The organism is Amycolatopsis sp. NPDC034160, assembly GCF_055575355.1.
In genome coordinates this window covers 1-49,106 of the sequence record NZ_JBVISU010000038.1, presented here as the reverse complement: position 1 = coordinate 49,106, position 49,106 = coordinate 1, and the positions used below count along the sequence as shown (strand labels likewise).

Here is a 49,106-nt window from a genome sequence, read left to right as displayed (position 1 = left end):
CGAGGACCACGGCGGCGATCACGGCCAGGTACAGGTAATGCATCTTGTCTCGGCGACGCGGCGCCGCTTCGGGCGTTGTAGGCACCTTTGCCTCCAGCTCAGGGATGTCCGGGATTGCCGGTCACTATCACCCGGGCAGGTGAGCTGGGTCACGGTTGTGTTCATTGAGTTCGCGCGAGTGCCTTTAGGGGAATTCCGGCCGGGCGGTGCGAGCGGCCGGTCCGCCGGTGTGCTGGTATGGGCGGGTGCCCTCGACGACGCGGATCCGGACCAGGCGTGGCAGCCTCGCGCGCCAGCTGCTGATTCTCCAGCTCGTGGTGCTTTTCGTGCTCGTCGCGGCGGGGCTGACCTTCGCCTATCTCGATTCTGTCCGCGCCACCGGGGATCGCGCGCGCGATCAGGTGACCGCGGTCGCCGAAGCGGTGGCGGACGCGCCCGGCGTACTGGCCGCATTGTCCACTTCGGAGCCCAGCCGGACCTTGCAGCCGTTCGCGCAGAGTGTCCGCGCGGACACGGGTGTGGACTTCGTGACCATCATGGACAAGAACGGGATCCGCTTCACCCATCCGAATCCGGAGTTGATCGGGCAGCGGTTCATCGGGAACATCGGCGAAGCGCAACGCGGCGGCAGGGTCCTCGAGACCTATGCCGGTTCGCTGGGGCCGTCAGAACGCGTGGTGGTCCCGGTGCTCGGCACCGGAGGGCAGGTCGTCGCGCTGGTGTCGGTGGGCATCACGGTCGAGGCGATCGACGCCGAACTGCGCGAACGCCTGTGGCCGCTGATCGGGGTCGCGGCGGCCGTGCTGGTGGTCGGCGGGATCGGCAGCTACCTGGTCAGCGCGCGGCTCCGGCGGCAGACCAGGGGGATCGCTCCCGAGGAACTGAGCAACCTGTTCGAGTACCACGAAGCCGTCCTGCATTCGATGCGCGAGGGGCTGCTGCTCGTCGGCGGAGACGGCCGCGTGGTGCTGTGCAACGACGGCGCTCGCGCGCTGCTGGGCGTCGACGACGATCCGGTCGGCCGTGAACTGTCCGCATTGGACATTCCAGAAGACCTCGTCGAGGCGTTCACCTCCGGGGAGGAGCGCACCGACGAAATCCACCTCACCGAGGCCAGGGTGCTCGTCGTCAGCACCGCGCCGGTGCGCTCGCGGGGTGAGGCGATGGGCACCGTGGTGATCCTGCGCGACCACACGGAACTCCAGGCGCTCACCGGCGAACTGACCACGGTGCGCGGATTGGCGGAAGCGTTGCGGTCGCAGGCACACGAGGCGGCGAACCGGCTCCACACGGTCGTTTCACTGGTCGAGATCGGCCGTCCCGAACAGGCCGTCGAGTTCGCGACCGAGGAGCTCGCGCTGGCGCAGGAACTCACCGACCGCGTGGTCGGCGCGGTCGCCGAACCGGTGCTCGCGGCGTTGCTGCTGGGTAAGGCCGCGGAGGCGAGCGAGCGCGGCGTCGAGTTCACGATCACGCCCGACACCGTCATGGAGGACTCGGACACCGGTGTCCCGCCGCGGGATCTGGTGACCATCCTCGGCAACCTGATCGACAACGGCATCGACGCGGCGGTGGGGAACGCGGCGGACGGCGGGCGGCCCGGGGTCGAAGTGACCGTGCGATCCGGCGCCGACGAGCTGCTGTTGCGGGTCGCCGACACCGGCCCCGGCGTGGACGACGTCGAGGATGTGTTCCGGCGCGGCTGGTCCACCAAACCCGAGGACGGGCACGGACTCGGCCTGGCACTGGTGGGTCAGGCGGTGCGGCGGCACAGTGGGACCATCGACGTCGGCCGCGACGAGGGCGCGGTGTTCACCGTGCGCCTGCCGCTGAAGACATCGCCGAAGGAGCCGACTCGATGATCAAGGTGCTGGTCGTCGAGGACGAGCCGGTGGCGGCCGACGCGCACCGGGTCTACGTCGAGAGAATGCCCGGCTTCACCGTGGCCGGCGTCGTCCACTCCGGCGGCGACGCGCTGCGGTTCTGTGAACGTGAGCCGGTCGACCTGGTACTGCTGGACTTCTACCTCCCCGACACGCACGGGCTCGCGGTCTGCCGGTCGCTGCGCGCGGCCGGTCTCCCGATCGACGTCATCGCGGTGACCTCGGCCCGCGATCTGGCGCTGGTCAAGGCCGCGGTGTCCGTCGGCGTGGTCCAGTACCTGCTGAAACCGTTCACCTTCGCGTCTCTGCGGGAAAAACTCGAGCGCTACGCCGAGTTCCACGGCACCTCGGGCGAGGTCACCGGTCAGGCCGAGATCGACCGGGCGCTCGGCACGCTGCGCGCCACCGAGCGGCAGGCGCTGCCGAAGGGGATGAGCGCGCAGACCTTGGAATCGATCACCGAGGTCCTCGCTTCGGCCGCCGACGGCTTGTCCGCCGGGGCGGCGGCGACCGCGATCGGCGCCTCCCGGGTCACCGCGCGGCGCTACCTCGAATACCTCGCCGACAACGGCCTCGCCCAGCGCGAGCCCCGCTACGGCCAGGTCGGCCGCCCCGAGGTCTGGTACAAACCGAAAACCGTATAACGACCTATACCGCGGCGCACGGGCTACCGTGGACAGGGTGAAGATCGGCGAACTCGCGCGGAAGACCGGGGTCAGCGTCCGCGCGCTGCGCTATTACGAGGAAGAGGGCTTGATCAGCCCGGGCCGCGAGGGTAACGGCTACCGCGACTTCCGCGAGGGCTCGGTCGAGGCGGTCCTGCAGATCCGCGGGATGCTCGACGCCGGTCTGCCGGTCAGGCTGATCCGCGAAGTCCTCCCGTACCTCGACGGTCCGGAGGAAGTCCGGCCGAAGGCGCCGTGCGAGTACATGATCGGCGAGGTCGCGCGGCAGCGGGAAGTGCTCGACCGCCGGATCGCGCTCATGACCCGCAATCGCGACGCCCTCGACGCCTACCTGCGCGACTTGACTCTCACGCAAACGTGAGGGTTTTAGCGTGCGGCCATGACTTCGATGCGCGCGCTGCGCCAGGACTCCACGAACGGTCCTGAAGATCTCCACCTGATCACCGACACACCCGTCCCGGTTCCGGGGCCGGGCGAAATCCTGCTGAAGGTCACCGCGGCGGGCGTCAACTTCGCCGACGTCATGCAGACCCGGGGCACCTACGAAGGCGGTCCGAAGGCGCCGTACGTCGCGGGTTTCGAGGCCGCGGGTGAGGTCGTCGGCCTGGGGGACGCGGTGACCGGAGTCGCGCTCGGCGACCACGTCGTCGGAACCGGTGACGGGGCCTTCGCCGAGTACATGGTCCTGTCCGCGGCCGGTGCGGTCGCGGTGCCGGAGGGCTGGTCGGACGAGCAGGCTCCCGGGTTGCTGCTGAACTGGGCCACCGCGCTCGCCGCGCTCAAACCGCTGGGGCGGCTGGCCGCCGGGGAGACTGTGCTGGTGCAGGCGGCGGCGGGTGGGGTCGGTCAGGCCGCGGTCCGGCTGGCCAAGCACTACGGGGCCACCGTCATCGGCACCGCTTCACCGGGAAAGCACGACCTGGTGCGGGCGCTGGGCGCCGATCGCGTCCTCGGCTACGGAGAGGATCCCGGCGAAGTGGATCTCGTTCTCGAGTCCGTGGGCGGGGCGACGTTCGTCGCGAGCCTCGCCGCCGCCAAACGCGTCACCGGCCGGGTCGTGGTTTACGGCGTCGCCGGGGGAGAGGCCGCGATCACCAACCGCGAGCTGAACTTCCGGCACCAGATCCACCTGATCGGCCTGCACCTCGGTGTCCTGATCGAACACGCGCCGGGGATCTTCGCGGACCTGATGGACGAGCTGCGCGCGCTCATCGCCGCCGGCGTCTGCGCGCCGGGAACGCCGACGGTGTTCGACCTCGCGGACGGGCCCCGAGTGCTCACGGAGCTGGAGGCGCGGACCACCGCGGGCAAGCTGGTGCTCCGGCCCTGAACGCGGCGGACCGGATATCGTCGTATGCGAACGTGCGCATGTCAATAGGACGAAAGTGTTGGTAAATCACCAGCTGTCCAACGCGACGAAAGTCGGTGCCGGGCCGCGGCTGGGGCTCCTAAATTCACGAACCATTCCGTTGTCCTTTCAAGGAGTGGGTCCATGGCAAGGAAGTTCTTCGTCTCCGCCTCCGTGAGCTTGGCGCTGCTCGCCGTCCCGGTGACCGCGGGTCAGGCCACGGCCGCGGTCCAGCCTGCTCAGCAGACCGCTGCGGTGACCACGGTCTACTACGACGCCTCGGGGGCGCCCAGCTTCCGTGCCGCCATCCAGGCGGGCGCGGCGAACTGGAACAACTCGGTGTCCAACGTGAAGCTGCAGGAGAGCTCGTCGGGGGCCACCCTGCGCTACACCGAGGGCAACGACCCCTCCGGCTCGTACGCCGAGACCGACGGCCACGGCCGCGGCACCATCTTCATCGACTACACGCAGGCGAAGCAGTACGACCAGACCCGCATCGCCGCGCACGAGACCGGCCACGCGCTCGGCCTGCCGGACCACTACGAAGGCCCGTGCTCCGAGCTGATGTCCGGTGGTGGCCCCGGCCCGTCCTGCACCAACGCGAAGCCGAACGCGCAGGAGGTCTCGCGGGTGAACTCGCTGTGGGCCAACGGCCTCTTGGCGGCGGGCGCCCTGCAGCGCATCTACAACTGAGTCTCGTGAGTGGTAATGACGGTTAGAACCGTCATTACCACTCACGAGCCCCACTACTTACTGGCCTTGGAATTCATACGCGCCCGCATCGACCCGGGCGCCGGCGAAGACCGGGTTGCCGTCGACGTCGCGGTCGTCGTACTTCGTCGTGCCGAGGTCGATCGCCGGGCTTCCCGCCAGCAGGATCAGGTTCGTGGCCGAGGTGAACTTCGGGTCGGCCACCTTGTCCGTCGCCCCCGCCGTGAACTGCCGCAGTCCGCCGAAGTAGACGTTGTGGTCGGTCGCGGTGAAGGTCGCGTCCGCGTAGCCGACCTTGTACGCCGCCTGGACGACGTTCTGCGTCATCCTCAGCATCTGGTTCGTGCAGCCGCCGTAGCAGACGAAGCCCTCCGCCTCGGCGTTCGGGAGCCGGAGCGAGTTGTTGCGGAACACCGTGCCGAGCACCGGCCCGTTGCCGTCCGCCGCGCCGCGCGTGATGATCCCGCCGCGCGTCTTGGCACCGAAGATCGCGTTGTACTCGAAGATGTTGCCGGTCGAGACGCCGTCGGGGTCCTTCGCGTCGGTGCCGAGTTCGGTGAAGGTCTCGTTGTCCTCGGAGATGTTGTGGTGGATGACGTTGCGGGAGCCGTAGAAGATCTCGACCGCGGCGCCGTCGAGGCCGCCGAAGTCGTCGGCCTTCGCGATCGAGCCGCTGATCCGGTTCCAGCCGATGTCGGAGTCGTTGCCCTGGACCAGGACCGCGAACGCGCCGGAGTCGTCGTTGCCGCCCGGCGTCACGACGGTCATGTGGTTGTTGTCGACCAGGTCGTTCTGCGTGACCTCGGTGCGGTCCGCCGACGGCGCGATGTACACGCCCGCGCCGGCGCCGGTGATGAGGTTCGACAGCACCTTGTTCCGGTCGCCGGTCACCTTCACCCCCGCCCACGAACAACGCCCGGCGTGGGCCGCGACACCGATCTGCAGGTCCTGCACGCGATTGTCGTTGCCGGGCAGGTCCACACACGCTTCGGTGTCGCCCTTGACGATCGGGCGGGCGCCGGTGCCGTAGGCGCCGATCGTGACGCCCGAGCCTTTGACGGTGAGGCCGCCGGTCCAGGCTCCGCCGCGGCGCAACAGGACGGTGTCGCCCGCCGCGAACGTGGTCGCCGAGACCTTTGCCAGAGACTTCCACGGGGTCTGCTGCGAAGTGCCGCTCGCGTTGTCACTGCCCGAGACCTGGTCGACGTAGTAGGTCTTCGAGGCGGCTTCGGCCGTCGTGAAACCGGTGCACGCGAGGGCGGCGAGCACGGTCACGGAAAGCAGTTTCCAGGACATGCCGCGGACCGTAACCACCCCGCGCACAAGGTCCGTACAAAAGACCTGGGTGCTTGTCGGGGACCTTCGCGGACCTTGGCAGTTCTGGACCGGCGTCGGTTGGTCGTCCCACGAAGAGGACTCCGCCCGGATGCTCGCAGGGGTCGGGACCGCGTTCTCGGTGACCCGCGTCGGTGGCGAATACGTGCTGATCACCATGGACACGAGCCCCGCCTTCAGTCCGGTGATGCTCGCCTACACCGCTGCTTCGCCGACTGGCCCGTTCCGTGATCCTGTCGTTCTCCACCGGGCGCCCGAAGCCAGTGACCGGCGCATCGTCTACGACGCGACAGCGCATCCTCAGCTGAGCCGTCCCGGGAAGCTCACGGTGTCGTACAACGTGAACAGCCTCGACCACGGCGACAACTTCGACGACGCGCGGATCTACCGGCCGCGGTTCGTCGAGGTCGGGTGGCCGCCGGTACTACGCTTCATCGAGTGATCGAGATACTCGACGACCTCGACGTCCTCACCCGGCCGGATGCCGATCCGCGCGGTCTGAGTCTCGCCGGCGCCCGCTACGGGTCGAAAGCCGCCGACACCGTCGCCCGCGACAGCGTCATCGAGGTCACCCTCTCGCCGATCGTCCACCGCACGATCGGCGGAAGCGGCCGGGCCACGGAGTACTACGGCGCGGACGGTGAGCCCCTCTCTCGCGAAGAGGTGGTCGAGAACGTCGTCGAAACCGGGGGAGTCGTTCACTTTCCCGGCAAATTCAGCTACCGGATCGTCGGCGGGATGGTCTCCGGGTTCGCCTTCTACGGTGCCGAGCGTGGTCTTCTCGCCCACTTCGGGTATCTGCGGTCGCGTGGCGAGTTCCTCGGCGTGTTCGGAACACCCGATCTCGTCGAGGAGAGCTTCGATTGCGGTGAACTGATGGGATACCGGCACCGCTATCGGGCTGCCGAGAAGCAGGTCTTCTGGGACAGCTGGGACGATCGCGTGAGCTGGTTGAATCTCGGCGACTTCGACCCTCGCTGATCACTCGAGCGTGCGGTCTCGCGGCGATTCGATGGTCAGGGGCGCCGACGTGTCGCCGGTGAGCTGCCGAAGCTGAGTCATGGTCCGGTCGAGCTGCTCCGCCAGCCGCGGGATCGTGCTCGACGGGATATAGGCCTCAGCCCCGGCGTCGAGGAGACGGCGCACCGGTCCTTCGAACTTGACGCCGAGTTCGGCATCCTCGATCTCCGTGATCACGATCCGGGCCTTCGGGTACAACGCTCGGAAGTTGCCGATCAACTGCGGACTGGCGGGCGGGACCAGCAGGACGTCGACGGTCGGGGGTGCCGAGTGCAGGTCCAGCACGAGGTAGCCGGGGCCGAGCCGCTCGGACAGCGCATCCCGTGCCGAAGCCGAAAGTTTCATGGCGGTGGCGACGACCGTTATGTCCTCGGAAGCGGGGGCTGCGAACCCCCTGGCCTCGGGATACGCGCCGGAGATCGTCGCGATCGTCTCGCCGTCACGGGTGATCGGCACGTCCTCACCGGGGCGGAGAGTCTCGATGAGCGCTACGAGTTCTTCAGGGAGCTGGGTGACGTCGACCCACCGCGCGGACTGATCACTCATCACTCCATGATGGCCCCCGTCCGGTACTTATCGAGGGGGAGGGCAAAGGTGTCGCGAAAGCCACTTTCGGGACATCACATGTCTTGAAAGTGGCTTTCGCGGCACCTCCTTGAGGGCTGGGGAAGGTTGGTCACCCCTGGCGGTGTGAGCGGGAATCGGGGGGCGGGGGACATCAGGCCGCGGCGCGAGTCGACGTCGCTCGCGACACGACACGTTTGCCTCACCCCTTAATAAGCGCAAGGAAGGGGGCCATCACGTACTTACCGAGGCCGGCCCGGAACCCCCGGCCGCGTTTGCCAAGGAAGCGGCCCCTCCAGCGGCCGGTACTCGACGCCCAGCGCGTCCAGCCGCGGCAGGTGGTGATCCCGCAGCCGCGGGAGGAATTCCGCGTAGTCCCGCCCCTCCGGATCGCTCCACGCCACCTCGGCGAAAGCACACAACCGCGGGAAGGCGGCGTAGTCCACCCGCCGCACGGTGTCGAGGTGCTCGGACCACACCTGCGCCTGCGTGCCCAGAATCGTTTTGCCGGAGGGGAAGTCAGTGGGCACCGGCTCGTAGCCGTAGAAGCTCTCCAACGTCCTCAGATAGCCGACGGGGATCGGCTCGTCCGCGTGTCCGGACTGCCGGTGGTCCAGATAAACGTGGTCCTCGGGGCACATGACGACGTCGTGTCCGGCGGCCGCCGCGCGGGCACCGGCCGCCTCGCTCTGCCACGAGCCGATGACCATGGGCGGCAGGTCACTCGCTTCGAGCACCTCGTCCCAGCCCAGCGGACGACGTCCTCGTTCGACCAGGTGCCGTGCGATCTCGCGGACGAACCGGCCGTGTTCCTCGGTCGCGCCGGGTACTTCGTCCCCGCCGAGCGCGATGACCTCCGAGGGGAAGATCTCCAGGACGTGGTCGAAAACGCTCTTGAAGAAGTCCACTGTGGACTTGTCCGTGTTCAGCAGTGACGTGCTGATGCCCCAGCTCGTCCAGACCTCCCACGGTTCGTCGGTCTCCGGCCCGAGCTCGGGGTACGCGGCGATCGCGGCCCGCGCGTGGCCGGGGATGTCGACCTCCGGGACCACCGTCACCGCACGCGCGGCGGCGTACGCGACGATCTCGCGGAGATCGTCGGTCGTGTAGAACCCGCCGTGCGGTCGCCCGTCGCGCTCCGGGCCGTCGTGCCGCCCGACCATGGACGACTTCCGCCAGCCGCCGACCTCGGTCAGCCTGGGGAACTCGGGGATCTCGATCCGCCAGCCCTGGTCGTCGGTCAGATGCAGGTTGAGCACATTGAGCTTGTGCGCGGCGAGCAGGTCGATGAACCGCAGCACCTCGGCCTTGGTCCGGAAATGCCTCGCGACATCCAGTAGACAGCCACGCCAGCTGAACCTGGGGTGGTCGGTCACCACCCCGCACGGGATCGTCTGATGTCCACTGTGGATGGACGCCGCGCGGAAGGCGTCCGGTCCGATGAGCTGCCGGAGCGTCTGGCGACCGTAGAACTCGCCGGCCGCGTCGGCCACGTGCAGTCTCACGCCGGACGGGTCGATCTCCAGGCGATAGCCTTCGGAGGGAAGTCCCGAATCCGCGCGTACGTCCACTTCGGACGGTACTGAACACTGTCCCGGCATGGGTTCCACCGAGACGGGACGGGGGAGCAGCGTTTCGAATCCCGGCATGTCAGCCCTTCACCGCGCCGCCCATGACGGACACGAGTCGTCGTTGGACAAGAATGAAGAACACCAGCACCGGGATGGTCATGAGGGTCGAGCCCGCCATCACCGCGCCCCAGTCGGTGTCCTCCGGTTTGAAGAACACGAGAATCGCCAGCGGAAGCGTCTGGTTCTCGGTGTTGGAGATGATGAACGTCTTGGCGAACAGGAAGTCGTTCCAGGCGTGGATGAACGCCAGCACGCTGATCGCCACCAGCCCGGGCGCCACCAGCGGGAAGAGGATCTGCCAGGTGAACCGCATCCGGCTCGCGCCGTCGATCTTCGACGCCTCTTCCAGTTCCTGCGGCACCGCCGCGACGAACCCGCGCAGCATCCAGATCGCGAACGGCAGACTGAACGCCAGGTGCACCAGGATCAGCGAGCCGAGGTGGTTGGTGCCGAACGCCGGCGCGACGTCGCCGACCGACCGCATCAGGAAGAACAACGGAATGGTCAGCGCCTCGACCGGCACCATCTGCGCCACCAGCACCATGACCAGCAGGACGGTCTTGCCTTTGAAGTTGAACCGGGTCAGCGCCACCGCCGAGAGGAACGACAGCAGCAGCGACAGCGCCACCACCACGACCGCCACGAGCACGCTGTTCAGGAAGAACATCGCGAAACCCTCGCCGGTGAGCACCCGTTCGAAGTGCTCCAGCGTCGGCGTAAGCGTCCACGGGCGAGGGTTCTCCGCCTGGATCTGCCCGGTGGGCTTGAACGCCGAAAGCACCATCCAGTACACCGGGAACGCGACCATCCCGGCGATCACCACACAGACGATCTCGGCGATCAGCCGCCCCGGGCGCTTGATCCGGCGGGTCTTCGGCGCTGTCGTCACACCCATCCCGCGCTCCGGCGTTGCGACCGGACATACAGCCCGGTGATGGACAGCAGCAGCAAGGTCATCACGACTCCGAGCGCCGCGCCGAGACCGTATTCCTGCCCGGCGAAGGCTTGTTGGTAGGCGAAAACGTTGAGCACGAGGTTGCGCCCGGCCACGCCGCCGCCGTTGGTCATCACGTAGATCTGGGTGAAGATCTTGAAGTCCCAGATGATCGACTGGATCGTGGCGATGGTGAGCAGCGGCCGCACCATCGGCAACGTAATCGACCACGTGGTGCGCCAGGTCGACGCGCCGTCGAGGTACGCGGCCTCGATGACCTCTTCCGGCACCCCCTTGATCCCCGCGTACATCGTCACCATGACGAACGGGAACGAGCACCAGATGACCTCGGCGGCCACCAGGCCGAAGGTGCTGTAAGTGTCGAAGGTCCAGGAGTGGTTCGCCATCCCAGTGAACCCGATCCCCGACAGCACCTCGTTGACCAGGCCGAAGTCCGCGTCGAACAGGAACAGCCAGACGTACGAGCCCGCCATCGCCGGTGTCGCCCAGGCGGCCAGCGCCGCCAGGAACAGCGGGACCCGCGCCCACGCGCGGACCCGGGTGGCCAGGACGGCCAGTCCCGTCCCGAGCGCCAGACTCCCGACGACGCAGACCGCGGTGAAGCCGAGGGTCTTGGCCAGCACTTCCCAGAACTGGACGTTCTCCAGCAGTTCGACGTAGTTCCCGAAGCCGAGGAACACCAGCGGCGCGTTGCCGACGGCCTGCGGCTGGCCGTAGTCGTAGAACGAGATCAGGACGAGCTGGTAGATCGGGTAGACCAGCATGGCCAGCAGCAGGATGCCGCCGGGCGCCAGATAGAGCAGGGCGGCCCGCCCGTCCCGGCGACGGCGGGATGACCGCCGAGCCGGGGCGGGCGAGGCCACGGTGCGAGTGATTTCCTTCGTGACCACTTAACCGAACGCCTTGTTCATCTCGGCGGACGCGGTGGCCAGCGCGGTGGCCGGGTCCTTGCCGCCGGTCGCGATCTGCTGGATCGCGGTCGGCAGCACGTTCTGCGCGTCGATCTTCGACCACGCCGCGGTGGCGGGGACGAACTTCGTGCCCGCGGTGAGCGTGTCGACGAACGGCTTGACCGACGGGTCGCTCGCGGCGACCTTCTGCTGGACACTGCCGAGTGTCGGCAGGTTGCCCATGGCGACGTACATCTTCTCCTGGTACTTGGCGCCACCGAGCAGTTCGGTGAACTCGACCGCGAGGCTCTTGCGCTTGGTCGCGTTGAACACGCCGAGCAGGTTCCCGCCCGCGAACGCCGGCGCGATCTTGCCCGCCTCGGTACCCGGGATCGGGATGATCGCGTACTTGCCCTTCACCTGACCGGCTTCGACGGCCTTGCGATTGAAGTCACCACCGATCGACATCCCCGCCTTGCCGCCCGCGAACGCCTGGATGCTCTGCGTTCCGGTGAGGTTGGCGCACTGCTCGGGCGGGCAGATGTCCGCCTTCAGCAGGTTCGCGTACGCCGCGACACCGGCCTTGGCCTCCTCGGAGTCCAGTGTGGACTTCCACTTGTCGCCGTCCTGCTTGGCGATCTCGCCGCCGTGTGCCCACAGGAACGGCAGCATCGCGTAGGTGTACTTGCCACCGACGGAGATGCCGTACAGCTCCGGCTTCTTGGCGCGGATCGTCTTCGCGGTCTCGCTCAGTTCCGCCAGCGTCGTCGGCGGCTTGAGGCCGAGTTCGGCGAAGAGGTCCGTGCGGTAGTACAAGGCGCGGATGCCGGTGAACCACGGAAGTCCGTACGTCTTGCCGCCGGACTTCGCCGTCTCCAGCACCGCGGGCAGGATGTCGGCGCCTTCCTTCCACGACGAGAGATCGCCGGTGAGGTCGGCCAGCGCGCCGGTGGCGGCGTAGCTGGAGACGTCGGTGTTGCCGAACTCGGCGACGTCCGGCGCGCTGGCCGGGTCGTTGAAGGCGCCGGAGAACTTGTCCGCACGGCCTTCCACCGGGATCCACTGGACGTCGACCTCGACGCCCGAATGCGCCGCCTTGAACTCGGCGATCGCCTCCTTGACCGCGGCCTCCTTGGGCGCGCGGTTGGCCTCGTCGAACAGCCACACCCGAACCGTGCCGGACTTCTCGTCACCGCCGCTCGCGGCGGGGGTGTTCTGGGCCGGCGCACAGCCTGAGACGAGGCCGATCGCCGCGAGGCCCGCGATGAGGACGCGAGTTCTCATGAGAGTTTCTCCTTAGGTGAACAAGACGGAATTGACCTGGGGGAGCGCCAGTTTCCCGGCGACGGCACCAGGAAGACCGGTGTCGGGGTCACGCGGCAGCCAGCTGAGCGTGCCGGACTTGTCGCTCGAAACGTAGAACCAGCGCTCGGTCGGATCGAGCGTGAAGTGACGCGGATACACACCACCGACAGGTGCGTTGTTCAGCAGCTTCAAGGACTTCCCGTCCTCGCTGACGCTGAACGACGCGATCGTGTCGGAGCCGCGCACGGAGGCGTAGACGAACTTCCCGTCCTTGGACGTGGTGATCTCTCCCGGGTACTGCGCGCCGGGCGTGCCCGCCGGAACGGCCGGGACCACCTGCCCGGCGGTCAGTTTCCCGGTGGCCGGGTTCCACGCCGCGACGGTCACCTCGGCGCGCAACTCGCCCAGGATGTAGGCGTACTTGCCTCCTCTGTGGAACGCGAGGTGCCGGGGACCGGCGCCCGAGGGGAGCTTGAGCTGCTGGTTCAGCTTCAGCTTCCCGGTCGGGACATCGAGCTTGTAGACGTACACCGAATCCGCGCCGAGGTCGACCGCGAGCACCCACTTGCCGGTGGGATCGTTGACGACCTGGTGCGCGTGCGCCTGCCGCTCGGCGCCCTTGTGCTGCGCCAGATCGACGACGTCGCCGAGTTTCCCGCCCGCGAGGATCGGGAGGACGACGACGCTGCCGCTGCTGTAGTTCGCGGCGAGCACGTACTTCTGGCTCGCATGGACGCTCAGATGCGTCGGGTGCTGACCCTTCGCCGACTTCTTGTTGAGCAGCTTGGGTTTCGCCGGATCGGCGAGACTCAGCGCGGAGATCTGGCCGTTCTCGTCCTCATTGGTCACATACAGCGTCTTGCGGTCGGCACTGAGGTCGAACCAGGAAGCGTTGCTCACTCCCGGAATCGTCCGGTCGACGACCACCGCGTTCGTGGTCGCGTCCCGGTGAGCGACATCGAGCCCGTGCCCGGAACTGGTGTAGCTGCTGACGTAGATGGCCCCGGTTCCCTCCGGTCCGCAGGTCTGTTCGGAAGCGTTCGCGAGCTGGGAACCGAGAACGGTGGTGAGTCCAGCCGCTCCGACGGCGCCGAGGAAGGTGCGTCGATCGAGTCCGGTCATCGTGATTTCTCCCAGATGTCGGGTGGTTTAAACCACTGCCATGAGCAATGCTGCCACGCCGAAACCGGAAACGGAAAGGACGGTTTCCAAGACGGTCCAGGTTTTCAGGGTCTGCGGCACCGTCATGTCGAAGTACCGCGAGATGATCCAGAACCCGCCGTCGTTCACGTGGGAGGCGATGATCGACCCGGCGGAGATCGCGACGACCAGCAGCGCGAGCTGAATCTGCGAGTAACCCAGCGTCGCCACCGTCGGCGCGACGATGCCGCTCGTGGTCACGATCGCGACGGTCGCCGAACCCTGCGCGATCCGCATCCCGCAACTGATCACGTACGCGGCCAGGATGACCGGGAGGCCGGCGTTGTCCAGCGATCCCGCGACCGCCTTTCCGATCCCCGTCGCGGCCAGCACGGCGCCGAAGAACGCGCCCGCGCCGACCACCAGGAGGATCATCGCGACCGGGCGGAGCGACTTCGCCGAAAGCTCGCTCAAGTCCTTGCCCGTCAAGCCGCGGCGAAGTCCCAGCAGCCAGGACGCGAGCAGCACCGAGATCGTCAGCGCGACCGCCGGGGTGCCGATGAACGCGGCCACCCCGGCCGCCGCGGAATTCTTCGGAAGCCAGATACTGCCGAAGGTCCCGGCGAGGATGAGCACCAGCGGAACCGCGATGATCGCCGACACGAGAACGAGAGACGGCGCGTTCTCCTCCTTTTCGCCTTCTTCCTCGGCCACCAGGAATTCCGCGGGGACCGCGACGTTGATGCGCTTGCCGATCCAGGTGGAATACGCCACACCGCCGACGAGGAACGCCGGGATACCGCAGACCAGTCCCATCAGGATGATCCAGCCGAGTTCCACGTGCAGCAGGCCGGCCGCGGCCACCGGGCCGGGGTGCGGCGGGAGGAACGCGTGCGTGATGGAAAGACCGGCGAGCAGCGGCAACGCGTACAGCACCAATGACCGGCCGCCCTGTTTGGCGGCGACGTAGACCAGCGGTGCCAGCACGAAGATGCCGATGTCGAAGAAGACCGGGATACCGAAGACGAACCCCGCGAGACCCATCGCGAGCGGCGCCCGCTTCTCACCGATGGCCCGCAGCAGCGCGCCGGTGAGCACCTTCGCCCCACCGGAACGCTCCAAAATGGACCCGAGGATCGTGCCGAGTCCGATGATCGCGGCGATATGCCCGAGGATCCCGCCGAAACCCTTTTCCAGCAGGGAATCCGATGCCTTCTGCGCGGAACCGACGATCTGGCCGACCGGCAGGCCCGCGGCCAGCGCGGTCAGCAGGCCGACCACGATCAGGGCGATGAAGGGCTCGAGTTTGACCTTGATGATGAGCAGCAGCAAGACCGCGATCGAGACGGCGGCGAGGGTCAGAAGACCTCCCGTCGAATGTTGGAGCCAATCGATCATCGGGCACTCCCGGGGTTCCGCAGTGAATGGCCGGCGAGGGCGCCGGTCGGTTGACCATCGTCGATGGCGGCGACACCGTTGACGAAGACGTGGGGGATACCGGCGGCCTGCTGCCGCGGCTCGTCGAACGTGGCGGTGTCGGCGACGGTTTCCGGGTCGAACAGCACGAGATCCGCCGCGTATCCGGCGCGGACGAGGCCTCGGTCGGTGAGCCGCAGGCGTTTCGCGGCACGGCCGGTGAGATGGGCGACGCATTCGGCGAGGTCGAGGACGCCGAGCTCGCGGACGTAGCGCGCGAGGTAGCGCGGGAACGTGCCCCAGGCGCGGGGATGCGGTCGCGCCCCGACGAGAAGCCCGTCGCTGCCGCCGGTGTGCGTGCGGTGGCGCATGATCGCCTGGACGTTCTCCTCGTGCCCGACGTGCATGAGGCAGGACGTGCCGAGCTTTTCCGAGAGCAGGACGTCGAAGTACAGCTCCGCGGCGGGCTTCCCGGCCTGCTGCGCCGAAGCGGCGACGGAGTGGCCGACGAGGTGGGAGTTCTCGTCGCGGCGGACGCCGTTGATCTCGATGGCGTCCCAGTCGATAGGTACGCCGTGAGCGCCGTCGGAGCCGGTCTCCTCGATCTCGGCGCGGATCCGCTCGCGAGCATCCACATCGGACAGACGCGCCAGAGTGGCGTCGAGCCCGCCTTCGGTCGACCAGCTCGGCAGCAACGCGGAAAGGTAAGTGGCGCCGGGGAGATAGGGATAGGTGTCCAGCGAGATGTCACAGCCGTCGTCGAGTGCCTCGTCGAGCAGGTCCAGCAGCTGGGGTGCCTTGCCCTTGTTCACCGAGAAGTTCATCGTGGCGTGCGCGAGATGGAGCGGGCAGCCGGAACGACGCGAGACGTCGACCATCTCGCCGAAGGCCTCGAGCGCGCCCTTGCCGTAGCTGCGGTGATGCGGGCTGTAGAAGCCGCCGTTTTCGCCGACAACCCGGCACAGCTCGACGAGTTCCTCGGTGGTCGCGTACATGCCCGGCGTGTAGGTGAGCCCGGACGACAGGCCCATGGCACCTTCGGCCAGCCCCGTCGCGACCAGTTCCTTCATCGCGTTCATTTCGGCCTCGGTCGCGGGCCGGTCTTCCCAGCCGACGGTGAGCATCCGGACGGTGCCCTGCGGCACCAGGTAGGCGGCGTTGACCGCGACCCCGGCGTCGAGCCGATCGAGGTATTCCCCGACCGAACGCCAGTTCCAGTCGAATCCGGCCGGGTCGTCGTTCCACCCGGCGAGCTGCTGGCGTAGCGACGCCAGGACGTCGTCGTTCACGGGCGCGTACGAAAGCCCGTCCTGCCCGAGGACCTCGGTGGTGACGCCCTGCGAGAGCTTCGCGAGGTGGTCCGGATTCGCGAGCAGCTGGAGGTCGGAGTGCGAATGCATGTCGATGAACCCGGGCGCGAGCACGAGTCCGTCGGCGTCGATGGTGCGGCGGCCCGCGAGCGAGCCGGGTTCGGCGACACTGGCGATCCGGCCTCCCGAGATGCCCACGTCGTGCCTGGTGAGCGGATCTCCGGTGCCGTCGGCGACCAGTGCGGAGCGGACAACGATGTCCATGGCGATTCTTCCTCTGCGGCGGTGGAGGACGGATCAGAAATGGGTGCGGACGAAATCGAGCACGGTCTCGCCGTCGGGGCCGACGACCGGGATGAGGGGCCATTTGTCGAAAACAGTGCACGGATGCGACAGGCCGAGTGCGACCCAGTCGCCGACCTCGACTGGCGAAGACGCGGGCAAGGTGAGGAAGGCGTGCTGGTCGTTCATCTTCTGGATGGAGTGACCTTCGAGCGCGGACGGCGGCCCGTCGCCCTTGCGGATCAGCCGGGGCTCCGGCATGCCTTCGTCGAAGGACGCGTCCCGTTTGCCGATGGTGAGCAGCGCGAGTTCGTCGGTCGGCTTCGACGTCACCTGCGCCCAGGCACGCAGCGCGGGACGGAACGAGGCGACGCCGCCGATGCGCGGGTGTTCGCCCAGCGGTGAGATCACGCGGTAGAAGCCGTCGTCGTGGGTCACGTAGGCACCGCTGCGCAGGATCGGCAGGACGTCCAGGTCGCGCCAGTCCTTGGTGAGTTCGTCGGCGACGCGATCGAAATACGCGCTGCCCCCGCCGGTGACGATGATCTGACCGGCGTCGTCGAGCAGGCCTTTCGCGGCGAAGGCGAAGACGAGTTCGCGCAGTCCGTCCACATAGGAGCTGATCAGCTGGAGCGACTTTTCGTCCGTGTGGTGGGAAAGGGCGCCTTCGTAGCCGCCGGATCCGCGCAACCGCAGTGCCGGGCTAGCGTGCGCGGCTTCGGCGACGGCGAGCGCGGTCTCGATGTCACGGACACCGGTGCGGCCGCCTTCCGCGCCGAGTTCGACGAGGACGTCCACCTTGCGGCGGGCACCACGCAGGGCTTCGGTCATCAGCTCGACACCGCGGACCGAATCGACCCAGCAGACGAACGCGAAGTCGTCGTCGGCGTCCAGTTCCGCGGCGAGCCACTTCAGCCCCGACGGGTCGAGCAACTGGTTCGCCAGCAGGATCCGGGAAACGCCGAACGCCCGATAGATCCGCAGATGCCCGGCGTTCGCGCAGGTGATGCCCCACGAGCCGTGCTTCAGCTGCCGCTCGAACAGTTGCGGCGCCATCGTCGTCTTGCCGTGCGGGGCCAGCGCGACCCCGCGTTCGGCGCACCAGTCCGCCATCGTGCGGAGGTTGTGTTCGAGAGCTTCCTCGTCGAGCACCACGAAGGGGCCGAGGAAGCCGTCGTCGAACAGCTTGGCCCCGCGGGTGGCGGCTTCGCCGATCGTGAGGCCGGACAGCGAGGGCGCCACCGAGCGGAAGCGCCAGTCGACGCGCTCCTCCCGGATGGCCGCGACCGCGGCGGAATCGATGGTGCCGGCTTGGAACATGAGGTTCACCTCGGTTGCGTATGTTGCAACGGACGTTGCGCATATTGCGTGGGATAGGTGTAGCATCCGGTCCGCTAGAGGTCAACGGCGTGACGACTAGGAGACGTGAAGGTGACAAGCGCGCCCGACGTTTTGTGCATCGGGGAGTCGATGGCCTTGTTCGTGCCGGCCGAATCCGGGCCGCCCGACCAGGTGCGGAAGTGGGTGCGGACCATCGGCGGAGCCGAATCGAACGTCGCCTGCCATCTCCCCGCGCTGGGGTTCGCCAGCGCGTGGGTGAGCGCCGTCGGCGACGATCCGTTCGGCCACGCCCTCGTGCGCGAGATCGCGGAGGCGGGGGTGGACGTCAGCCGGGTCGTGATCGATCCGGCCCGGCCGACCGGGCTCTACATCAAGGAAAGCGGAGCGGACGGCAGTCCCGTGCGCTACTACCGCAAAGGGTCGGCCGCGTCCGGGATGGACGCCGCGCTGCTGGGGAAGCTCGACCTCGACCGGGTGCGCGTGATCCACCTGTCCGGGATCACGCCCGCGCTGTCGGACGGCTGTCTGGACCTGGTGCGGGCGCTGATGGAACGGCCGCGTGGCGACACGCTCGTCTCGTTCGACGTGAACTTCCGGCCCGCGCTGTGGACCGGGCGCGACCCGTCGGTACTGGCCGGATTGGCCGCCCGTGCCGACATCGTGCTGGCGGGCGAGGACGAAGCCGAACGGGTGTGGGGGACCGGCGACCCGGAACGGCTGCGCGCCGTCGTACCCGGCCCGAAGACGCTGGTCGTCAAGCACGGGGCACGCGGGGTGACGCTGATCGAGGGCGACGAGGCTCCACTGTTCTCGCCCGCCCTCCAGGTCGACGTCGTGGAGCCGGTCGGCGCCGGTGACGCTTTCGCGGCGGGTTTCCTCGCCGCCACCCTGCGCGGTGACGACCCCGCGACCCGTCTGCGGCGAGGGCACCTGCAGGCCGCGGCGACGTTGCTGACCCACGACGATGTGGGGACCCCGCTGCCCGAAGCCGTCGTCGAGACGCTGATCGGCGCGGATGCGGCATCCTGGGCTTCGGCGAAACTCACGGACAAGGGATTGGTGAGCGCATGAGTCAGAGCCTGGACCGCGCGCTCACGTTGCTGAGCGGGCTCGCCCGCGAGCCGAAGACGCTGGACCAGCTCGCCGAGGAGATCGGCGTGCACAAGTCGACCGTGCTGCGGCTGCTGCGCACCCTGGAGACGCATCACTTCGTGCGCCGGGAAGGGCAGCGGTACTACCGGCTCGGCAGTGCGTTGTTCGACCTCGCACAGCAAGCGCTGGAAGACCGCGACGTCCGCCGCACCGCGCAATCCGCGCTCGCCGGGCTCAACGTGCGCACCGGGCACACCGTGCACCTCGCGTCCTATGAGGACGGCGAGGTCGTCTACATCGACAAGTTCGAGGGCAGGCATTCGGTGCGGATGTACTCGCGCATCGGCAAACGCGCCCCGCTGCACTGCACGGCCGTCGGCAAGGTGCTCGTCGCCGCGATGCCGCCGGAGAAACGGGCAGACGTCGTTTCGCGGATCGATTTCTTCGTCCGCACCCCGAACACGATCACCACGCCGTCGGCCTACGAGACCGAACTGGATCTCGTCGCCGACCGCGGCTACGCGGTGGACAACGCCGAGCACGAGGACTTCATCCACTGCGTCGCCGCGCCGGTCCGTGGCCCGGGCGGCGTGGTACTCGCCGCCGCGTCGGTGTCGGTGCCGAAGGTACTGCTCGACTACGACGGCCTGATGGCGCTCGTGCCGGAACTGATCGCCGCCGCCGAAGAAGCTTCCGTCCACAGTGGATGGACGGGGAACCGAAAGGGGAAGTTGGAATGAGCAAGACCGCGATCAGCACGGAGAACGCGCCGAAGCCGGTGGCCGCGTTCTCGCAGGCGGTCCGCAAGGGCAACATCCTGCAGGTGGCCGGCCAGGTCGCCTTCGACCCGGCCACCGGCGCCATCGTCGGCGAGACCGTCGGTGAGCAGACGGAGCAGACGTTCAAGAACATCGAAGCGGTGCTCGAGGCCGCCGGTTCGAGCCTGAGCGACGCGATGATGGTGCGCGTGTACCTGACCGACGTCGACCACTTCGGCGCGTTCAACGAGGTCTACAACAAGCTGATCGGCGAAGCGCCGCACCCGGCCCGCACCACCGTGTACGTCGGCCTGCCCGCCGGCCTGCTGGTGGAGATCGACGTCCTGGCCGTGGTGGACTAGTCGCGCGTGCAATGAAAGGTCCTTTCCTTGCAAATTTGCAAGGAAAGGACCTTTCATTGCAGCCGCTAGAGCACGCTCGTGTACCCGTTCAGCGCGGGCTGCCCGCCCAGGTGCGCGAAGAGCACGTTCGAGTCCCGCGAGATCTCCCCACGGGAGACGAGGTCGATCAGCCCCGCCATGGACTTGCCCTCGTACACCGGATCGGTGAGCACGCCTTCCAACCGCGCCAGTGTCCTGATCGCGTCCAAAGTGGACTCGTCGGGGATGCCGTAGGTCCCGGCGTGGTAGCGCTCGTCCAGTTCGACCTCGTCGATCTCCCCGGCGCCGATCAGCTCCGCGGTCGCGCGGGCGATGCGGGTGATCTGGTCGCGGGTCTCGGCGGGTTTCGCCGAGCCGTCGATGCCGAGGATCCGCCGGGGTTTCCCCGAAAGCGCGGCCCCGGCGACCATCCCGGCCTGCGTGCTGCCGGTGACCGAGCAGACGACCACCGTGTCGAAGAAGACGCCGAGTTCGGCCTCCTGCGCTTCGAGTTCGACGATCCAGTTCGCGAAACCGAGTCCGCCGAGGCGATGGTCCGACCCGCCCGCCGGGATCGCGTACGGCTTGCCGCCGCCGGCCTCGATCTCCTTGACCGCGTTCTCCCAGCTCTCCTTGAAGCCGACGCCGAACCCGGCCTCGACCATCCGGATGTCGGCGCCGAGGATGCGTGAGAGCTGGATGTTGCCGACCCTGTCGTAGAGCGGGTCGTTCCAGTCCACCCAGCTTTCCTGCACCAGCACGGCCTTCAGCCCGGCCCGAGCGGCCGCCGCGGCGACCTGGCGGGTGTGGTTCGACTGCACGCCGCCGATCGAGATCAGCGTGTCCGCCCCCGAGGCGAGCGCGTCGGCGACCAGGTATTCGAGCTTCCTGGTCTTGTTGCCACCGAACGCGATCCCGGAGTTGACGTCCTCGCGCTTCGCCCAGACCTTCGCGCCGCCGAGGTGGGCGGTGAGCCGGTCGAGCGGGTGCACGGGGGAGGGGCCGAACAGCAGCGGGTAGCGCGGGAAGTCGGCGAGGGTCATGGCGTCTCCAGGAGGGCTTCGAGTTCGGTCCAGATCGTGGCGGTGATCGAGCAGGTCGCTTCGACGTCGCCCGCTTCGATGGCATCGGCCAGTTCCGCGTGGCGCTGGACCGACCGGTGCGCGGGCAGGGAGCCGAAACGGGCGTATTCGAGACGCCGGAGCAGCGGTGTGTAGCGGTCCAGCGTCGCGGCGACCGCCCGGTTGCGGGCGGCCGCCACCGGGATGTCGTGGAGTTCGTCGTCGGCGGCGATCGCGGCCGCGATGTCCCCGGCGGCGATCGCTTCGGCGAATCGGGTGTTGGCGGCGCGCATCGCTTCGACCTCGGCCGCGCCCATCCGGGGCGTGCCGGCCCGGACGGCGAACTCGTGCAGGGCGCGGACCAGCTGCAGGGCATCGCGGACGTCGTCGGGGACGAACCCCGCCACCCGCGTGTAGCTCTGCGGCTTCGACTCGACGAGGCCGTCCTCGATGAGGCGCAGCAGCGCCTGGCGCACCGGCGCCCTGGAAAGACCCAGCTGATCGGCGAGGTCGCCGTCGCGCAGGTTCGTCCCCGGCGGCAACGTCCCGTTGATGATCGCCCGGCGGATGTTCTCGTAAGCCTCGTCCCGGAGGAGGGATCGCGGCACCCTGGCTAACCCACTCATATCTGAAATGTTAGCTGTCAGTCGTGCAATCGGATAGGGCGCGTGTCATGAGGGGTCCCCATAGGACAAATTTCGTCCTATGGGGACCCCTCATGACACGTAGGAGCGGGAAAGGTGACCTAGTAGACGGGTCCCGTGTACTTCTCGCCCGGCCCCTGCCCGGGCGCGTCCGGCACGGCCGAAGCCTCGCGGAACGCCTTCTGCAGTGACTGCAAGCCGTCGCGTAGCGGGCCCGCGTGCAGGCCGAGGTACTCTGCCGACGCGGTGACCAACCCGGCGAGGGCGGTGATCAGGCGGCGGGCCTCGTCGAGGTCGCGGTGCGGTGAGTTGGCCGGGTCCTCGTCGGCGAGGCCGAGCCGTTCGGCGCCGGCGGAGAGCAGCATGACGGCCGCCCTGCTGATCACCTCGACGCTCGGGATGTCCTCCAGGTCGCGGACGTCCGGGGAATACGGGGGCTGCTGAACCGGTTCTTCTGACACGTCTGGTACCCTTCCACGAGCGACCAGCCCTCGAGCGATCGGGGGCGGCAAGTGGAGCCCCGCTCCCACCCGTGTCACCGCCGCAACACCAGGTGTCCGGGTCCGGTCTCGCCAAGACGATTTCGGGCGTCGAGGTGGTGTGTTCGGTTCTGGAGATCGAACACGATCGGAAAGAGTGGGCCCCGCGTACCGCACGGTACCGGGGCCTTAGGTATGTGGGCACCAGGTCGAAACGGTAGAAGAATTTACCTCGAACCAGGGAGGCCCCATCAGCTCCGAGACACGCATCAACGACCGAATCCGGGTACCGGAAGTCCGCCTCGTCGGACCCGCCGGTGAACAGGTCGGCATCGTCCGGATCGAAGATGCATTGCGGCTGGCACAGGAAAACGATCTCGATCTCGTCGAGGTCGCCCCTCAGGCACGCCCGCCCGTATGCAAGCTCATGGACTTCGGCAAGTTCAAGTACGAGAGCGCGCAGAAGGCCCGCGAGTCCCGCCGCAACCAGCAGCTCACCGTCATCAAAGAGCAGAAGCTGCGGCCGAAGATCGACCAGCACGACTACGAGACCAAAAAGGGTCACGTGTCGCGCTTCCTTGCGGCAGGCAACAAGGTCAAGGTCACGATCATGTTCCGCGGTCGCGAGCAGTCCCGGCCGGAACTCGGTTTCCGGCTGCTGCAGAAGCTCGCCGACGAGGTGACGGAACTCGGTTTCGTCGAGTCGTCGCCGAAGCAGGACGGTCGCAACATGATCATGGTGTTGGCTCCGCACAAGAACGTGAAGCCGACCAAGGCCACGAAGGCCACCAAGGACGAGTCGCCAGAGCCGCCCGCCGACGCGTAGCGCCGACCAGCCATGTCAGCGGCACACCGGAGAACACCGGTGTGCCGCCGCACGAAAGAGGACAACGTAATGCCGAAGATGAAGACGCACAGCGGGACGTCGAAGCGAGTTCGCGTCACGGGTTCGGGCAAGCTGCGCCGCCAGAAGGCCGGCCGCCGCCACCTGATGGAGAAGAAGTCCAACAGGCTCACCCGTCGCCTTGAGGGCACGACCGAGATCGCCAAGAACGACGTCGGCCGCGTCAAGCGCCTTCTCGGCCGCTGACACTCCCGCACTTTGTAAACGCCGGGCGCGCCTGCGCGCCCCCAGATCGACAGGATGGACCCAGTGGCACGCGTCAAGAGGGCTGTCAACGCCCAGAAGAAGCGTCGCGCGACTCTCGAGCTCGCCAGCGGCTACCGCGGCCAGCGTTCGCGGCTGTACCGCAAGGCGAAGGAGCAGACGCTTCACTCGCTGAACTACGCCTACCGGGACCGCCGTGCCCGCAAGGGTGACTTCCGTCGGCTGTGGATCACCCGCATCAACGCGGCCGCCCGCGCCAACGGTGTCACCTACAACCGCCTCATCCAGGGTCTCAAGACCGCGGGTGTCGAGGTGGACCGCAAGATCCTCGCGGAACTCGCGGTCAACGACGCCGCCGCCTTCACCGCGCTGGCCGAGCTGGCCAAGGCGAACGTGAACACCGAAGAGAAGAAGTCGGCCTGACCGGCCACAGCGCTCTCCCGCAACCCGGGGCGGCTCCGTTCACCGAACGGACGCCCCGGGTTGTTGCTGCGCGCAAGCTCACCCGCCGGGCCGAACGTGAGAAGACCGGGCGGTTTCTCGCCGAGGGCGCGAACGCGGTCGAAGCCGCGCTCACCCACGCCCTCGAAGACGGCGGCAAGGTGTACGAGCTGTTCGTCACCGAACGCGCCGCCGGGCAGCACGAGCGTCTGCTCGTCACCGCGCGCGATGCGGGCGTCCCCGTTTCGCCGATCTCCGACCGCGCCGCCGACGGGCTGTCCGAGACCGTGACGCCGCAAGGCATCGTCGCGGTGTGCGCGCTCGTCGACCGTCCACAAGAGACTGTCCTGAAGCCGGGCGCGAAGCTCGTCGTCGTCCTCGTCGACGTCGCGGACCCCGGGAACGCGGGCACCGTCATCCGGGTCGCGGACGCCGCGGGCGCCGACGCGGTCGTCCTCGCGGGAGACAGTGTCGACCCGCACAACGGCAAATGCGTCCGCGCGGCCGCCGGTAGTCTGTTCCACCCCGCCATCACCCGGATCCGTGACGTCGACGCGGCCTTGAAGGCCTGCTCCGCCGCCGGTCTCCGCACCTTCGGCGCACACGGCTACGCCGACACCGAGCTTGATCAGGTGACCTTCGACGAGCCCGTCGCGTGGGTGTTCGGCAACGAGGCGCACGGCCTGCCCGCGCACGTACTCGACACCGTCGACCTCGCGGTCAAGATCCCGATGTACGGCCGGGCGGAAAGCCTGAACCTCGCGACGGCCGCGGCGGTCTGTGTCTACACCAATGCGATGGCGTCGCGGTCCGCGACCACATAGAGTCAGGGGCAGTACGCCTTTCACCTCACGACACAGGGGAGCTCTCATGGAACGCGATGTTCGTTCCAGCACCTTGTTTACGGCGTAGAGCGCGTCTTTCGCCCTCCCGAGTGACGGTGTGCCCAGCCCTAGGGTGATCGGGGGCCGCCGTTCGCTGTCCCATAGAATTCAGCTGCTGCTAAACCCATGCGTGCGCTCGCGTGCACCGGACCAGTCCCAGCGGACGCCGAGGAGTTATGTCCGAAGCCAACGACAAGCAGGACCCCCAGGCGGGAACGCTCGCGCCGGAAACGTTGACGGCCGCCGTCAAGCAGGCCGAGACCGATTTCGCGGCCGCGGCGGATCTCGACGCGCTGGCCGCGGTCAAGCCCGCCCACCTCGGTGACCAGTCTCCGCTGCTGCTCGCTCGCCGCGAGATCGGTGCCCTGCCGAAGCAGGAGAAAGCCGAGGCAGGGAAGCGGGTCAACGAAGCGCGCCAAGCCATCCAGGCCGCTTTCGACGCGCGCCGCGTCGTACTCCAGGCCGAACGTGACGAAAAGGTGCTCCGCGAGGAGACCGTCGACGTCACGCTGCCGTGGGACCGCGTGCCCCGCGGCGCCCGGCACCCGATCTCGACCCTGTCGGAGCGGATCGCCGACGCGTTCGTCGCGATGGGCTACGAGGTCGCCGACGGTCCGGAACTCGAGGCCGAGTGGTTCAACTTCGACGCCCTGAACTTCGGCAAGGACCACCCCGCGCGCCAGCTGCAGGACACGTTCTACCTCGGTGAGGAGGACTCCGGGCTGGTGCTGCGGACGCACACCTCGCCGGTACAGGCCCGCACGCTGCTGCACCGCGACCTGCCCGTGTACGTCGTCTGCCCCGGCCGCACCTACCGGACCGACGAACTCGACGCCACGCACACGCCGGTGTTCTCGCAGGTCGAAGGGCTCGCGGTGGACAAGGGCCTGACGATGGGCCATCTCAAGGGCACCCTCGACGCCTTCGCCCGCGCGATGTTCGGCGAAAGCTCGAAGACCCGTCTTCGCCCGCACTTCTTTCCGTTCACCGAGCCGTCGGCCGAGGTCGATGTGTGGTTCGAGGAGAAGAAGGGCGGCGCCGGCTGGGTCGAATGGGGCGGCTGCGGCATGGTCAACCCCAACGTCCTGCGTGCCTGCGGCGTCGATCCCGAGGTCTACTCGGGCTTCGCCTTCGGCATGGGTATCGAGCGCACCCTGCAGTTCCGCAACGGAATTCCGGACATGCGCGACATGGTGGAGGGCGACATCAGGTTCACCCTGCCCTTCGGAACGGAGGCCTGAGTGAAGGTCCCAGCCAGCTGGCTGACCGAACACCTCGACGTCGACGAGGAGGTCACGGCCCAGGATCTGGCCGACGCCTTCGTGCGCATCGGCATCGAGGTCGACGACGTCCGCCCGCTCGAACCGGTCACCGGCCCGCTCGTCGTGGGCCGCGTGGCCGAGATCGAGGAGCTGACCGAGTTCAAGAAGCCGGTCCGTTTCTGCCGGGTCGACGTCGGCGAGTCCGAAGACGACACCGACAAGCCGGACGAGAACGTCGACGCGGATGACGACGACGATGACGAAGGCCCCTTCGAGGACGACGGCCCGACGGGGATCAAGACCCGCGGGATCATCTGCGGTGCCACGAACTTCGCCGAGGGCGACCTGGTCATCGTCGCGCTGCCCGGCACGGTGCTGCCCGGCGGTTTCGAGATCGGCTCGCGCAAGACCTACGGCCGCCTCAGCGACGGCATGATCTGCTCCGCGAGCGAACTCGGCATCGGGGACGACCACTCCGGCATCCTGGTGCTGCCGCCGAGCACCGCCAGCCCGGGTGAGGACGCGAACAAGCTGCTCGGCCTCGACGACACCGTCCTCGAGGTGACGCCGACCCCGGACCGCGGGTACACGCTGTCGGTCCGCGGGCTGGCCCGCGAGCTGTCGAACGCGCTCGACGTCCCGTTCGGCGACCCGGCGTCCATCGAGGTCCCGGAGGCCGAGACCGACGCGTGGCCGGTGCACCTCGAAGACACCGAGGGCTGCCAGCGGTTCGTGCTGCGCCGGGTCAAGGACCTCGACGCGACCGCGCCGACGCCGTGGTGGATGCGCCGCCGTCTGATGCTGGCGGGGATCCGGTCGATCTCGCTCGCGGTCGACGTGACCAACTACGTGATGATCGAACTCGGCCATCCGCTCCACGCGTTCGCGACCAGCTCGGTCAAGGGCGATCTGGTGGTGCGCAAGGCGAAACCGGGCGAGAAACTGACCACTTTGGACGATGTCGAGCGCACCCTCGACGCGGACGACGTGGTCATCGCCGACGACAGTGGGGTCATCTCGCTGGCGGGCACGATGGGCGGCGCGTCGACCGAGATCACTCCCGAAAGCACCGACGTGCTCCTCGAGGCCGCGCACTGGGATCCGTCGTCGATCAGCCGGACGGCCCGCCGTCACAAGCTGTTCTCCGAGGCGGCCAAGCGGTTCGAGCGCTACACCGACCCGCAGCTGTGCGCGGTGGCCGTCGAGTTCGCCGCGCGTCTGCTGCGCCAGTACGGTGACGGCTCGATCCTGCCCGGCCGCACCGATGAGGGCGGCGTCGAGCCGAACCCGCCGGTGTCCATGCCGATCAGCATGCCCGACCAGGTGGCCGGGGTGCGCTACGAGCGCGGTGTCACGGTCCGGCGGCTCTCGCAGATCGGCTGCAAGGTCAACGTGGGCACGGCCGAGGACGGCACCGCGCTGGTGACCGCGATCCCGCCGAGCTGGCGTGGTGACCTGGTGCAGCCCGCCGACCTGGTCGAGGAGGTGCTCCGGCTGGAGGGCTACGACAGCATCCCGTCGGTGCTGCCCGACGCCCCGGCGGGCCGTGGCCTCACCGACACCCAGCGCCGTCGCCGCTCGGTCGCGCGTGCGCTGGCCGAGGCGGGCTACGTCGAGGTGCTGCCCTTCCCGTTCATCTCGGATTCGGTCTGGAATTCGTTCGGACTGCCCGAAGACGACGTCCGCCGCCGTACCGTCCGGGTCCGCAACCCGCTGGAAGCGGACAAGGACCGGATGACGAGCACCCTGCTTCCGGGGCTGCTGGAAACCCTGCAGCGCAACATTTCCCGTGGCTTCAAGGATGTTTCGCTGTTCCACATCGGACAGGTCGTGCTGCCCGGGGCGAACCCGGTCCCGATGCCGTCCCTCGGGGTGGACCGTCGGCCGACCGACGAGGAACTCGCGGTACTGGAGGCGGCCGTCCCGCCGCAGCCGGTGCACGTCGCCGTCGTGCTCGCGGGCCAGCGTGCCCGCGCCGGCTGGTGGGGCGAGGGCGAGCAGGCGAACTGGGCCGACGCGGTCCAGGCCGCCCGGCTGGTGGCGCAGGCGGCCGGTGTCGAGCTGACCACGGCCGCGGCGGATCACCTGCCCTGGCACCCCGGCCGCTGCGCGCAGCTGCGAGTCGGGCAGTGGCCCGTCGGCTACGCCGGTGAGCTGCACCCGAAGGTCGTCGAGGCGCTCGGGCTGCCGCCGCGTACCGTCGCGATGGAACTCGACCTGGACGCGATCCCGATCCCGGACGGCCGTCCGGCGCCGAAGATCTCGGCCTATCCGCCGGTGCTGCTCGACGTCGCCCTCGTCGCCGCGTCGGAGGTGCCGTCGGCCGACCTGGCCGAGGCACTGCGCGAAGGCGCGGGCGAACTGCTCGAGGACATCACGCTGTTCGACTCCTACCAGGGCGAGCAGGTGGGCGAGGGCAAGCGTTCGGTGGCGTACAAGCTGCGGTTCCGTGCCGCGGACCGCACGCTGACCGTCGACGAGGCCACCAAGGCTCGTGACGCCGCGATCGCCGTCGCCGGTGAGCGCTTCGGTGCTAGCTTGCGGGCCTGACCTCGCGGCCCGAAGTCTCGTGAAGGCCCCCTTCCCTCGGCCATGGTTTTTTAATGACCAGCCGCGGGAAGGGGGCCTTGACGCATCACCAGGTGTGGCAAAGTGAGTTCCCGTGTCACGTCCAGACGGTCGCCCCAGCATCCAAGACATCGCCCGTGCCCGGATGAGCGACGGTTTCGTCGGCCGCGTCGGGGAACGTGAAGACTTCCGGGCCAATCTGGCGTTGCCGGGCAGCGACCGGCGTCGTCGGTACCTGTTCTCGGTGCACGGTCTCGCGGGGGTCGGCAAGAGCTTCCTCCTCGAACAGCTTCGTGGTATCGCCGAGGAATCCCGCGCCGCCGTCGGGTTCGCGGACGATCGCCTTCAGGATCTGCCCGCGACCCTGGTCAAACTCGCGAGGGACCTCGCTCGCGCCGGGCACGACATGCGGCGCTTCGAGAAACGCTACGAGTCCTACCTCAAGGCGCGGGAACGACTGCACAGCGATCCACAGGCTCCCGCTGCCGGTCGCGCACTCGTCACCAAGACCGTGGTCAAAGCCGGTCTCGGGGTGGCGAAGACGCTGCCCGGTGGCAGCATCGCCGCGGACGCGATCGATGCCGACGCGACGGCGAAACAGCTGGAGCAGCTGCAGAGCTACCTCGCGGCGAAGTTCAAACGGAAGGCCGACGTCCAGCTGCTCCTCGATCCGGCGGAGGAGCTGACCAAACCGTTCGTCGAGGATCTTTGGCGGCTTCCGGAATCCCGGCAGATCGCGCTGTTCTTCGACACCTTCGAACGGACGGCGCCGGTACTGGAGACCTGGCTGCTGGACCTGTTCGGCGGCCGGTACGGAGACCTGCCGCAGAACCTGGTGCTCACCGTCGCGGGCCAGTTCCCGCTGGACGAGGCGAAATGGAACCGGCACGCGCCGCTGGTGCGCGAGATCGAACTCCGGCCGTTCACCGAACCGGAGGCGCGACGGCTGCTCGCCGAGCACGGGATCACCGACGAGCAGGTGATCGAGACCGTGCTGCGGCTGACCGACGGCCTGCCCGTCCTGGTCGCCATGCTGGCGGAGCGAAAGCCCTCCGAGGCGGACGCCGTCGGTGATCCCGGCGACGACGCGGTCAAGCGGTTCCTGCACTGGGTCCCCGAAAAGGCCAAACAGAAGATCGCCGCCACCGCGTCGCTACCCCGCGTCCTCGACGAAGACGTCGTCGGCGTCCTGACCGGGAAGGAAACGGCGGGGGAGACGTTTCGCTGGCTGCGGGAACTGCCGTTCGTCGGGCGGCGCGAGCTGCCGGTGCGCTATCACCCGGTGGTCCGCGGTCCGATGGTGCGCATGGAACGCGGCCGGTCACCCGGAGAGTTCGCCGAGCACCATCGCAAACTCGCCGAGTACTACGAAGGCCGGTGCACCGAACTCGGGTACGGACGGCACCGCGATGCCTGGAACGACGAACGCTGGCAGCGGAGGAAACTGGAAGAGACCTACCACCGGCTCTGCGGCGATCCGGCCGAAGCGCTGCCGGACGCCCTGCTCGGCGCCGCCGAGATGATCACGACCGGCAGCGCGGCCGCACGGACCTGGGCGCGCATGATGGAGCAGGCCGGCATCGACGCCGACGAGCCCGCCGTCCTGCGCTGGGCGCGGCGGTTGGCCGAAGCGGTGGGAGACGGCGACGGGCCACGTGAAGTGGCAGTCCTCGATGTCCTCGCCGGGGCCGGTGAACTCGACGCGGCCAGGCTCTCGACGGTGATCAGGCGGCGCGCCTGGGCTCATGAGGGCCAGGATGAACTCGAGGCGGCGAAAAGGGACTTCGACCGTGCGCTCGACCTCAACCCCGCCGATCCCTACGCCTGGAGCGATCGCGGCAACTTCCTCCGCAACCAGTCCGACTGGACGTCGGCGCTCGAAGACCTGAACCGGGCGATCGAACTCGACCCCGACTACGCGTATTCGTGGCGTGGTCGCGGTTCGGCGCGAGCCGAACTCGGCGACCTCGACGGCGCGATGACCGATCTCGACGAGGCCGTCCGCCTGCAGCCCGACCACGCGTGGGCCTACCCGGCCCGCGGCGCGGTGCACCACAAACGCGGAGACTTCCGGAAGGCGATCGACGAACTCGACATCGCCATCCGGCTCGATCCCGACTACGCCTGGGCGGTCCACTACCGGGCGGTTCTCCTGGCCGAACTGGAGGAGACCGCCGAGGCGCTCGCCGGGTACCGGGCGGCGGCCGCGCTCCGCCCCCAGGACGTCTACTACCTGACCGAGCTGGCCTGGTTCCTCGGGAAGATCGGGGATGACGACGAGGCCGCGAAGGTCTTGGACGCGGCTATCGCGGCGGATCCCGGCAGCGCCAGGCCACCCGCGATCCGGGCGGCGTTCCACCGGCGTGCGGGGCGGCGCAGGCTCGCGATCGACGGCTTCACCGCCGCGCTCCGGATCGACCCGGACTACGAGTGGGCGTACTACATGCGCGGGCTTGTCCATGATGACCTCGGTGATCGGCAGGCGGCGCTGGCCGACTTCGACCGCGCTGTCGAGCTGGCCCCCGAGGACGCCGAGAATCACCTGTGGCGAGGGATGATGCTCAGCCGGTTGAAGAGGAACGATGAAGCGGTGGTGGCCTTGAGCCGCGCGATTGAACTCGACCCCGGCAACGAGTGGGCGTACACCTGGCGGGCGATGGCCCGCCACAGATTGGGCGATCACCGGGCCGCTCTCGCCGATATCGATGTCGCACTCGAATCGAGCTCTTCGAACTCCTTCTTCCATGTGACCCGGGCGGACAGCCTGGCGAAGCTGGATCGCCACGACGAAGCGAGGGCGGAGCTGGACGAAGGGGTCCGGCTGGGTGAGGACGGAGGGTACGCCTACTACCAGCGCGCCCATCATCGCGTTCTCTTCGGCGACCTCGCCGGAGCCTTGTCCGATGTGGACAACGCGCTGGCCGACGGCCACGACGCGAGTGGTCGCGCCTTGCGTGCGGAGATCCATCGCCGTGCGGGCGATTACGGCAAGGCCATCGAAGAACTGCGTGAACTGATCGCGCTGGATCCTGACGACACCGAATACCGCGGGAACCTCGGTGAAGCCTTGTTGTTCGCCGGAGAGCCGGAGGAGGCGCGGGAGGTCCTGCGACCAGTCGCGTCTCGATCCCTCTGGATACGCAATCTCCTCGCCTTGGTGGATTCGAAGACCGGGCGAGGAGAAGAAGCCGAACGGCAGTTCTCCGAAGCCCTGGAGAAGGTCTTGGCCGACGCGGCGGCCGCCCCCGAGGACTGGGACGCCAAGGCCCAGCCGCTCTTCTATCTCCTGGCCCTCGGCCGCATCGAGGACGCGAAACGCGACCTCGTCAAGCTTCTCGGAGAAGATCCGCCACAAGCAATCCGGCTGGACCTGCTCCGCGATTTGAAGGAGACGGGACAGCTGCTACCCGAACTCGGCGCGGTGATCGACGAGCTCTCCGCGCTGATCCCGCGACCGGTGCTCAACCGCCCAGGTGCTTGAGCGCCTCCTTCCGGGACAGCTTCGAGAGCGCCGGATGCGCGGCGACGAACGCGCGCACCCAGTCCGGCTCGGTCTTCGCGTACTCGCGCAGCGCCCAGCCGATTCCCTTGCGGAGGAAGAAGTCCTTGTCGTCGATGTTCGCCTCGACCGCCCGGGTGAGCAGATCGGTGTCGGTCCCGCCCTTGGCGCCGACCTGGCAGATCACCGCCGTGCGCCGGCGCCACCTGTCCTCGTCGTAGGCCCAGGTGAGCATCAGGGGGAGCACCGTCTCCGGCTCGGCCCGCAGGATCGGCCCGACACGGCGGATGGCGAGCTCGTCGACGTAGTCCCACCAGGCGCCGGTCACGATCATCTCCTCGTACAGAGCGAGCAGCTCGCTGTCCTGCCAGGGGGCGTAGGCGCGCTGACCGGACAGGTCGATGGCCGCGTACCGCTCCTCGCGGAATTCCGCCTCGCGCCACAGGGTGCGCACGGCGGTGGAGAAGGTCACCTCATCGGGTAGGGAATGGTCCGCGAAAACCGGTTTCAGCAAGGCCGACCTGGCAGGTTTCGGCACGCCGAGGAACGGCATTTCCGACTTCATGTACGCCCGCATCGCGGTCGCCTTCTCCGCATCGGCCAGCCCGGCCAAACCGTTGCGAACCGCCGAAACCAGGCTTTTCACCACATCCATGCGCACTCCTCTTCCAGCGGGGCGCCGCGAGCGTACGACAGGGGACCGACAAGACGGATATGCCCGGATCGGGGCGGGGATACCGACTAAAGAGGGATGGCGGTCAACGTGTCGGTCAGCGAGATTGAAGCCGGTTCTCGGTAGCTTCGGCCCGACCGGGTCGTACGCGGACGAAAAGGAACACATGAAGAAATTCGTTGCCGCCCTGGCGGTCGCGGGGATCGGCGTCGGCACCATGGCGCTCGCTCCCTCCGCCACGGCCGCCTCGGCGTCGGACTTCGATCCGAAGCCCATCAGCTGGGGAGCCTGCACCCGGCCGAGCCTGGTCAAGGCCGGCGCGGAATGCGGCTTCCTCGAGGTCCCCCTGGACTACGCGAAGCCCGGCGGCGAGAAGATCTCGATCGCCGTCTCGCGCGTGAAGCACAAGTCCGCCCGATCGCAGGGCGTCATGATCGTCAACCCGGGTGGCCCCGGCGGATCCGGCCTCGGGCTGTCGACGCTCGGCCGGGCCGTGCCCAAGAAGGCGGGGGAGGAGTACGACTGGATCGGCTTCGACCCGCGTGGGGTGGGGGCGAGCAAGCCGTCACTGACCTGCGACGGCGACTACGCCTCCTACAACCGCCCGCAGTACGTGCCGACCACACGTGCCATCGAGAAGACGTGGCTCGACAGGGCGAAGGGCTACGCGAAGGCGTGCGCCAAGAACGGCGCGATCCTGGAGCACATCAAGACCATCGATGTCGCGAAGGACGTCGACAGCCTGCGCAAGGCACTGGGCGAGAAGCAGATCAACTACTACGGCTTCTCCTACGGCACCTACCTCGGTCAGGTGTACAGCACGCTGTTCCCGCGAAACGTGCGGCGGATGGTCTTCGACGGCACGGTCGATCCTCGTGACGTCTGGTACCAGGCGAACCTGAACCAGGACATCGCCTTCGACAAGAACATCAAGACCTACTTCGGCTGGCTCGCCAAGTACGACGACGTCTACCACCTCGGCAAGACCGCTTCCGCGGTGGAGAAGCTGTGGTACGCCGAGCAGAAGAAGCTGTACGACAAGCCCGCTGGCGGGGTCATCGGCGGTTCCGAGTGGACGGACATCTTCCTGCAGGCCGGATACTACGTCTTCGGCTGGGAAGACATGGCGAAGGCGTTCTCCGGATGGGTGCACCAGGGTGACTGGCAGACCCTGAAGGGCCTGTACGACGACTCCAACCCGCCGGGTCAGGACAACGGGTACGCCGTGTACGCGGCCGTGCAGTGCACCGACGTCGCGTGGCCGCAGAGCTGGAACCGCTGGAAGTTCGACAACTGGGTCACGCACTTCCGGGCCCCGTTCGAGACCTGGGGCAACGCCTGGTTCAACGCGCCGTGCCTCGACTGGCCGGCGAAGCCGGGCAAGCCGGTGGAGATCGACGGGCGCAAGGTGCCGGGAATCCTGCTGGTCAACGAGGAGAACGACGCCGCGACGCCGTACCCCGGCAGCCTGGAGGTCCGCAAGCGCTACCCGAATTCCAGCCTGATCAGCGCGCCCGGAGGGACCACGCACTCCGGTTCGCTCTCGGGTGTGTCCTGTGTGGACGACAAGATCGCGGACTACCTGCTGACCGGGAAGCTGCCCGAGCGGAAGCCGGGCAACGGTTCGGACGTGCAGTGCACCCCGGTCCCGCCGCCGGTTCCGGCCGGTTCGTCGGCGACGGCGAACAAGTCGGATGTGCCTTCGGCCGCCGCTGAAGTGAAGAAGGAGACGCTGGCTCAGACGGTGCGATTCTAAGACCGATCGCTCTTCGGGATGCTTCGCCGCCCCGGTCCGGATTTCCGGGCCGGGGCCTTCCCATGTCGCGTTCAGTCCTTTGAACGCGCTGGACTACGGGCATGACCGGCACCCTTTCGACCCGGATCGCGATGAAAGTACCGCTCATCCACCGGCCCGGACCCGATTCCCGCCGCCGGGCCGGGGAATTGTCGGCACCGCCCGTTAGCGTCCCCGGCATGACCATTGTCGAAGAGCACCGGACCGAGATCCGCGTGCAGGACACCGTTTATCGCATCGAGGTCGCCGCCCGTGAGGGTGGCGGCGCGGCCGGGGAAGACCGCTGGGTGACCGTCATGGTCGGCGGAGCCGGACCGCAGGAGGAGCCTGTCGCCGAAGGCAGGCTCGACATCGACGCCGAGGCCATACCGGCTTTGGCGACCGTCCTGTCCGACACGCTGATGGCGTTCGCCGGGCGGAGCAACGGCCGGAACGGTCGCCGAAGATCGGCGGACCGCCCCGCGCATCAGGGCCTGCCGTGGTCCGACGAGCTGGACGCCGAACTGGAAAGCCGTTGGCTGGCCGGGGAAAGCGTCGAGGAGATCGCACGGCGGTTCGAGCGGACGCCGGGCGGGATCCGGGCACGGCTGCCCAGGGTCGGATGCGACCCGGAGCGCCGTGGCGCGTACCTCCCGATCCCGCCGAGTCAGCGAGAGGTGGTGGGTGAACTCGGCTGAACCCGGGCGGCCGCGGGGCATCCGGCCCTCGCGGCCGCCGTCGGTCCATGGTGAGGTCGGGAGACGGGCAGAGGTGTAACGCGCGTGCTCAGGCACGGGATTCGCGGGGTACACCTCCGATCACGCTTGACCCGTGTCTGAGCACGCGAGATCCGTCTTCAAGCACGCGAGTGCGGTGCCCACGTCACCCAGGCCATCATCCCTCTCGAGTGCGCCACCCCGTAGGCCCTGCTTCTGGGCGCCGACCGGGCGTCAGTGTCCACAAAGGACGCGAGCTGGCGACTGAGTGTCAGGTTGATGTCTCTATGCCCGTTTCTGCGCGGGGTCGTGAGTGCTAATGAGGGTTAGAACGACCCAAATCACTCACGACCCCCTCGTGAAATCGCGCAAAGCACCTGAAACGGGCACCATGGCCGCGCGGATTGTCCCTTATGGACAGTCAAGAGCGGCTGATCCTGACCGGGGTGCGGGGAGGTCGTGACGGTGAAGGTCCCGATTCCTTCACCGTCGATCTTCGGTGACCTGGCTGCCGACCTGACGTTGATCGGCGGAGGATCGGGGACACCCAACGTCCCCGACCCTCCGTCGTCGATCCCGGCAGCCGCTGAATCGTCACCGTCGCGCAGGGCAGGCGCTGGGAGAGAGCCCAGTCGGCGTCCAGAATCGCCCTATGTCGCGGCGGTCTCCTCAGGGGCCTCGAGTAACCTCGCCACATCAGTCCACTGTGGACGAAATACCGCGATTCATGCGCGCCGCCATCTCCCGGAGGTGGCCGATCAGTTCCGGTGGCTCGTGCACGGTGAACTCGCAGCCGAGTCCCAGGAGCCGGAAAGCGAGCCAGTCGAGCGTGTCCGCGCCCGCGTTCCAGACACAGCCGGCGTCGTCGACCGGTTCGACTTCGCCGATGTCGTCCCCGATCGCGGGGGCGACCTGGTTCATCGGCGCGTGCAGGGTCACTCGCGCGCTGTAGGTGGGAAGGAGGCTGTACATCCGGTCGGTGACATAGGTCGCCACGTCCTCGGCGGGTGGCTGTCGCGGGGTGGCCCGGCCGCCGGTCGCTCGTGGCTCGGCGATCCGGTCCGCCCGGAAGATCCGCCAGTCGTCGCGGTCGAGGTCGTAGCCGAGCAGGTACCAGCGACGCCCGGCGGAGACGAGCCGGTGCGGTTCGACATGTCGCCGGGATTCGGTCCCGTCGCCGGTTCGATAGGCGAACCGGGTCCGTTCGGTGTTGGCGATCGCGCCGGCGAAGACGGTGAGGTGTTCCGGGTCGACGGCGGGGCCGGTGCCGGGCAGCGGCACGGTCGCGGCGCCCAGCGCGCCGACGCGGTAACGCAACCGCGACGGCAATACCTGTTCGAGTTTCGCCAGTGCCCGTACCGAAGACTCCTCGATCCCGGAGATCGCCTGCCCGGCGGCGCTCCGGAGGCCGACCGCGATGGCGACGGCTTCCTCGTCGTCGAGCAGCAGCGGTGGCATCGCCGCGCCCGCCCCCAGCCGGTAGCCGCCCTCGGCGCCTCGTGACGCGTCGACGGGGTAGCCGAGCTCACGGAGCCGGTCGATGTCGCGCCGGATGGTGCGCTGGCTGACCTCCAGCCGCCGCGCGAGCTCGCTGCCAGGCCATTCGCGCGGTGTCTGCAAGAGCGACAGCAGGTTGAGCAACCGGGCGGGCGTGTCCGTCATGCGGTAAGGATGCCCTGGAAAGAGGACAGGAGATGACCTAGTCGGGTGAGCCACACGACAGTGTTCGAGGGAGCTTCTGTTTGATTGAACTTGCACCGCTGTGCATAATCATTCGTATGACGGTGAAGATCGCGGTTGCCGGAGCCAGCGGGTACGCGGGCGGCGAACTCCTGCGCCTGCTGCTGACCCATCCCGAAGTCCAGATCGGTGCGCTGACCGCGGCCAGCTCCGCGGGGACGCCGCTCATCCAGCACCAGCCGCACCTCGCGCCGCTGGCGGACCGCGTCCTGCTGGAGACGACCCCGGAGACCTTGGCCGGACACGACGTCGTCTTCCTCGCCCTGCCGCACGGCCACTCGGGTGCCATCGCCGCGCGGCTGGGCCCGGACGTCCTGGTCGTCGACCTCGGCGCGGACCACCGGCTGGCGGACGCGGCCGACTGGCAGCGCTGGTACGGCGGCGACCACGCCGGACAATGGCCGTACGGACTTCCCGAACTCCCCGGCGCCCGCGAGCGCCTCACCGGGACCAAGCGCATCGCGGTCCCCGGCTGCTTCCCGACCGGCGGTTCGATCGCGCTCGCCCCGGCCTTCGCCGCCGGCCTGATCGAGCCGGAGGTCAACGTCGTCGCCGTGACCGGGACCTCGGGCGCGGGCAAGAGTCTCAAGCCGAACCTCCTCGGTTCGGAGGTGATGGGTTCGGCCACCGCGTACGGCGTCGGCGGCGCCCACCGCCACACCCCCGAATTCGCGCAGAACCTCTCGGTGGTCTCGGGGGAGCGGGTCAAGGTCTCGTTCACCCCGGTGCTGGCCCCGATGCCGAGGGGGATCCTCACCACCGCGAGCGCCGCGCTCAAGTCCGATCTGGACATCGACGGTGCCCGCGAGGTGTACGCGAAGGCCTACGCCGCCGAACCGTTCGTCCAGCTGCTGCCTTCGGGTCAGTGGCCGTCGTCGGCTTCGGTCGTCGGCTCGAACAACGTCCAGCTGCAGGTCACCGTCGACGCCGACACCCGGCGCCTGATCGTGGTCGCGGCCATCGACAACCTGACCAAGGGCACCGCGGGCGGTGCCGTGCAGTCGATGAACATCGCACTCGGCCTCCCCGAAACCACCGGACTACCGACCGTAGGAGTCGCTCCGTGACCGTCACCCAGCCGAAGGGATTCCGGGCCGCGGGCATCGCCGCCGGAATCAAGGACTCGGGCAAGCTCGACCTCGCGCTCGTCGTCAACGACGGTCCGCTGCAGGTCGCGGCCGGCGTGTTCACCCGCAACGTGATCAAGGCCGCGCCCGTGTTGTGGTCGCAGGAGGTGCTCAAGCAGCAGCGCCTCAAGGCCGTCGTGCTCAACTCGGGCGGGGCGAACGCCGCGACCGGTCCCGGCGGTTTCCAGGACACGCACAAGACCGCCGAGAAGGTCGCCGAACTGTTCGAGGCGGGCGCGATCGAGGTCGCCGTCTGCTCAACCGGCCTGATCGGCGAGCGCCTCCCGATGGACGCGCTGCTTTCCGGTGTGGACACCGCCTTCAAAGAACTCGGGACCGGTGCCGAAACCGATCTCAACGCCGCCACCGCGGTCATGACCACCGACAGCAAGCCGAAGCAGGCGGCCGCGAAGCACGACAGCGGCTGGAGCGTCGGCGGATTCGCCAAGGGCGCCGGCATGCTCGCGCCGAATCTCGCGACGATGCTCTCGGTCCTCACCACCGACGCGGTCGTTACGCCGGAGGTCCTCGACCGGGCCCTGCGCGCGGCCACCGGCAGCACCTTCGACCGGCTCGACGTCGACGGCGGCACCTCCACCAACGACACGGTGCTCGTCCTCGCCTCCGGCGCCAGCGGTGTCGAGCCGACCGAGGCGGAGCTGACCGAGCTGCTCACCGCCGTCAGCCTCGATCTCGTGCTGCAGCTGCGCGCGGACTCCGAGGGCGCGACCAAATACGTCGACGTCACGGTCACCGGCGCGGCGACCGAGGCCGACGCCATCGCCGTCGGCCGGACGATCGCCGAGGACAACCTGGTCAAGACCGCGCTGTTCGGTTCGGACCCGAACTGGGGCCGCATCGCGATGGCATTGGGCAGGGTGCCCGCCGAGATCGATCCGGAGAAGGTCGCCATCACGATCAACGGCGTGACGCTGTTCGCCAAGGGCACCCCGGCCGCGGACCGCTCCGAAGCGGATCTCTCGGGCCGCGACATCAAGATCGTCGTCGACCTCGGTCTCGGCGACGGCGAAGCGACGATCTACACGACCGACCTCTCGCACGCCTACGTCGAAGAGAACAGCGCGTACTCGTCATGAGCCCTTCCGAAACCACGGTCCCCGCGGACGAACGGCTAGCGACGGCCGCCGAGAAGGCCGCGATCCTGATCGAGGCCCTGCCCTGGCTGCAGCGCTTCCACGGCGCCACCGTCGTGGTGAAGTACGGCGGCAACGCCATGATCGACGAGAGCCTCAAGCAGGCCTTCGCCGAGGACATGGTGTTCCTGCGCCTGGCCGGGCTGCGTCCGGTCGTGGTGCACGGCGGCGGTCCGCAGATCACCGCGATGCTCAACCGCCTCGGCGTCGAAGGCGAGTTCAAGGGTGGCTTGCGGGTCACCACTCCGGAGACGATGGACATCGTCCGCATGGTCCTGACCGGACAGGTCAGCCGTGAACTGGTCGGGCTGATCAACGCGCACGGCCCGTACGCGGTCGGCATCTCCGGCGAGGACGCGCGCCTGTTCACCGCCGAGCGCAAACAGGCCATTGTGGACGGTGAACAGGTCGACATCGGGCTCGTCGGCGAGGTTTCCGAGGTCAACCCGGACGCGGTGCTCGACATCGTCAACGCCGGGCGCATCCCGGTGGTCTCCACGGTGGCCCCGGACATCGACGGTGTCGTGCACAACATCAACGCCGACACCGCGGCCGGCGCGCTGGCGGCCGCGCTGGGCGCGGAGAAGCTCGTCGTCCTCACCGACGTCGAAGGCCTCTACGCCAACTGGCCGGACCGAGGCTCCCTGGTCGACCGCATCCGCGTGGACCGCCTCGAAACCCTGCTGCCCGGCCTCGCCAGCGGCATGATCCCGAAGATGGAGGCCTGCGTGCGCGCCATCCGCGGCGGTGTCCGCCGCGCGCACGTGATCGACGGCCGCATCGCCCATTCGGTTCTGCTGGAGGTCTTCACCTCCCGCGGCATCGGTACCATGGTCTTCCCCGAAACGGAGCTCCCGTGACCACGTACAAGTCCAATCTAGACGGCCAGGAGCACTGGAAGTCTTCCCTCATGGACAACTACGGCACTCCGGCGCTGACCCTGGTCCGCGGCGAGGGCGCGAAGGTCTGGGACGCCGACGGCAAGCCGTACCTCGACCTGGTCGGCGGGATCGCGGTCAACGCGCTGGGGCACGCCCATCCCGCCGTGGTCGCCGCGGTGACCGAACAGGTCGCGAAACTCGGGCACACCTCGAACCTCTACGTGAACCCGGTCGTCGTCGAGTTCGCCGAAACCCTCCTGGACGTCGCCGGTCTCTCGGGCAACGCGAAGGTGCTGTTCGTCAACTCCGGCGCGGAGGCCAACGAAGCCGCGCTGAAGATCAGCAGGCTCACCGGGCGCACCAAGATCGTCGCCTGCGAGGGTGCTTTCCACGGCCGCACCATGGGCGCGCTGACGCTGACCGGTCAGCCAGCCAAGCGGGACCCGTTCGCGCCGCTGCTGCCAGGCGTCACCCACGTCCCCTACGGTGACATCGACGCGCTTCGCGCCGCGGTGGACACCGACACGGCGGCGGTGTTCCTCGAGCCGATCCTCGGGGAAGCCGGGGTGATCCCGGCGCCGGACGGCTACCTCCAGGCCGCGCGGGAGATCACCAAGGCGACCGGAACCCTGCTGGTCCTCGACGAGGTGCAGACCGGGATCGGCCGCACCGGCGTGTGGTTCGCCTTCCAGCACACCGGCATCGTGCCGGACGTCATCACGCTGGCCAAAGGTCTCGGTGGCGGCCTGCCGCTCGGCGCGGTCGTCGGTGTCGGCGAGGCGGGTGAACTGCTGAAGCCGGGACAGCACGGGACCACCTTCGGCGGTAACCCGATCTGCTGCGCCGCCGGGCTCGCCGTGCTGAAGACCATCGCCAAGGACAACCTGAACGACCACGTTTCCGCACTGGGCAAGGACATCGCCTCGCGCGTCGAGGAGCTCGGCCACCCGTTGGTCGCCGGGGTCCGCGGCGCCGGGCTGCTGCTCGGCATCGCGCTGCGCGAACCGGTCTCCGCCACGGTCGCCAAGGCCGCGCAGGACGCGGGATACCTGGTCAATCCGATCGCCCCGGACACCATCCGGCTGGCACCGCCGCTGATCCTGAGTGCCGACGAGGCCGCGGGATTCCTCGAAGCCCTTCCCGGGGCGCTCGATTCCACCACCACCTAGGACAGAGACGAAACGCATGCTCCGCAACTTCCTCCGTGACGACGATCTCAGCCCCGCCGAACAGGCCGAGATCCTGGACCTCGCCGACCAGCTGAAAGCAGAGCCGCTGAGCTCCCGCGCGCTGGAGGGCAAGTCCGTCGCGGCGATCTTCGAGAAGAACTCCACCCGGACCCGGTTCTCGTTCGAGGTGGGCATCTCCCAGCTCGGCGGGAACCCGGTGATCGTCGACGGGCGCTCCATGCAGCTCGGCCGCGAAGAGACCATCGAGGACACTTCCCGGGTGTTGTCGCGTTACCTGGACGCGATCGTCTGGCGGACCTTCGCCCAGAAGCGCATCGACGCGATGGCGTCGGCGGCGAGCATCCCGGTGATCAACGCGCTCACCGACGAGTTCCACCCGTGCCAGGTGCTCACCGACCTGATGACCATCCGCGAGCGCAAGGGCAAGCTCGCCGGGCTCACCCTGGTCTACCTCGGCGACGGCGCCAACAACATGGCGCATTCGCTGCTGCTGGGCGGGACCACGGCCGGGATGAACGTGCGCGTCGTGTCGCCGGAAGGCTTCCAGCCGGATCAGCAGGTCATGCTCGACGCCAAGCACCGCTCCAGCGAAACCGGCGGCAGCACCACGGTTTTCACCGACCCGTACGCCGCCGTCGAAGGCGCGGACGTCGTCGTCACCGACACCTGGACCTCGATGGGCCAGGAGAACGACGGCCTCGACCGCGTCGGGCCGTTCCGGGAGCTACAGGTCAACGCCGCGCTGATGCGCCGGGCGGCGGACGAGGCCATCGTGCTGCACTGCCTGCCCGCGCACCGCGGCTGGGAGATCACCGACGAGGTCCTCGACGGACCGTCGAGCGCGGTCTGGGACGAGGCCGAAAACCGGCTGCACGCGCAGAAGGCGCTGCTCGTGTGGCTACTGGACGAGAAGCGACGATGACCGGCAGCAGGGTCACCCGGCAGGCCCGGATCACCGAACTCGTGTCCACGATGGCCATCCGCAGCCAGACGGAGCTCGCGAAGCTCCTGGCGGCGGAAGGCATCGACGTCACCCAGGCGACGCTGTCACGGGACCTCGACGAACTGGGCGCGGTGAAACTGCGGGGCGCCGACTCCGGCGCGCCCGTGTACGTCATCCCGGAGGACGGCAGTCCGGTACGCGGGGTGCAGGGCGGGACCTCCCGGCTCTCGCGGCTGCTCGCCGAACTGCTCGTTTCGGCGGATTCGTCGGGGAACCTGACCGTGCTGCGCACCCCGCCGGGGGCGGCGCAGTTCCTCGCCAGCGCCATCGACCGGGCGGCGCTGGAAGAGGTCGTCGGCTCGATCGCGGGGGACGACACGGTCGCGGTGATCGCGAGGGAACCCTTGTCCGGCAAGGATCTGGCCGAGCGCTTCATGGCGCTGGCCCGACGGTCGTCCACAGTGGACGGCGGTGAGGAGGCCGAAGGTGACGCCTGACGGGTTCGCCTTCCCGGATGACCCGGAGAAGGCGGTCATCACCTTCGACGAGGGGGTGCCGGTCGCCATCGACGGGGAGACCGTGACCCTGCTGGAAGCCTTCCAGCAGTTGAACCGTCGTGTCGGCGCCTTCGGGATCGAAGGACGCGGAATCTACGAAAGCCCGGGCGCGCTCGCGCTGGTCACCGCGCACGACGAACTGGAGAAGGTCAGCGCCGGGCGGGTGTCCGGCGAAGTCCGCCTGATCCTGCACCGGGGGAACGCGGTCGTGAACTCCGCGCGTGATGAGCGCACACTGTACGACTTCACCACGGGCACCGGTTTCGACCAATCGGTCGCCTGACCAGAACCAAGGAATTTCGAGGAGTGTTGTGAGCGGGAATGAGCAGCCGGTGCAGCTGTGGGGCGGCCGGTTCGCCAGCGGGCCGGCCGAGGCGATGGCGGCGCTGAGCGCGTCGACCCATTTCGACTGGCGGCTGGCGCCGTACGACATCGCCGGATCGCGGGCACACGCGCGAGTGCTGCGGAAGGCCGGGCTTCTCACCGAAGACGAGCTGACGGGCATGCTCACCGCGCTGGACACGCTCGCGCAGGACGTCGCCTCGGGCGCGTTCACCCCGACCGTCGCCGACGAGGACGTCCACACCGCCCTCGAACGCGGTCTGCTGGAGCGGGCGGGTACCGAACTCGGTGGCAAGCTGCGGGCGGGCCGCTCCCGCAACGACCAGGTCGCGACGCTGTTCCGGATGTGGTTGCGCGACGCCGCCCGCCGGGTGGTCGCCGGCACCCTGGGTGTCGTCGACGCGCTGGTTTCGCAAGCGGACCGGCATCCGGACGCGGTGCTGCCGGGCCGTACCCACCTTCAGCACGCGCAGCCGGTCCTGCTGGCGCACCACTTGCTCGCGCACGGCCAGTCGCTGCTGCGTGATGTGACCCGTTTGCGTGATTGGGACGCTCGCACCGCCGAATCGCCCTACGGTTCCGGCGCGCTCGCCGGCTCCTCGCTCGGCCTCGACCCGGAGGCCGTCGCCGCGGAGCTGGGCTTCGACACCAGCGTCGAGAACTCCATCGACGGCACCGCCTCGCGGGACTTCGTCGCCGAGTTCGCCTTCGACGTCGCGATGCTCGCGGTCAACCTGTCGAGGATCGCCGAAGAGGTGATCATCTGGAACACCGCCGAATTCGGCTACGTCACCCTCGACGACGCGTGGGCGACCGGCAGCTCGATCATGCCGCAGAAGAAGAACCCGGACGTCGCCGAGCTGACCCGCGGCAAGGCCGGACGGCTCATCGGCAACCTGACCGGTCTGCTCGCGACGCTCAAGGCGCAGCCGCTGGCCTACAACCGGGATCTGCAGGAGGACAAGGAGCCGGTCTTCGACTCCGTCGAGCAGCTGGAACTGCTGTTCCCGGCGATCGCGGGCATGCTCGAGACGCTGACCTTCCACACCGACCGGCTCGCCGAACTGGCACCGGCCGGGTTCACTCTCGCCACGGACATCGCCGAATGGCTTGTGCGGCAAGGGGTTCCGTTCCGTGTCGCGCATGAGGCGGCGGGGGAGAGCGTCCGGGTCGCCGAGGGCCGCGGTGTCGGCCTCGACGAGCTGACCGACGAAGAATTCGAGAAGATCAACCCGGCGCTGACGCCCGCCGTGCGCGAAGTGCTCACCGTCGAGGGCTCGGTGCGTTCGCGCAACGCACGCGGCGGTACCGCTCCGGAGCGGGTCGCCGAACAGCGGGACCGGCTGGTCGCGCGCGTCACCGAACACCGCACCTGGCTGAGCTGACCTCTCGTGAAGGCCTCTTTGCCTACGCTGAAGGTAGTGAAGGGGTCCTTCACGGCGTCGTCGGCGTGGTCTTTGGTGAGCTTCATGGTCAAGGTGTGTCGCGAAAGCCACTTTGGGGACGTGTGATGTCTCGAAAGTGGCTTTCGCGACACGGTCGCTGGGGTCTCGCGCAGGTCTGGACGGTCGTAAGTGGCGAATCGGGGGGCGGTCAGGTTCCCATGTGCGGCGGCGGCGAGGCGACGTCGCAAGGAACGCCACGTTTGCCTTACCCCTCTTTAAGTGACCAGCCGAGGGAAGGGGGCCTTCACGCGCTTAAGGGAGCCTCGTAGCAAGCCCATCCAGGACGCAGTCGAGACCGCGTCCGAAGTCGTCGTCGTTGGTCTCGTGGGGTGACTGGTTCCTCTGCGCCGCGTAGAGCTTCTTCAGCCGTGGGTGGTCCTGCACCGCTTGTTCGGCCGCGGGCCACAGACGATCCTTCCACTCCTGCTCGCTTTGGCCGCTTCTCTTGAGCGCCGTGAGCCACGCGGCTTCACTGGTCGCCCGCCCGGCGACGTAGGCCATGAGCGTGTTCCACGCCAGATCGGCGTCGGCCAGGGAGAAGCCGGCGCCCTCGAACAGCCCCAACGCGGCTTCGGACAGGTTCAGGACGTTCGGCCCCAGATAGGCGACGCCCGCCTCGCCGAGCAGCGAGCCGATCCAGGGATGGCGGAGGAACACCGAACGCAGGTCGTGCGCGAACCGCACCACCGCCGGACGCCACGGACCGGCCGCGGGCAGGCCGACTTCGCCGTAGACCTCGTCGACGACCAGTTCGACCAGCTCCTCCTTGCTGGCCACGTGGGTGTACATCGACGCGGCGGCCACGTCGAGCCGGAGACCGAGCTTTCGCATGCTGAGCGCGTCGATGCCGTCGGCGTCGAGGAGTTCGATGGCCGCGGAGACGATCTGCTCACGGCTCAGCAACGGCTGCTCGCGCTTGCGTTTCGGGGGACGAGCCCAGACCGACATCCGCGTTCACTCCCATTCCGTTTCCGTACAGTGTTCAGTATGCCTAACAGTGTACGGACAACATTCGACCACGCCCACTGGCAGTCCCGCCTCGACGACCTGCGGGTCGAACACCGGGTTCCCGGCGCGACCCTCGCGGTGCTGATGGACGGTGAGATCCACGAACTGGCCAGCGGGATCCTGCACCGCGGAACCGGCGTGGAGACGACCACCGACTCGATCTTCCAGCTCGGCTCGGTCGCGAAGGTCTACACGGCCTCACTGGTGATGGGGCTGGCCGAGGAGGGACGGCTGGATCTCGAAGCACCGGTGATCGAGGTTCTGCCGGAGTTCGCGACGGTCGACCCGGACGCGACCAAGACCATCACCGTCCGGCAGCTGCTCAGCCACACCGGTGGGCTCACCTGCGACTTCATCGAAGACACCGGACGAGGCGACGACTGCCTCGCCAAGTACGTCGAAGCGGCGAGGGGAGTGGCGCTCGACTGCCCGCCGGGGACGGTCGCGTCCTACAGCAGCGTCGGCTACAACGTGCTCGGCCGGATCGTTGAGGTGCTCACCGGGCTGACTTGGGACGACACCCTGCGCGAGCGGCTCATCGCACCGCTCGGGCTCACCGGGACGATGACCCTGCCCGAGGAAGCGCTGCGGTTCCGCGTCGCGATGGGACACCTCGGCCGAGACCCCGCGCCGACGGCCGCCTGGGATCTTCTGCCGCGCTCCGCCGGGCCGTACGGCCGGGTGCTCGCCACGGCCGGCGACGTCGTCCGCTTCGCGCGGATGCTCCTGGACGGCACCTCACCCGACGGGACTCGTGTGCTCTCCGAGAAGACGGTGAGCGCGATGCGGCGTCGCGAGGTCGAAGTACCCGACAAATGGACGCTCGGTTCCGACGGCTGGGGTCTCGGCCTGTCCACCTACGAATGGAACGGCGTTCCCGGCTTCGGGCACAACGGCTCGTCGATCGGGCAACGTTCCTACCTGCGAGTGGTTCCGGACGCGGGGCTGGCCTTCGCCCTGCTCACGAACCACGGTACGACCGACCGGCTGTACACCGCACTGTCACGGGAATTGCTCGGCGAACTCGCCGGAGTCCAGGTGCCCGCCGAGTTCGCTCCGCCCGCGTCGCCGCCCTCGGTGAATGTCGCGCCTTTCACGGGTACCTATCGCCGTGAAGGCGTCATCATCACCGTCATCGAAACGGACGGAAGGCTGCGCTTCGTGTATGAATTCGCCGACGCGCTCAAGGGGATCGCGCCGCCGATCGAGGCGGAGCTGGTGCCGGTGTCGGAGAACGTCTTCGCCGGGAAGAACTCGATGTTCGGCGACGACTGGATGCCGGTGCTGTTCACGAGACTGCCCGACGGCACCGCGTGCTGCTACACCAGCATGCGGGTGGCACCGAAGATCGCCGGTTAAGGTCGGCGCAGGAAGATCGCGAGGACAAGGAGAGTGCGGAACGTGGAGACCGGCAGACAGTTCACCCGGCGGGAGCTGGCGCTGGATCCGGTGGAGATGTCCACGCTCTTGCTCGGCGCGGTGATCGAGTCGACGGGCCCCGATGGCACGGTCGCCGTCCGCCTGGTCGAGGTCGAGGCCTACCGCGGCCTCGACGACCCCGCGTCGCACTGCTACCGCGGCAAGACCCCGCGCAACGAGGTCATGTGGGGACCGGCCGGACATCTGTACGTGTACTTCGTCTACGGCATGCACTTCTGCGCCAACGTCGTCGGCACCGAAGACGGGCAGCCGGGCGCCGTGCTGCTCCGCGCCGGGGAGGTCGTCTCCGGCGCGGACATCGCCAAGGCACGCAGGCCGTCCGCGCGCGGCAACGGCGAACTCGCCAAAGGCCCGGCCATCCTCACCTCGGTACTCGGCATCGACCGGGCCGAGAACGGCGTCGACCTGACCGACCCCGCGTCACCCGTCCGGCTATTCACGGGCGAGCGCGTCCCGGAGTCGGCCATCCGCACCGGGCCGCGCGTCGGCGTCGCGATGGCGATGGACACGCCATGGCGGTTCTGGATCGACGGCTCGCCCGCGGTCTCCACCTATCGCCGGGGCGGCAAGCGGCGGGCGGCGGCCCCCGGCCGATAGTCGGTTGACCTGGTGCGGGAGGATCTACAGGCGTGAGCGAGCACATCCTTGACGAGCTGACCTGGCGCGGCCTGATCGCGCAATCCACCGACACCGACGCACTGCGGCGAGACCTCGACCAAGGACCCCTCACGCTCTATTGCGGATTCGACCCGACCGCGCCCAGCCTGCACGCCGGCAACCTGGTCCCGCTGCTGATGCTTTCGCGCTTCCAGCGCGCCGGGCACCGGCCGATCGTGCTGGCGGGCGTCGCCACCGGCATGATCGGCGACCCGCGTGACACCGGTGAGCGCACGTTGAACACGGTGGACACCGTGTCGGCGTGGGCCGACCGGATCCGCGGTCAGCTGGAGCGGTTCGTCGACTTCGACGACTCGCCGACCGGCGCGGTGATCGAGAACAACCTGGACTGGACCGCGAAGCAGAGCGTGGTCGAGTTCCTGCGCGACGTCGGCAAGCACTTCCCGGTCAACATGATGCTGAACCGCGAGACGGTGAAGCGCCGCCTCGAAACCGACGGCATCTCCTACACCGAGTTCAGCTACCTGCTGCTGCAGTCGCAGGACTACCTGCACCTGTACCGCGAGTACGGCTGCAAGCTGCAGATCGGCGGCTCCGATCAATGGGGCAACCTCGTCGGCGGGGTCGACCTCATCCGCCGGACCGACGGCGGGCACGCCCACGCGCTGACCGCGCCGCTGGTCACCGACTCCGACGGGCGCAAGTTCGGGAAGTCCACCGGCGGCGGCAGCGTCTGGCTCGACCCGGAGATGACCTCGCCGTACGCGTGGTTCCAGTACTTCCTGAACGTCGCCGACGCCGACGTCATCCGGTACCTGAAGATGTTCTCCTTCCTCGGGCAGGAGGAGATCGCGGCGCTCGCCGAGGACACTGAACAGCGCCCTCACCTGCGGTCCGCGCAGCGGAAGCTGGCGGAAGACTTCACGACGCTGGTGCATGGCGAGGCGGCGACCCGCCAGGTCATCGCCGCGAGTCAGGCGCTCTTCGGCAGGGGAGAGCTGCGTGAACTCGACCCGTCGACCCTCGACGCCGCCATGGCCGAGGTACCGAACGGCAAGGTGGACCCGAACGGCGAGGCGACGATCGTCGACCTGCTGATCGCCGCCGGGCTCGTCGACAGCAAGGGCGCCGCGCGCCGCACCGTCAAGGAAGGTGGCGCGTACGTCAACAACACGAAGATCGCCGACGAGGAGTGGAAGCCGTCCGCGGACGACGCTCTGCACGGCCGCTGGCTCGTGGTCCGCAAGGGCAAGCGCACCGTCGCCGGCGTGCGCGTCGGGGGCTGATCGCGGCCCCGGCCCGAAACAGGGGCCGTGACCTGCGGAAACGCAGTTAAGGTACCCCCCTGTTTCGGGCCCCTGCGGGCCATGTAAAGTTCTCCAAGTCGCCAGGGAAACCGGGTGGCCGACTGGGACACGAACCAAGCTCTCGCTCACCGCGATTGAGTGGGTGTCCTACCAAAAACTGCTAGGAATGACTGCTTCGGATAAGGCCGCTTGATTGTG

The 49,106-nt window shown here is 68.4% G+C and carries 46 protein-coding genes; 30 read left to right on the top strand and 16 right to left on the bottom strand.

The features are described from left to right. The first annotated feature begins 245 nt into the window (after positions 1 to 245). The 5 genes from ACZ54P_RS39775 to ACZ54P_RS39755 all read left to right on the top strand — a co-directional run bounded on the left by ACZ54P_RS39775 (position 246) and on the right by ACZ54P_RS39755 (position 4,610). A complete protein-coding gene (locus ACZ54P_RS39775; RefSeq protein WP_465466788.1) occupies positions 246 to 1,862 on the top strand; it encodes an ATP-binding protein in 1,617 nt (538 codons plus the stop codon). Continuing rightward, positions 1,859 to 2,527 (top strand): response regulator, encoded by a 669-nt coding sequence (locus ACZ54P_RS39770; protein WP_465466787.1) that lies wholly within the window; start codon positions 1,859 to 1,861, stop codon positions 2,525 to 2,527. Before ACZ54P_RS39775 ends, ACZ54P_RS39770 begins: the two co-directional genes overlap by 4 nt. 37 nt (positions 2,528 to 2,564) lie before the next feature. Next, entirely contained in the window at positions 2,565 to 2,930 is a 366-nt protein-coding gene (locus ACZ54P_RS39765) for a MerR family transcriptional regulator (RefSeq protein ID WP_465466786.1), read from the top strand. Between the two features lie 18 nt (positions 2,931 to 2,948). Continuing rightward, positions 2,949 to 3,899 carry an alcohol dehydrogenase catalytic domain-containing protein gene (locus ACZ54P_RS39760; protein WP_465466785.1) on the top strand — a complete coding sequence of 317 codons (951 nt, stop codon included), beginning with the start codon at positions 2,949 to 2,951 and terminating at the stop codon, positions 3,897 to 3,899. A gap of 162 nt (positions 3,900 to 4,061) precedes the next feature. Continuing rightward, on the top strand, positions 4,062 to 4,610 hold the full coding sequence (locus ACZ54P_RS39755) for a snapalysin family zinc-dependent metalloprotease (RefSeq protein ID WP_465466784.1): 549 nt from the start codon (positions 4,062 to 4,064) through the stop codon (positions 4,608 to 4,610). Positions 4,611 to 4,667: 57 nt separating this feature from the next. Here ACZ54P_RS39755 and ACZ54P_RS39750 read toward each other — a convergent pair whose 3' ends face one another. Next, the gene (locus ACZ54P_RS39750) at positions 4,668 to 5,924 is read right to left on the bottom strand and encodes a choice-of-anchor Q domain-containing protein (RefSeq protein WP_465466783.1); all 1,257 of its coding nucleotides are present in this window, start codon (positions 5,922 to 5,924) and stop codon (positions 4,668 to 4,670) included. Positions 5,925 to 6,054: 130 nt separating this feature from the next. Between ACZ54P_RS39750 and ACZ54P_RS39745 the strand changes: the two genes are divergently transcribed. Further along, positions 6,055 to 6,405 carry a hypothetical protein gene (locus ACZ54P_RS39745; protein WP_465466782.1) on the top strand — a complete coding sequence of 117 codons (351 nt, stop codon included), beginning with the start codon at positions 6,055 to 6,057 and terminating at the stop codon, positions 6,403 to 6,405. After that, positions 6,402 to 6,944 (top strand): hypothetical protein, encoded by a 543-nt coding sequence (locus ACZ54P_RS39740; RefSeq protein ID WP_465466781.1) that lies wholly within the window; start codon positions 6,402 to 6,404, stop codon positions 6,942 to 6,944. Before ACZ54P_RS39745 ends, ACZ54P_RS39740 begins: the two co-directional genes overlap by 4 nt. Here ACZ54P_RS39740 and ACZ54P_RS39735 read toward each other — a convergent pair whose 3' ends face one another. The 9 genes from ACZ54P_RS39735 to ACZ54P_RS39695 all read right to left on the bottom strand — a co-directional run bounded on the left by ACZ54P_RS39735 (position 6,945) and on the right by ACZ54P_RS39695 (position 17,796). Next, the gene (locus ACZ54P_RS39735; RefSeq protein WP_465466780.1) at positions 6,945 to 7,529 is read right to left on the bottom strand and encodes a hypothetical protein; all 585 of its coding nucleotides are present in this window, start codon (positions 7,527 to 7,529) and stop codon (positions 6,945 to 6,947) included. It lies immediately after the preceding gene. Between the two features lie 260 nt (positions 7,530 to 7,789). After that, entirely contained in the window at positions 7,790 to 9,196 is a 1,407-nt protein-coding gene (locus ACZ54P_RS39730) for a beta-N-acetylhexosaminidase (protein ID WP_465466779.1), read from the bottom strand. Between the two features lies 1 nt (position 9,197). After that, entirely contained in the window at positions 9,198 to 10,073 is an 876-nt protein-coding gene (locus tag ACZ54P_RS39725; protein ID WP_465466778.1) for a carbohydrate ABC transporter permease, read from the bottom strand. After that, on the bottom strand, positions 10,064 to 11,023 hold the full coding sequence (locus tag ACZ54P_RS39720; protein WP_465466777.1) for a carbohydrate ABC transporter permease: 960 nt from the start codon (positions 11,021 to 11,023) through the stop codon (positions 10,064 to 10,066). Before ACZ54P_RS39720 ends, ACZ54P_RS39725 begins: the two co-directional genes overlap by 10 nt. Beyond that, positions 11,024 to 12,307, bottom strand: a complete 1,284-nt coding sequence (locus tag ACZ54P_RS39715) for an extracellular solute-binding protein (protein WP_465466776.1) — start codon at positions 12,305 to 12,307, stop codon at positions 11,024 to 11,026. A gap of 12 nt (positions 12,308 to 12,319) precedes the next feature. Further along, positions 12,320 to 13,450: a lactonase family protein gene (locus ACZ54P_RS39710; protein ID WP_465466775.1), complete on the bottom strand. Its 1,131-nt coding sequence runs from the start codon at positions 13,448 to 13,450 to the stop codon at positions 12,320 to 12,322. A 27-nt stretch (positions 13,451 to 13,477) separates the two neighbouring features. Then, on the bottom strand, positions 13,478 to 14,866 hold the full coding sequence (locus ACZ54P_RS39705) for a GntP family permease (protein WP_465466774.1): 1,389 nt from the start codon (positions 14,864 to 14,866) through the stop codon (positions 13,478 to 13,480). Then, positions 14,863 to 16,458 (bottom strand): N-acyl-D-amino-acid deacylase family protein, encoded by a 1,596-nt coding sequence (locus ACZ54P_RS39700; RefSeq protein ID WP_465466773.1) that lies wholly within the window; start codon positions 16,456 to 16,458, stop codon positions 14,863 to 14,865. The genes ACZ54P_RS39705 and ACZ54P_RS39700 overlap by 4 nt, the downstream gene beginning before the upstream one ends. Positions 16,459 to 16,491: 33 nt before the next feature. Next, positions 16,492 to 17,796, bottom strand: coding sequence for an amino acid deaminase (locus tag ACZ54P_RS39695; protein ID WP_465466772.1), 1,305 nt, complete (start codon positions 17,794 to 17,796; stop codon positions 16,492 to 16,494). A 150-nt stretch (positions 17,797 to 17,946) separates the two neighbouring features. On the opposite strand from ACZ54P_RS39695, the gene ACZ54P_RS39690 reads away from it, so the two are divergent. From ACZ54P_RS39690 to ACZ54P_RS39680, 3 genes are read left to right on the top strand one after another with little or no spacing between them, the layout of a single operon-like run. Continuing rightward, a complete protein-coding gene (locus ACZ54P_RS39690) occupies positions 17,947 to 18,888 on the top strand; it encodes a sugar kinase (protein ID WP_465466790.1) in 942 nt (313 codons plus the stop codon). Then, on the top strand, positions 18,885 to 19,649 hold the full coding sequence (locus tag ACZ54P_RS39685) for an IclR family transcriptional regulator (protein ID WP_465466771.1): 765 nt from the start codon (positions 18,885 to 18,887) through the stop codon (positions 19,647 to 19,649). Before ACZ54P_RS39690 ends, ACZ54P_RS39685 begins: the two co-directional genes overlap by 4 nt. Beyond that, positions 19,646 to 20,029, top strand: a complete 384-nt coding sequence (locus ACZ54P_RS39680; protein WP_465466770.1) for a RidA family protein — start codon at positions 19,646 to 19,648, stop codon at positions 20,027 to 20,029. The genes ACZ54P_RS39685 and ACZ54P_RS39680 overlap by 4 nt, the downstream gene beginning before the upstream one ends. A 65-nt stretch (positions 20,030 to 20,094) precedes the next feature. Here the strand turns inward: ACZ54P_RS39680 and ACZ54P_RS39675 are convergent, their stop codons facing one another. From ACZ54P_RS39675 to ACZ54P_RS39665, 3 genes are all read right to left on the bottom strand, one after another. After that, positions 20,095 to 21,090 carry a 1-aminocyclopropane-1-carboxylate deaminase gene (locus ACZ54P_RS39675; protein WP_465466769.1) on the bottom strand — a complete coding sequence of 332 codons (996 nt, stop codon included), beginning with the start codon at positions 21,088 to 21,090 and terminating at the stop codon, positions 20,095 to 20,097. Beyond that, on the bottom strand, positions 21,087 to 21,734 hold the full coding sequence (locus ACZ54P_RS39670) for a GntR family transcriptional regulator (protein ID WP_465466768.1): 648 nt from the start codon (positions 21,732 to 21,734) through the stop codon (positions 21,087 to 21,089). The genes ACZ54P_RS39675 and ACZ54P_RS39670 overlap by 4 nt, the downstream gene beginning before the upstream one ends. A 119-nt stretch (positions 21,735 to 21,853) precedes the next feature. Next, positions 21,854 to 22,213 carry a DUF1844 domain-containing protein gene (locus ACZ54P_RS39665; RefSeq protein ID WP_465466767.1) on the bottom strand — a complete coding sequence of 120 codons (360 nt, stop codon included), beginning with the start codon at positions 22,211 to 22,213 and terminating at the stop codon, positions 21,854 to 21,856. Between the two features lie 268 nt (positions 22,214 to 22,481). On the opposite strand from ACZ54P_RS39665, the gene infC reads away from it, so the two are divergent. The 7 genes from infC to ACZ54P_RS39630 all read left to right on the top strand — a co-directional run bounded on the left by infC (position 22,482) and on the right by ACZ54P_RS39630 (position 31,975). After that, positions 22,482 to 23,057 carry a translation initiation factor IF-3 gene (gene infC / locus ACZ54P_RS39660; RefSeq protein ID WP_061987075.1) on the top strand — a complete coding sequence of 192 codons (576 nt, stop codon included), beginning with the start codon at positions 22,482 to 22,484 and terminating at the stop codon, positions 23,055 to 23,057. A 69-nt stretch (positions 23,058 to 23,126) separates the two neighbouring features. Beyond that, complete coding sequence (rpmI, locus tag ACZ54P_RS39655; RefSeq protein ID WP_007028043.1) at positions 23,127 to 23,321, top strand: 50S ribosomal protein L35; 195 nt, start codon at positions 23,127 to 23,129, stop codon at positions 23,319 to 23,321. A 63-nt stretch (positions 23,322 to 23,384) separates the two neighbouring features. Next, positions 23,385 to 23,762 carry a 50S ribosomal protein L20 gene (gene rplT, locus ACZ54P_RS39650; RefSeq protein ID WP_465466766.1) on the top strand — a complete coding sequence of 126 codons (378 nt, stop codon included), beginning with the start codon at positions 23,385 to 23,387 and terminating at the stop codon, positions 23,760 to 23,762. Then, complete coding sequence (locus tag ACZ54P_RS39645; RefSeq protein WP_465466789.1) at positions 23,759 to 24,604, top strand: TrmH family RNA methyltransferase; 846 nt, start codon at positions 23,759 to 23,761, stop codon at positions 24,602 to 24,604. Before rplT ends, ACZ54P_RS39645 begins: the two co-directional genes overlap by 4 nt. A gap of 236 nt (positions 24,605 to 24,840) precedes the next feature. Then, complete coding sequence (gene pheS, locus ACZ54P_RS39640) at positions 24,841 to 25,905, top strand: phenylalanine--tRNA ligase subunit alpha (protein ID WP_465466765.1); 1,065 nt, start codon at positions 24,841 to 24,843, stop codon at positions 25,903 to 25,905. Continuing rightward, positions 25,906 to 28,476: a phenylalanine--tRNA ligase subunit beta gene (pheT, locus tag ACZ54P_RS39635; protein WP_465466764.1), complete on the top strand. Its 2,571-nt coding sequence runs from the start codon at positions 25,906 to 25,908 to the stop codon at positions 28,474 to 28,476. 112 nt (positions 28,477 to 28,588) lie between these two features. After that, the gene (locus ACZ54P_RS39630) at positions 28,589 to 31,975 is read left to right on the top strand and encodes a tetratricopeptide repeat protein (RefSeq protein WP_465466763.1); all 3,387 of its coding nucleotides are present in this window, start codon (positions 28,589 to 28,591) and stop codon (positions 31,973 to 31,975) included. Here the strand turns inward: ACZ54P_RS39630 and ACZ54P_RS39625 are convergent. Continuing rightward, on the bottom strand, positions 31,956 to 32,648 hold the full coding sequence (locus ACZ54P_RS39625) for a DNA alkylation repair protein (protein ID WP_465466762.1): 693 nt from the start codon (positions 32,646 to 32,648) through the stop codon (positions 31,956 to 31,958). The two genes, ACZ54P_RS39630 and ACZ54P_RS39625, sit on opposite strands and share 20 nt — an antisense overlap. Positions 32,649 to 32,832: 184 nt before the next feature. Between ACZ54P_RS39625 and ACZ54P_RS39620 the strand changes: the two genes are divergently transcribed. Further along, complete coding sequence (locus ACZ54P_RS39620) at positions 32,833 to 34,422, top strand: alpha/beta hydrolase (protein ID WP_465466761.1); 1,590 nt, start codon at positions 32,833 to 32,835, stop codon at positions 34,420 to 34,422. A 218-nt stretch (positions 34,423 to 34,640) separates the two neighbouring features. Next, positions 34,641 to 35,138 (top strand): helix-turn-helix domain containing protein, encoded by a 498-nt coding sequence (locus tag ACZ54P_RS39615; RefSeq protein WP_465466760.1) that lies wholly within the window; start codon positions 34,641 to 34,643, stop codon positions 35,136 to 35,138. A gap of 714 nt (positions 35,139 to 35,852) precedes the next feature. Here ACZ54P_RS39615 and ACZ54P_RS39610 read toward each other — a convergent pair. Continuing rightward, a complete protein-coding gene (locus tag ACZ54P_RS39610; RefSeq protein WP_465466759.1) occupies positions 35,853 to 36,818 on the bottom strand; it encodes a helix-turn-helix transcriptional regulator in 966 nt (321 codons plus the stop codon). 116 nt (positions 36,819 to 36,934) lie between these two features. Here ACZ54P_RS39610 and argC point away from each other — a divergent pair, with 116 nt between their 5' ends. From argC to argH, 8 genes are read left to right on the top strand one after another with little or no spacing between them, the layout of a single operon-like run. Then, positions 36,935 to 37,963 (top strand): N-acetyl-gamma-glutamyl-phosphate reductase, encoded by a 1,029-nt coding sequence (gene argC, locus ACZ54P_RS39605; protein WP_465466758.1) that lies wholly within the window; start codon positions 36,935 to 36,937, stop codon positions 37,961 to 37,963. Further along, positions 37,960 to 39,120 carry a bifunctional glutamate N-acetyltransferase/amino-acid acetyltransferase ArgJ gene (gene argJ, locus ACZ54P_RS39600; RefSeq protein ID WP_465466757.1) on the top strand — a complete coding sequence of 387 codons (1,161 nt, stop codon included), beginning with the start codon at positions 37,960 to 37,962 and terminating at the stop codon, positions 39,118 to 39,120. The genes argC and argJ overlap by 4 nt, the downstream gene beginning before the upstream one ends. Beyond that, positions 39,117 to 40,037 carry an acetylglutamate kinase gene (gene argB / locus ACZ54P_RS39595; RefSeq protein ID WP_465466756.1) on the top strand — a complete coding sequence of 307 codons (921 nt, stop codon included), beginning with the start codon at positions 39,117 to 39,119 and terminating at the stop codon, positions 40,035 to 40,037. Before argJ ends, argB begins: the two co-directional genes overlap by 4 nt. Then, entirely contained in the window at positions 40,034 to 41,227 is a 1,194-nt protein-coding gene (locus ACZ54P_RS39590) for an acetylornithine transaminase (RefSeq protein WP_465466755.1), read from the top strand. Before argB ends, ACZ54P_RS39590 begins: the two co-directional genes overlap by 4 nt. 16 nt (positions 41,228 to 41,243) lie before the next feature. Continuing rightward, on the top strand, positions 41,244 to 42,170 hold the full coding sequence (argF, locus tag ACZ54P_RS39585; RefSeq protein ID WP_465466754.1) for an ornithine carbamoyltransferase: 927 nt from the start codon (positions 41,244 to 41,246) through the stop codon (positions 42,168 to 42,170). Further along, a complete protein-coding gene (locus ACZ54P_RS39580; protein ID WP_037313092.1) occupies positions 42,167 to 42,688 on the top strand; it encodes an arginine repressor in 522 nt (173 codons plus the stop codon). The genes argF and ACZ54P_RS39580 overlap by 4 nt, the downstream gene beginning before the upstream one ends. Beyond that, complete coding sequence (locus ACZ54P_RS39575; RefSeq protein ID WP_465466753.1) at positions 42,678 to 43,031, top strand: argininosuccinate synthase; 354 nt, start codon at positions 42,678 to 42,680, stop codon at positions 43,029 to 43,031. Before ACZ54P_RS39580 ends, ACZ54P_RS39575 begins: the two co-directional genes overlap by 11 nt. A 28-nt stretch (positions 43,032 to 43,059) precedes the next feature. Beyond that, positions 43,060 to 44,475: an argininosuccinate lyase gene (argH, locus tag ACZ54P_RS39570; protein WP_465466752.1), complete on the top strand. Its 1,416-nt coding sequence runs from the start codon at positions 43,060 to 43,062 to the stop codon at positions 44,473 to 44,475. Positions 44,476 to 44,787: 312 nt separating this feature from the next. Here argH and ACZ54P_RS39565 read toward each other — a convergent pair whose 3' ends face one another. Then, positions 44,788 to 45,483 (bottom strand): TetR/AcrR family transcriptional regulator, encoded by a 696-nt coding sequence (locus ACZ54P_RS39565; protein ID WP_465466751.1) that lies wholly within the window; start codon positions 45,481 to 45,483, stop codon positions 44,788 to 44,790. A gap of 39 nt (positions 45,484 to 45,522) precedes the next feature. Between ACZ54P_RS39565 and ACZ54P_RS39560 the strand changes: the two genes are divergently transcribed. From ACZ54P_RS39560 to tyrS, 3 genes are read left to right on the top strand one after another with little or no spacing between them, the layout of a single operon-like run. After that, the gene (locus tag ACZ54P_RS39560) at positions 45,523 to 46,902 is read left to right on the top strand and encodes a serine hydrolase domain-containing protein (protein ID WP_465466750.1); all 1,380 of its coding nucleotides are present in this window, start codon (positions 45,523 to 45,525) and stop codon (positions 46,900 to 46,902) included. Between the two features lie 42 nt (positions 46,903 to 46,944). After that, a complete protein-coding gene (locus ACZ54P_RS39555) occupies positions 46,945 to 47,580 on the top strand; it encodes a DNA-3-methyladenine glycosylase (protein ID WP_465466749.1) in 636 nt (211 codons plus the stop codon). Between the two features lie 32 nt (positions 47,581 to 47,612). Continuing rightward, positions 47,613 to 48,887 (top strand): tyrosine--tRNA ligase, encoded by a 1,275-nt coding sequence (tyrS, locus tag ACZ54P_RS39550; RefSeq protein WP_465466748.1) that lies wholly within the window; start codon positions 47,613 to 47,615, stop codon positions 48,885 to 48,887. The last annotated feature ends 219 nt before the right edge of the window (positions 48,888 to 49,106 follow it).

Excerpts from the sequence above, each read along its gene's own strand:
- ACZ54P_RS39565 (WP_465466751.1), bottom strand. The coding sequence starts at position 45,483 with ATGTCGGTCTGGGCTCGTCCCCCGAAACGCAAGCGCGAGCAGCCGTTG.
- ACZ54P_RS39750 (WP_465466783.1), bottom strand. The coding sequence starts at position 5,924 with ATGTCCTGGAAACTGCTTTCCGTGACCGTGCTCGCCGCCCTCGCGTGC.
- ACZ54P_RS39730 (WP_465466779.1), bottom strand. The coding sequence starts at position 9,196 with ATGCCGGGATTCGAAACGCTGCTCCCCCGTCCCGTCTCGGTGGAACCC.
- ACZ54P_RS39680 (WP_465466770.1), top strand. The coding sequence starts at position 19,646 with ATGAGCAAGACCGCGATCAGCACGGAGAACGCGCCGAAGCCGGTGGCC.
- ACZ54P_RS39670 (WP_465466768.1), bottom strand. The coding sequence starts at position 21,734 with ATGAGTGGGTTAGCCAGGGTGCCGCGATCCCTCCTCCGGGACGAGGCT.
- argC (WP_465466758.1), top strand. The coding sequence starts at position 36,935 with ATGACGGTGAAGATCGCGGTTGCCGGAGCCAGCGGGTACGCGGGCGGC.
- pheS (WP_465466765.1), top strand. The coding sequence starts at position 24,841 with ATGTCCGAAGCCAACGACAAGCAGGACCCCCAGGCGGGAACGCTCGCG.
- ACZ54P_RS39755 (WP_465466784.1), top strand. The coding sequence starts at position 4,062 with ATGGCAAGGAAGTTCTTCGTCTCCGCCTCCGTGAGCTTGGCGCTGCTC.
- ACZ54P_RS39625 (WP_465466762.1), bottom strand. The coding sequence starts at position 32,648 with ATGGATGTGGTGAAAAGCCTGGTTTCGGCGGTTCGCAACGGTTTGGCC.
- ACZ54P_RS39580 (WP_037313092.1), top strand. The coding sequence starts at position 42,167 with ATGACCGGCAGCAGGGTCACCCGGCAGGCCCGGATCACCGAACTCGTG.
- ACZ54P_RS39705 (WP_465466774.1), bottom strand. The coding sequence starts at position 14,866 with ATGATCGATTGGCTCCAACATTCGACGGGAGGTCTTCTGACCCTCGCC.
- ACZ54P_RS39700 (WP_465466773.1), bottom strand. The coding sequence starts at position 16,458 with ATGGACATCGTTGTCCGCTCCGCACTGGTCGCCGACGGCACCGGAGAT.
- rpmI (WP_007028043.1), top strand. The coding sequence starts at position 23,127 with ATGCCGAAGATGAAGACGCACAGCGGGACGTCGAAGCGAGTTCGCGTC.
- ACZ54P_RS39620 (WP_465466761.1), top strand. The coding sequence starts at position 32,833 with ATGAAGAAATTCGTTGCCGCCCTGGCGGTCGCGGGGATCGGCGTCGGC.
- ACZ54P_RS39690 (WP_465466790.1), top strand. The coding sequence starts at position 17,947 with ATGGCCTTGTTCGTGCCGGCCGAATCCGGGCCGCCCGACCAGGTGCGG.
- ACZ54P_RS39695 (WP_465466772.1), bottom strand. The coding sequence starts at position 17,796 with ATGTTCCAAGCCGGCACCATCGATTCCGCCGCGGTCGCGGCCATCCGG.
- ACZ54P_RS39685 (WP_465466771.1), top strand. The coding sequence starts at position 18,885 with ATGAGTCAGAGCCTGGACCGCGCGCTCACGTTGCTGAGCGGGCTCGCC.
- ACZ54P_RS39610 (WP_465466759.1), bottom strand. The coding sequence starts at position 36,818 with ATGACGGACACGCCCGCCCGGTTGCTCAACCTGCTGTCGCTCTTGCAG.
- ACZ54P_RS39735 (WP_465466780.1), bottom strand. The coding sequence starts at position 7,529 with ATGAGTGATCAGTCCGCGCGGTGGGTCGACGTCACCCAGCTCCCTGAA.
- ACZ54P_RS39745 (WP_465466782.1), top strand. The coding sequence starts at position 6,055 with ATGCTCGCAGGGGTCGGGACCGCGTTCTCGGTGACCCGCGTCGGTGGC.
- argF (WP_465466754.1), top strand. The coding sequence starts at position 41,244 with ATGCTCCGCAACTTCCTCCGTGACGACGATCTCAGCCCCGCCGAACAG.
- ACZ54P_RS39675 (WP_465466769.1), bottom strand. The coding sequence starts at position 21,090 with ATGACCCTCGCCGACTTCCCGCGCTACCCGCTGCTGTTCGGCCCCTCC.
- ACZ54P_RS39725 (WP_465466778.1), bottom strand. The coding sequence starts at position 10,073 with ATGGGTGTGACGACAGCGCCGAAGACCCGCCGGATCAAGCGCCCGGGG.
- ACZ54P_RS39615 (WP_465466760.1), top strand. The coding sequence starts at position 34,641 with ATGACCATTGTCGAAGAGCACCGGACCGAGATCCGCGTGCAGGACACC.
- ACZ54P_RS39560 (WP_465466750.1), top strand. The coding sequence starts at position 45,523 with ATGCCTAACAGTGTACGGACAACATTCGACCACGCCCACTGGCAGTCC.
- ACZ54P_RS39760 (WP_465466785.1), top strand. The coding sequence starts at position 2,949 with ATGACTTCGATGCGCGCGCTGCGCCAGGACTCCACGAACGGTCCTGAA.
- argB (WP_465466756.1), top strand. The coding sequence starts at position 39,117 with ATGAGCCCTTCCGAAACCACGGTCCCCGCGGACGAACGGCTAGCGACG.
- ACZ54P_RS39710 (WP_465466775.1), bottom strand. The coding sequence starts at position 13,450 with ATGACCGGACTCGATCGACGCACCTTCCTCGGCGCCGTCGGAGCGGCT.
- ACZ54P_RS39715 (WP_465466776.1), bottom strand. The coding sequence starts at position 12,307 with ATGAGAACTCGCGTCCTCATCGCGGGCCTCGCGGCGATCGGCCTCGTC.
- ACZ54P_RS39770 (WP_465466787.1), top strand. The coding sequence starts at position 1,859 with ATGATCAAGGTGCTGGTCGTCGAGGACGAGCCGGTGGCGGCCGACGCG.